Consider the following 57,671-nt stretch of genomic DNA (forward strand, 5'->3'; position numbering starts at 1 on the left):
ACACGTACATTAATTAATCCGGCCCGAGGGGCGGGACGGGAGTACGAACGAGAGGGGACGTCGTGGACGACCGGTCACGACACACGCGCTGGTTGCTGGTGGTGGCGCTCACCGTGCAGTTCCTGGTGGCGCTGGACATGTCCGTGGTGAACGTCGCGCTGCCGGACGTGCGGCGCGGGCTCGGCTTCACCCCGGAAGGGCTCCTGTGGGTGGTGAACGCCTACGCGCTGGCGTTCGGCGGGCTGCTGATGCTCGGCGGGCGGCTCGCGGACCTGATCGGCAGCCGCCGGGTGCTGACGGCCGGTCTGGTGCTGTTCGGTGTCGCGAGCCTGGCCGGGGGACTGGCGACCTCGCCCGGCGCGCTGGTCGCCGCACGGGCGGCGCAGGGGATCGGCGCCGCCGCGCTCGCCCCGGTCGGTCTCGCCCTCATCGCCCTGGCCTTCCCGGCCGGGCCCGCCCGTTCCCGCGCGCTGGGGCTGTGGGGCATGGCCGGTGCGGCGGGCGGCGCGGTCGGCGTGCTCGCCGGAGGACTGCTCACCGACGCGGCGGGCTGGCGCGCGGTGATGCTGGTGAACGTGCCGATCGTGCTGTTCGCCCTGGTGGGGGCCGCGCGCACCGGGCTGCGCGGCGGCAGCGTCAGGACCGGTGCCCGGCTCGACGTTACCGGGGCGCTGCTGGTCACCGCGGGCACCACGCTGCTCGTCCTCGGGCTCGTCCGCACCTCGACCCACCCGTGGGGCTCGGCTCCGACGCTGGGCACGCTCGGTGCCGCGGTGCTGCTGCTGACCGCCTTCGTCGCCGTCGCACTGCGGACCGCGACCCCGCTGCTGCGTCCCGGGCTGCTGAAGGGGCGACCGGTGCTGGCCGCGAATCTCTTCGCACTGCTGCTGAGTTCGGGCCAGTTCGCCGCGTTCTACTTCGTCTCGCTCCACATGCAGTTCGTGCTGGGCTACGGACCGACCACCGCCGGTGCCGCGTTCCTGCCGTTCACGGCGGGCATCGTCGCGGGCTCGCTCCTCGCCACCCGCGCGGTCGCCGCACTCGGCCCCGGGCGGCTGCTCGCGGCGGGCGGAGCCCTCGCCGCGCTCGGTCTCGCCGGGTTCGCCGCGACCGCCCGCGCCGACGGCGGCTTTCTCCTCTCGATCCTCGCCCCGTCCCTGGTGTGCAGCGTCGGCATCGGCATGTGTTTCGTACCGCTCGGCACCGCCGCCACGACCGATGTCGCGCCCGAGGAGACCGGCATGGCCTCCGGGCTGCTGAACAGCTCCCGCCAGGTGGGCGGCTCGCTGGGGCTCGCCGTCCTGGTCACCGTCGCCGCCCAGGTCACCGGCGACGGGCGGCGCCCGGCCGATCTGGCGGCCGGCCACACGGCGGCGTTCTGGGTCTGCGCGGGGCTGCTCGCGGCGGCCGCGCCGGCCGCCCTCCTGCTGCTGCCGCGACCGGAACGGACCGCTCCGGTCGTCGCCGGAAAAAATTCTCGAAAGAATTCCGGAGCGGATGTCGATCCGGCCGTCTCCCGTTCGACGCAGGGGTGAGAGGCGGGGAACGGCCCCGCCCCTTCCGACCGAGGAGTCACCATGCCGCGCTTCATGTCGCTGATCCGTCTCGACGAGCAGACCTCCGGGCGTCCGGGCCCGGAGGTCGAGGAACGGATGAAGGCCCTGTTCGAGGAGATCACCAAGGCCGGGGTCATGCTGGAGACGGCCGGGCTCACCCCGACCTCCGAGGGGACCAGGCTCACCTGGTCCGGTGGCCGGCTCAGCGCCACCGACGGCCCCTTCACCGAGACCAAGGAGGTCGTCGGCGGTTACGCCATCCTCCAGGCCAAGGACAAGGCGGAGGCCCTGGAATGGGCCCGGCGGTTCCTGCAGGTGCACCCGGAGGAGTGGAACATCACCTGCGAGGTCCGTCAGATCGAGGAGCCCCCGGGCGCCTGACCGTTGCCGGTGGCGGTTTTGGCACCGGCACCGGTCGCGGTGCGGGTTCCGTCCCCGGTCCCGTCGCCGACCCCCGTGTCGGCACCGGGACCGGGACGGCCCGCCGGGCTTGCCGCCCGGCCGCACGGCTGATCGAATGCTGATCGTGACGGTGGGGAGCACGGCGACGGCGATCGAAGCGGTCTTCAGGATCGAGTCCGCGCGGATCGTCGCGGGTGTCACCCGCATCGTGCGGGACGTGGGCATCGCCGAGGAGATCGCACAGGACGCCCTGGTGGCAGCCCTGGAGCAGTGGCCGGACTCGGGTGTCCCGGACCGGCCGGGCGCCTGGCTCACGACCACGGCGAAACGCCGCGCCATCGATCTCGTACGCCGCAAGGAGACCTACGCGCGCAAGCTCGCCGAGGTGGGGCGGGCCCTGGAGGACGTGCCGCCGCCCGAGCTCGCGGAAGCCGACGACATCGACGACGACCTGCTCCGGCTGATCTTCACCGCCTGCCATCCGGTGCTCGCCACGCCGGCCCGTGTCGCCCTCACACTGAGGCTGCTCGGCGGACTCACCACCGAGGAGATCGCTCGCGCGTTCCTGGTGCCCGAAGCGACCGTCGCCCAGCGCGTCGTCCGAGCGAAACGGACCCTGGGCCGTGAGGGCGTCCCGTTCGAGGTGCCGTACGGGGCGGACCGCGCCGCCCGCCTCGGCTCGGTGCTCGAAGTCATCTACCTGATCTTCAACGAGGGCTACGCGGCGACGGCCGGTGACGACTGGCTGCGTCCGGCGCTGTGCGAGGACGCAGCTCGGCTGGCCCGGGTGCTCGCGGCCCTGATGGAGGACGAGCCCGAGGTCCACGGCCTGGTCGCGCTGCTGGAGCTCCAGGCGTCGCGAGGGACGGCCAGGACCGGACCCGACGGCGCGCCGGTGCTGCTCGCCGACCAGAACCGGGCCCGCTGGGACCAACTCCTGATCCGGCGCGGCATCGCCGCCCTGGAACGGTCCGTGGCCCTGACACGGGCGGCGGGCACCGGACTCGGCCCGTACGCCGTACAGGCCGCGATCGCCGCGTGCCACGCCGGGGCGCCCCGGTACGAGGACACGGACTGGGCCACCATCGCGGGCCTCTACGACCGCCTCGCCGCGATCGCGCCGTCGCCGGTCGTCGAGCTGAACCGGGCCGTGGCGGTGTCGAGGGCACGGGGTCCGGAGGCCGGACTCGCCCTCGTCGACGCCCTGGCCGACGACCGCGCGCTCCGGGACTACCACCTGCTGCCGAGCGTCCGCGGGGACCTGCTGGCCGGCGCGGGCCGTACGGACGAGGCACGCGCGGAGTTCGTACGGGCCGCCGGACTGACCCGCAACGAACGGGAACGCGCGCTGCTGCTCGACCGCGCGGCACGGCTCGGCCGATGACGCTCCTGTCCGCGGCGCCCGTTCGGCGCACGGTCGTGCCTGTCCAGCAGCCCGGTCGGCGCACGACCGGGCCTGTTCGGCAGACGGCGTCCGTTCGGTGCGCGGCGCCCGATCAGCGCACGGCCACGCCCAGCGAGGCGGCGCCCATCGTCCTCGGTGCGCCCTTCTCGTAGAACACGTCGAGGTCGGTGATCGTGAACCCCGCGGCCGTCACCATCCCGGCGATCGGCCGGGTCAGACGACAGCCCCCGAAGAGCCGCCGCTCCAGCGGATCGAGGCGGTGCTGCAGGCGGCGCACGTCCTCGTCCTCCTCGGGCGCCAGTCCGTGCTCCAGGAAGTGCAGGGTTCCGCCGGGCTTCAGGACCCGCCGCACCTCGCGCAGTGCCGCGTCGGCGTCCGGGACGGTGCACAGCGTCCAGGTGGACAGGGCGCCGTCGAAGGTCTCGTCGTCGAACGGCAGGTACTGGCTGTCCAGCCCCGCGCGCCGCACCGGAGCGAGTCCCGCGCGGACGCGGGCGCGGGCGAGGCGCCAGCCGAGGTCGGACGGCTCGATCGCGGCCACGCCGGTGACGGTGTCCGGGTAGAACGGCACATTGCGCCCGGAGCCGAAGCCGATCTCGACGATCTCGCCGTACAGGCCCTCGCAGACCCGGCGCCGCAGCGGTTCCGTCGTCCTCATCCCGCCGACCACGTCGACGATCCGGGGCACGATCCGTTCGGCGTAGAACCCCATCAGGAACCTCCGTGTGTCCCTCCCCAGCATGGCACCGGGGCGGTCCCCGCGCATCGCACGTCGCGCGGGAGCGGTGGTCCGCGCTCGATAGGGTCGGGTCCATGTCGTTGCGCACCCAACTGCCGCCGCCCCCGCCGCCCGTGGAGATACGTGCCTGGCCCGGCCAGGAGGCGATGCTCGCCGACCGGGCCGGGGTGCTCGCGGAGCTGGTGAGACGGCACATGTCGTTGGGGCGGCTGGCGCTGCTGTGGCTGTGGGCCGTGCTCTGCGCGCTCGGCTGGTCGCTGGTGGGTGCGGCGATGACCGCGTTCGAGCAGACCTCCGACTTCTTCAGCGCCGTGCTCGCGCTGATCCTCGTCGTCATGGGCGTCTGCTGCGTGGTGCCCGCCGTCGTGCTCGTCGCCGTCGGGCTGCGCCGCGACCGTGACATCCGCCGACTGCTCGTCTCCTGGGGCGAGTTGGGTCGCGACCCGGCCCGGGACGTGGGGCTGCGGAGGCCGGGGACGGCCCTGGTGTGGCTGCTGCCGTCCTACGCGCTGTGCGCGCTCGGGCTGTACATGTGCTTCGCGTTCCCGGCGGCCGAGGAGGCGGTCAAGGAGTCCTACGGGCTGGTCGCCCTGGTCATGGGGCTCGGGATGATCGCCTGGATCACCGGGCTGATCGGCCTCGTCAAGGCGTTCGCCCACCGCCGCTGGGTGATGCGGGTACTGGCCGGGGCGCCCGGCCCGCAGCCGCTGTTCTCCACCGGCGGCGGCGCGCACCGCTGACCCGCGCACCACCGACCGCGGTCCGGCCCGTCCGGCCCGACGCGTCCGGGGCCCGGCCTCTCCGGGGGCCCCGCCCGGACCACCCGAGGCCGGTCCGGGCGGGGCCCCCGGCCGGGGACGGGTCAGCGGCCGGCCGGCGGCGGCTCGGTCAGCGGACGGCCGATCAGCATCGTCGGCGCCCCGGCCACCCGGGTCAGGAACACCGTGGCGGCGTTCGGTCCCCGGAGCTTCATCCGGCGGCGCAGCTCCTCCGGTTCGACGGCCGAGCCGCGCTTCTTCACCGTCAGGACGCCCACCTCCCGCTCCCGCAGCAGCGCCTTCAGCTTCTTCATGTTGAACGGCAGTCGATCGGTGATCTCGTACCCGGAGGTGTACGGGGACGCGTACGGCCTGTCGCTCGTGACGTACGCGATGGTCTCGTCGATCAGCCGCCCGTCGCACCGCGCCACCACGTCGGCGACCAGATGGGCGCGGATCACGGCGCCGTCCGGCTCGTACAGATAGCGCCCGACCGGGCCGACCGGCGGGGCGGGCGGAGTGGCCGCCGACCACAGACCGGCCCCGGCCGGGAGCACGGTGGCGCGGTACGAACCGGCCGCGAAGCCCTCGCCGAACCAGAGCACCGCCTCCTTCACGTCGCCACCGTCCGAGATCCACTCGGCCTCCGCCTGCTCCGGGATCGCCTCGTGCGGGATGCCGGGGGCGATCTTCAGCGCGGCGCGGGGGGCCCGCAGCGCGGCACCGGTCGCCCAGGAGAGCGGCGGCGAGTACGCCTCGGGGTCGAAGATCCGGCCCCGGCCGCCGCGCCGGGCCGGGTCGACGAAGACCGCGTCGTACCCCGAGGTGTCGACCTCGGTGACATCGGCGCACCGCACCTCGATCAGGTTCGCCAGGCCGAGCGCGGCGGCGTTGGCGCGGGCCACCTCGGCGGTCAGCGGGTCGCGGTCCACGGCGAGGACCCGGATGCCCGCCCGCGCGAACGCGATCGCGTCGCCGCCGATCCCGCAGCACAGGTCCGCGAGGCTCCGCACCCCGCCCTCCTCGGCGAACCGCCGGGCCCGGTGCGTGGCCACCGACGTACGGGTCGCCTGCTCGACACCGTTCGGCGTGAAGAACATCCGGTACGCGTCCTCGGCACCGAACTTCGCCACCGCCCGCTGCCGCAGCCGCGCCTGCCCCAGCGCCGCCGACACCAGGGCGGGCGGGTGCGTGCGGCGCAGCCGGGTGGCGGTGGCCAGCTCCTGGGAGGGGTCGTAGGACCGCAGTTCGTCCAGCAGGGCCGTTCCCTCGGGAGTGCGCAGGGCCCGGAAGGCGGCGAGCGGACCGTCGGCCCCGGACGCGGCGTCGGCCCCGGACGGGGCGCCCGTGCCTTCCGGGACGTCCGCGCCGGATGCGGCATTCGAGTTGTTCGGTCCTGCCGGGTCGGGCGAACCGGCCGGGTCGTTCGGGGCGAGAGCGTTCACCCGCCCCATTGTGAGCCAGTCGGGGTGGTGAGCCAGTCGGGTCGACCGGCGGGGCCGGCGGTGGTGTCGGGCCGGAGCGTCCTACGTGAGCTGGCAGTATGCAACGCCACGTCATTTATACGACTAATGCGATAAAGGGAGGAATTAGCCATGACAGCGTGTGAATCGGGCCCGTGCGCGTCCCGCGGGCCGGGCTCCGCAGGGCGTGGGCCGACCCGCGCGGTCCTGGCCGCACTTCTGGTCGCCGCGGTCGGTTCGGGGTGCGCCTCCGGGACCGCGGAACGGGCGGACACCGGCCCCGGGCACCGGACCGGCGCGTCCATGGGCCCCTTTCCCGCGCTGCCCACCGAACCGCCCCCCGGGCAGCCCGGCGGACCGGGGTACCACGGAGGGGCCGGAGCCCCGGCCGACCGGGGCGCCCCCGCGGGGGCGCGCGAGAACGCGAAACTCGCCCCGGCCGTACGGGCCGCCCTCGCCAAGAAATGGGGGCTGGCCCGCGCTCCCCTGATCGCACCCCCGCCCGCCGCCAAGCCGCGCATCACCACCCGCAGGGGCTTCGAGGTCACGGGCGGCGACGCCTCCCTGCCGCCGGTCTTCACCACCGTCCCGACCAAGGACCGGGTGGTGTTCCTGACCATGGACGACGGCGCGGAGAAGGACCCCGAGCTGCTGCGGATGATGGATGAACTGGACATCCCGTACAGCGCGTTCCTCACCGACCACGAGGTGCGCGGCAACTACGGGTACTTCGGCGAGGCGCAACGGCTCGGCGTCGGCCTCAACAACCACACCCTCAGCCACCCCTACCTTCCCGGGCTCTCGTACGAGGAGCAGAAGCGCGAGATCTGCGGTCAGCAGGACATCATCGAGGAGCAGTTCGGGAAGCGGCCCGTTCTCTTCCGTCCGCCGTACGGCAACTACAACGGGGACACGCTGCGCATCGCGAAGTCCTGCGGGATCGAGGCCGTGCCGCTCTGGAACGCGGAGGCGTTCCCGGACCACATGGAATGGCGCGAGGGGGACGGGAAGCTGCGCCCCGGCGACATCATCCTCACGCACTTCCGGGGCCGGAACGAATGGGGCGCCGACATGACCGAACTGGTCCGCGCCGTCATGAAGACGATCACGGACCAGGGGTACGCGGTGGCCCGGCTGGAGGACTACGTATGACCGGAGGGCCGCGCACGAGCGGCGCGGTAGGGGCGCGTACGAGACGCGCGAGGCGTACGAGGCGTACGAGACGTGCAAGAGGCGCCGGACGGGCGGGACGGGCGCGCCGACGGTCTGCCCTCGGCCGCCCGGGCCCCGTGCACGGGCCGGCGCCCCGGCACCCCGGACCGACGGGGGAGTCCGGACGCCACGACTGGCTGAATTGGCACTCCGCTTGACCGAGTGCTAATCGCGGTCATAGTCTCGGTGCTGGCACTCACCGATGGAGAGTGCCAGCAGTACTGTGCGACTGGCAGGTCCGGCACCCGCGACGACGGATCCACCTGGTCGCCACACACAGACTCTTAACCCCGTGAGATCTCCGAAGGGGGAGACCGGATCGTGTCGACCGCCAGCACCAAGGTTGCGATCAAGCCGCTCGAAGACCGCATTGTGGTCCAGCCGCTCGACGCCGAGCAGACCACGGCCTCCGGCCTGGTCATCCCGGATACCGCCAAGGAGAAGCCCCAGGAGGGCGTCGTCCTGGCCGTGGGCCCGGGCCGCTTCGAGAACGGCGAGCGCCTTCCGCTCGACGTCAAGACCGGCGACATCGTGCTGTACAGCAAGTACGGCGGCACCGAGGTGAAGTACAACAGCGAGGAGTACCTCGTCCTCTCGGCTCGCGACGTGCTCGCGATCATCGAGAAGTAATTCACCCACGTCTGCTTCCGTTCCGCGCCCCTGGCCCCGTGCGTTGTGATCAGCCGGGCGGCCGGGGGCGCGGTTCGTTCGAGAGGAAAGCTCAGCTCCCATGGCGAAGATCCTGAAGTTCGACGAGGACGCCCGTCGCGCCCTCGAGCGCGGCGTCAACAAGCTTGCCGACACGGTCAAGGTGACGATCGGCCCCAAGGGCCGCAACGTCGTCATCGACAAGAAGTTCGGTGCCCCCACCATCACCAACGACGGTGTCACCATCGCGCGCGAGGTCGAGATCGAGGACCCGTACGAGAACCTCGGTGCCCAGCTGGTGAAGGAGGTCGCGACCAAGACCAACGACATCGCGGGTGACGGCACGACCACCGCCACCGTGCTGGCCCAGGCGCTGGTCCGCGAGGGTCTGCGCAACGTCGCCGCCGGCGCCTCCCCGGCCGCCCTGAAGAAGGGCATCGACGCGGCGGTCAAGGCCGTGTCCGAGGACCTCCTCGCGACTGCCCGCCCGATCGACGACAAGTCCGACATCGCCGCCGTGGCCGCGCTCTCCGCGCAGGACCCGCAGGTCGGCGAGCTCATCGCGGACGCGATGGACAAGGTCGGCAAGGACGGTGTCATCACCGTCGAGGAGTCCAACACCTTCGGTCTGGACCTCGACTTCACCGAGGGCATGGCCTTCGACAAGGGCTACCTGTCGCCGTACATGGTGACCGACCAGGAGCGTATGGAGGCCGTCCTCGACGACCCGTACATCCTGATCCACCAGGGCAAGATCGGCGCCATCCAGGAGCTGCTCCCGCTGCTGGAGAAGGTCATCCAGGCCGGTGGCTCCAAGCCGCTGCTGATCATCGCCGAGGACGTCGAGGGCGAGGCGCTGTCGACCCTCGTCGTCAACAAGATCCGCGGCACCTTCAACGCCGTCGCCGTGAAGGCCCCCGGCTTCGGTGACCGCCGCAAGGCCATGCTCGGCGACATCGCCACCCTCACCGGTGCGACCGTCATCGCCGAGGAGGTCGGCCTCAAGCTCGACCAGGCCGGTCTGGACGTGCTGGGCACCGCCCGCCGCGTCACCGTCACCAAGGACGACACCACGATCGTGGACGGCGGCGGCGAGCCCGGCGACGTCAAGGGCCGGGTCAACCAGATCAAGGCCGAGATCGAGGCCACGGACTCCGACTGGGACCGCGAGAAGCTCCAGGAGCGCCTCGCGAAGCTGGCCGGCGGCGTGTGCGTGATCCGCGTCGGTGCCGCCACCGAGGTGGAGCTCAAGGAGAAGAAGCACCGTCTGGAGGACGCCATCTCCGCGACCCGCGCCGCGGTCGAGGAGGGCATCGTCTCCGGTGGTGGCTCCGCTCTGGTCCACGCCGTCAAGGTCCTGGAGGGCAACCTCGGCAAGACCGGCGACGAGGCCACGGGTGTCGCGGTCGTGCGCCGCGCCGCCGTCGAGCCGCTGCGCTGGATCGCCGAGAACGCCGGCCTGGAGGGCTACGTCATCACCTCCAAGGTCGCCGACCTCGACAAGGGCCAGGGCTTCAACGCCGCGACCGGCGAGTACGGCGACCTGGTGAAGGCCGGCGTCATCGACCCGGTCAAGGTCACCCGCTCCGCGCTGGAGAACGCCGCGTCCATCGCGTCGCTGCTGCTCACGACCGAGACCCTGGTCGTCGAGAAGCCGGCCGAGGAGGAGGCCGAGGCCGGTCACGGCGGCCACGGCCACGCGCACTGACGCGTAACCCCGGCATCAGCCACCGAGGCCCGGTATCCCGTCGCGGGATACCGGGCCTCGGCCTGTGTGCGGGTCCGGGCGGCCGTGCGCCGTACGACGTGTCGCACCGCACCCGGGCCCCGGACACACGGACATGCGGACACGCGGACGGCCCGTGGCCGAGGGGCCACGGGCCGTGGGAGGAGCGGGCGGCGGAGCCGCGCCGCGGGCGGTCACGCCGACCGGGTCAGCACCCCCGCGCGGACCGGGTCCGCGAACGGCTTCCCCTGCGTGTACCGTTCCAGCTCGTCCAGCGCCTGATCGGCCATCCGATGCAGCTCACCGCCGAGCGAACCCGCCACGTGCGGGGTGAGCAGGACGTTCGGCAGCTCGTACAAGGGCGAGTCGGCGGGCGGGAGTTCGGGATCCGTCACATCCAGCACCGCGTGCAGCCGCCCCGACACCAGCTCCGGCAGCAGCGCCTCCTCGTCGACCAGCGAACCGCGCGCCGTGTTGATCAGCGTGGTCCCGGTCGCCATGGCCGACAGCTGCGCCGCGCCGATCAGGTGATGCGTCTCGGGGAGCTGCGGTGCGTGCACCGAGACCACCGAACTGCCCGCGCACAGCTCGTCGAGCGAGGTGAGCCGTACGCCGAGCCGGGCCGCCTCCGCCTCGTCCACGTACGGGTCGTACAGCAGGACGTCCAGGTCGAAGGGGCGCAGCAGTTCGATGACGCGCCGGCCGATGCGGGAGGCACCGATGACGCCGACGGTGCGGCGGTAGTTGCCGGAGCCGCCGAGTTCCGCGAGCCAGTCGTGCTCGGCGCGCAGGGCGCGGTAGCGGTCGGCGGAGTGCAGGACGCGCTTGTTCGCGAAGAGGATCGCGGCGAGCGTGAACTCGGCGACCGGCAGCGCGTTGGCCCCGGCGGCGGAGGTGACGGCGATGCCGCGTTCCCAGCAGGCGTCGGTGATGTGGTGCTTCACGGAACCTGCCGCGTGCACGACGGCCCGCAGCCGGGGGGCCGCGGCCAGTACCTCGGCGGTCAGCGGGGTCGCGCCCCAGCAGGTGAACAGCACCTCCGCCTCGGCGAACGCGGCGGCCACCTCGGGCGACGGATCGGTCAGGTCGTGGGCGACCAGGTACGGGTCGGTGCGGGTGAGGGCGGCCAGCCGGGTGCGGTGGCGGTCGGCGAGCAGACGGTCGGCGATGCCCGGACCCATGGCGAGCAGGGCCGTCGGCCGGTTGTCAGTGGCGTGGGTCATGGTGGTACCCGTACTCCTCGGGGCTCGTGGGGGGCTCGTGGGAAGGGTCACTTGACGCTGCCGGCGGTCATTCCGGCCTTCCAGTGCCGTTGGAGCGAGACGAAGGCGACGATCAGGGGGATGACGGCCAGGAGCGAACCGGTGACGACGAGCGGGTAGAAGCTCGGCTCGCCGTGGGTGTTGGTGTTCCAGGAGTACAGGCCGAGGCTCAGCGGGAACAGCTTGCGGTCCGAGAGCATCACCAGGGGGAGGAAGAAGTTGTTCCAGATCGCGGTGAACTGGAAGAGGAAGACGGTCACGAAGCCCGGCATGACCATGCGCAGCCCGATGGACCAGAAGACGCGCAGTTCACCGGCGCCGTCGATACGGGCGGCCTCCAGGGCCTCGTTCGGTATGTAGCCGGTGCTGAACACCCGGGCGAGGTACACGCCGAACGGGTTGACGAGCACCGGGATCAGCACCGACCAGTAGGTGTTGACCAGGCCGGTCTTGGAGGCCAGCAGGTACATCGGCAGGGCGAGCGCGGTCGTCGGGACGAGCACGCCCATCAGCACGAGTCCGAACAGCTTCTCCTTGCCGCGGAACTCGTACTTGTCGAAGGCGTATCCGGCGGCCACGCAGATCAGCGAGCAGACGAGCGCACCGACGCCCGCGTACAGGAGGCTGTTGAGGTACCAGCGGAAGTAGATGCCGTCGCCGTAGGAGGCCAGGTTCGACAGGTTCTCGCCGAGGTTGAAGCCCTGGAAGGAGAACGCGTTGCCCGCGAGCAGGTCGCCGGTGTCCTTCGTGGCGGCGGTGACCAGCCAGACGAGGGGGAAGAGCATGTAGACGACGGCGAGCAGGAGAAAGCCGTTGACCGCGGTCTTCGACATCCAGCGGCCGTGGGAGGCGGGGGAGTTCATGCTTTCTTGCCCTTCCGGCCGGTGAAGCGGGTGACGACGAAGGACAGCAGCGCGGCCGTGAGCGCCAGCAGGATGGACGCGGCCGCGGCGAGGCCGTAGTCGTTGCGTTCGAAGGCCGCGGTGTACGCGTACATGTTCGGCGTCCAGGTGGAGGTGACGGCGGAGCCGGTCCCCTTGTTGAGGATCAGGGGCTCGGTGAACAGCTGGAGCGAGCCGATGACCGTGAACAGCGCGACCATCACGACCGAGGCGCGGATCAGCGGCACCTTGATGCCGACCGCGATGCGCCAGGCACCGGCCCCGTCGACCGTCGCCGCTTCGAGGACGGAACGGTCGATGGCCTGCAGCGCGGCGTAGAAGATCACCATGTTGTAGCCGAGCCACTCCCACAGGGCGATGTTCACGACGGAGGGGAGGGCGCCCTCGGGCGAGAAGAAGTCGAAGCCGAGTCCGCCGGACTCCATCGCGCTGACGACCGGGCTGAGCTGGGGCGTGTAGAGGTAGACCCAGATCAGCGCGGCGATGATGCCGGGCACGGCGTGCGGCAGGAAGAGCGCGAGCTGGAAGAAGCGGCGGGCGCGGGCCAGCGCGGAGTCCAGCAGGAGGGCGAGGGCGAGGGCCCCGATGAGCAGCAGCGGAATGTAGAACAGGCAGTATCCGAGGAGTACGCCGAAGCCCTCGCGGAACGCCCGGTCGCCCAGGGCCGCCGTGTAGTTGTCGAGTCCGCTGAAGACGGTCTCGGTGCCGCCGAAGCCCAGGCCGGACTGCTTCTCGGTGAACAGGCTGAGCCAGACCGCGTATCCGATCGGCAGCACCATGGCCACGGTGAACAGTACGAAGAAGGGCCCCAGCAGGATGGCGGCGGCTCTGGTCGTCCGGGCGTGCTTCATCAGCCTGCGTCCTCGACCTTCAGACCGCGCTTCTTCAGCTCGGCGACCGTGGCGTCGTGCCCGGCCTTCACGGCGTCCTTGATGGTGGTGGAACCGCTGGCGACCTTGCCGAACTGGTCCTTCATGGTGGTGTTCGTGGTGCCGGTCGTCGGGCCCCAGTTCCAGTTCTGGCCGATCGACGCCGCGGCGCCCTCGAACACCTGGTAGATGTCCTCGCCGCCGTAGTAACCGGCGTCGAACGCCTTCTTCGCGACCGGGCGCAGTTCCGAAGCGGCCGGGAAGGCGCTGGAGGTGCCGGACTCGATGCGGGCCTTGATGCCTTCCTCGGTGGTCGACATCCAGGTGGCGAACTCGACCGCGGCCTCGGCCTTCTTGCTGTTCTTGGTCACCGCGAAGGTGGAGCCGCCGAGCATGCCGCTGGCCGGCTTGCCGTCCCAGCTGGGCAGCGGGGCGACGGCCCACTTGCCGCTCTGCTCGGGCAGGGTGCCCTTGAGGACGCCCGCACCCCAGGCCGCGCCGAGGTAGCCGACGGTGCCGCCGCTCTTGAGCGAGTTGGTCCACTCGGGGCTGAACGAGGCGTTCGAGCGGATCAGGTCGTCGTCGAGCATGCCCTGCCAGTAGTCGGCGACCTTGTTGGTGGCGGCGTCGGTCGTGCCGACCTTCCAGGTGTCGCCCTCGGGCTTGTACCACTGGGCACCGGCCTGCCAGGCCATCGCCTGGAACGTGGTCGGGTCGTCGGGGAAGAAGGTGCCGATCCGGGCCTTCTTGTCGGCCTTCTTGACCTTCTCGGCGGCCTTGCGGAAGTCGTCCCAGGTCTTGGGGACCTCGACGCCGAACTTCTCGAACAGGTCCTTGCGGTAGTAGAAGGCCTGCGGGGACGCGTCGAACGGGACGGCCCAGCTCTTCCCGCCCAGCGTGGTCAGTTCCACGGCCTGGGGGAGCAGCTTCTTCTTGATGTCGTCGGTGAAGTACTTCCCGATGTCCTGGAGCGCGCCCTGGCTGACGTACTCCGGGAGCTGCGGGTACTCGATGGAGACCAGGTCGGGGGCGTTGCCCGCCTTCACCGCGTTGGAGATCTTGGCGTAGCCGCCGGCGTTGCCGGACGGGATCTCCTCGTAGACCACCTTGATGTTCTTGTGCGAGGCGTTGAACGCGTCAACGACCTCCTTGGACCCCTTGGCCCAGCCCCAGAAGGTGATGCTGACGGGCTTCCCGTCGCTTCCGGAGGCGGAACTGTCGTCACCGCTGCCGCCACAGGCCGTGAGAACGGCGAGGGCGGTGGCGGCGCCGACGACGGCGAGGGACGTTCTGCTCGAACTGCGGCTCACAGCGAGACTCCTGAACAGGCGACGACATTGGCGTTGGCCGAGATCTTTCGACCAGCCGTGACCGAAGTCAAGAGCGAAAGAGCGATTGATCGAAAAAAGATCAGATACATTACGTATCGAAGCGGGCGGAATGTCGCGTGCTACGAACGGGTGAAGGGCGGGGGAACACCCGCCCGCCGTCTCCCGCCCCTCGGCCTTCCGCCTCGTGCCCGTGTCCGCCGCGTCCGTCGCGTCCGTCGCGTCCGTCGCGTCCGTCGTGTCCGTCGTGTCCGTCGTGTTGTCGTTCCCGCGTCTTCGACGTCGTCGTTCCTACGTCTCCGAGAGGGAGGCTCCGCAGGAGTCCCGGACCCTCAGCTGCGGCAGCAGCGTCAGGTGCCGCCGGGGCGTGCCCGAGCTCCGGCCGAGCCGTTCCACCAGCAGCTCCGTCGCGTGACGGCCCACATCGCGCTTGGGCGGTGCCACCGCCGTGAGCGGGGTGTCCGCGAGCCCCGCGACCTCGTCGTCGTAGGCGATCAGCGCCAGGTCGTCCGGCACCCGCACGTCCAGTTCGGCCAGGCGCTGCATCACCTGGATCGCGTCCACGTCGTTGTGGACCAGTGCCGCCGTCGCCACTCCCGAGGTGACCGCTTCGCGCAGCGCCTGCACGGCCTCCTCGAACGCCTCCGGCGCGAGTTCGGCGGGGACGGAGTCGATCACGTCCTGAGGCGGGCGCAGCCCGAGCACGTCGAGGGCCTCCGCGTACCCGGACCGCACCGCCACCGCGGTCGGGGAGTCGGCGCGGGCCATCAGCAGCGGCGCCCCGTGCCCGAGGCCCACCAGGTGGCGCATGGCGAGCAGCACCCCGTACGCGTGGTCCGAGCAGACCCGGTCCAGGCCGTCGAGCGGGGAGCCCGCGGCGGGCCTGCGCTCCAGCAGGACGGTCGGCACCGGCAGCGAGGCGATCCAGTCGCCGAACGCGGCGGGGTCGCCAGGGTGCTGCCAGCCCGGCGCGATCAGCAGCCCCTCGGCGCCCGCGGCGAGCAGGCCCTCGGTACGGGCCTGGTCCTCCTGCGGGCGGTAGTCGGAGATCCGCAGGATCAGCCGGGCGCCCGCCTGGCCGGCGGCCTCGTGGGCGCCGCGGATCACCTCGGCGAAGTAGTACGTCGACGAGGGCGCGAGCATGCCCAGGACCAGGCCGTTGCCCCCGGTCCCCGCGGCGGGGGCGGGGGTGGCGTCGCGCGGCCAGGACACCGAACCGTGCACCCGGTCGAGCAGGCCCCGGCCGGCCAGCTCCTCCACGTCCCGGCGCGCGGTGACGGGGGAGACCCCCAGCTGTGTGGCCAGGTCCGAGACCCGGGCCGAGCCCCGTTGCCGGACCAGGGCCAGCAGGCGGTCATGACGTTCAGCAGCACTTTCGCGCACGGCGGCAGTCCCCTCGCAGTGTTGTGGCCCGACCTCCGGACCGGCCGGTGCCGGAGCCGTTGTCCGACCCTAGACCAACGTGATCGAACGATGGGAGTTTCGATCATTCAAACGCGATCCATTGACGTTCAATCAATCCAAGTCCAGGATTCCGGGCAGTCCGAGTCCGGGATTCCGGCAGGTCCGAGCCCGGTTGTCCGGTGGCGCCGATTCGTCCTGCCCGGATTCCTCCGACCATCGACCCGCTCCGTTCCCGCTCCGTTCCCGTTCCTGAGCCCGGTCCCGATCCCGGACCTGATCATTCGTCCGTCCTCGGTCGTCCGCCCTCGATCGTCCGTCCTCGATCGTTCGCCCCGACCGCTCGTTCCGGCCGTTCGTTCGACCTGATCGTTCGTCCGGCCCCGTTCCCAACCGATCGTCCGTTCCCAACCGATCGTCCGATCTTGACAGTTCGTACGGAGGAATTGTGAGTCATCGCGTCACCGCTGCCGCGCTCGCGGCCCTGACGGCCGCCGGCCTGACCGTCGTCGGCCAGGGCGCCGCGCAGGCCGCGCCCAACGGCCGTACCTACCACGTCGACTGCGCCGCCGATCCGGCCGGCGCCACCGGCGGCAGGCAGCATCCCTGGACCACGCTGGCCGAGGCCAACGCGCACACCTACGGCCCCGGTGACCGGCTGCTCTTCAAGCGCGGTACCACCTGCACCGGCACCCTCGCCCCCGAGGGCGCCGGTTCCGCCCGTGCCCCGTTCACCATCGCCGACTACGGCAATGCCCCGGACCGCGCCAGGCTCGACGGAGCGGGCGCCCACGACGTCGTCCTGCTCGCCAACACGCAGTACGTGCACCTCAAGGCGCTGGAGATCACCAACGCAGACAACCCCGGCAGCGAGCGCAACGGCGTCCGCCTGCGCCTCACCGACTACGGTGTCGCCCGCGGCTTCGTCGTCTCCGGGCTCTACATCCACGACGTGCGCGGCGGCGACTACAAGACGCTCACGGGCTCCAGCGCGATCCAGATCGCCGTCGAGGGAACCGCGAAGGCCGGCTGGTACGACGGCCTGGACATCGCCCACAACCGCATCGAGGACGTCGACCGCGAGGGCATCTACTTCAAGTCGACCTTCTCCAAGCGCGATCTGGTCGGCCAGCAGCAGGACCCGAACGTCTACCCGGGCGAGTGGACGCCCAGCACCGGCGTCCGCATCCACCACAACACGCTGAGGTCCCTGGCCGGTGACGGCATGAAGCTCGACACCACCAGCGGGGCCCGTGTCGACCACAACCGGATCGACGGCTTCCAGCTGCGCTCGCCCTCGGCCAACGCGGGCATCTGGACCTTCAACACCGACGACACGCTCATCGAGTACAACGAGGTCTCGGGCGGCGGGAACACCCACGACGGGATGTCCTTCGACGCCGACGGCGCCTCGCGGAACACGGTCTTCCAGTACAACAACAGCCACGACAACAAGGGCGGCTTCCTGCTGATCTGCCCGTACAGCGGCGCCAAGACGGTCGGCACGGTCGCCCGCTACAACGTCAGCCGCAACGACGGTGCCCGCCTGATCCAGAACTGCTGGGGCCCGATCCTCGACACGAGGATCTACAACAACACCTTCCACAACAAGGAGCAGATCCCCGGATACCTCGTCCAGGACGACGCCGGCAGCCCCGCCACCACCCAGCACGAACTGTCCATCCGCAACAACGTCTTCGTGAGCGAGGGCACCGGAGGCTACGCCTTCAAGAACCCGACGCCCGGGCTCTCCTTCGACCACAACGCCTTCTACGGCATCGACATGACCCGCCCCGACCCCGGCGGCATCACGGCCGACCCGAAGCTCCGGGCCGACTTCCGCCTCGGCGCGGGATCGCCCGCCCTCGCCGCCGGAGCCGTCATCGAGGACAACGGCGGCAAGGACTACTTCGGCAACAAGCTGAAGCCCGGCGCTCCGAACATCGGCGCCTACGCGGGCCACGGGGTGCGCTGAACCCCCTCCCGGAACCGGATCCCGCCGTCCCGGAACCGGATCCCGTCGTCGCACGGTGGACGGTGGTCCGACGACACGGCCCGTCAGGCCACCACCCCTCCGGTGCCTGACGGGCCGACATGCCCCCTCCCCGGAAACGGAGTCCCCCGGCCGGGCGACCGCGTGACCGGGAGGCCCGTGACCGGGAACCGCGCAGCCGGCTCCCCGCCGTCGGGCGATCCGGTAACAGGCTCGCGGGGGACCGTTCGCTCACTGGGGTCCGTACTTGCGGCCCGTCTTGGAGGCGGCCCCTCCGAGCAGGCCGCGCGGCGTCAGCCTCACGACCCCCATCAGCGCCTTGTACCGCGGGTCCGGCACCGACAGGGACTTGCCGCGCGCCAGGTCCGCCAGCGCCGCCGCCACCAGTTTGTCGGCGTCCAGCCACATCCAGCCGGGGATGTTGCCGGTCCCCATCCCGGCCCGCTGGTGGAACTCCGTGCGTACGAAACCCGGGCACAGCGCCATCAGCCGCACCCCCGAACCGGCCAGGTCCTTCGCCGCGCCCTGGGTGAACTGCACGACCCATGCCTTGGACGCGCCGTACGTCCCACGCGGCACGAACGCCGCCACCGAGGCCACGTTGACGACCCCGCCCCGTCCGCGCTCCCGCATCCCGGTCACGGCGGCCGAGGTCAGTCGCAGTACCGCCTCGCAGTGCACCTTGAGCATGTTCAGCTCGTCGGCCATGGGCACTTCCAGGTAGCGGCCCTTGTTCCCGAACCCGGCGTTGTTGACCAGCAGGTCAACCGGATGCTGACGGTCCGCCAAGCGTTCCTCGACCGTCTCGATCCCCTTGTCCTCGGACAGGTCGGCCCGCAGCACCTCGGCCTCGATGCCGTGCCGGTCGTGCAGTTCGGTCGCCTGCTCGCGCAGTCGCTCGGCGTCGCGCGCCACCAGCACCAGGTTGTGTCCGTCGGCCGCCAGCCGCCGCGCGAACGCGGCGCCGATACCCGCGGTCGCGCCCGTAATCAGTGCAGTCGTCATGGGCGGCACGTTAGTGCCTGTCCGCCGGATCATGGCCGGACGGTGACCCGGACGGCGCCTCGATCCGGGTCGGGCCGCCCACAGAAGCGCGGTCCGGACCGGCCCCCGGACCGATGTCCGGCTCGCCGTCCGGGCCCCGTGCTCACCCGGCCGCCGAACCCTGCTCCCCGTGCCCCTGTCCGACGTACTTCAGGGCGGCGCGCAGGGTCTCCGGATGCAGCGCGTCGCGGGCCGCGAGCAGCCGGGGCAGCAGTTCGCGCCGGGTCGTCGACGCCTGGAACTCCATCCGTACGGTGACGTCGTGGCCGGGCCGGTGCACGATCTCGACCGGGTCCCCGGCACGGATCTCGCCCGGCGCGATCACCCGCAGGTACGCGCCCGGGGCGGCCGCCCGCGTGAACCGCTTGACCCAGCCCTTCTCGCCGAGGTGCCCGGCGAACGTGCGGCAGGGGATCCGGCTCGACGCGACCTCCAGCACCAGGTCGGGGCCTATCCTCCAGCGCTCCCCGATCCTCGCGCCGTTCACGTCCACCCCACTGGTCGTGAGGTTCTCGCCGAACGTGCCGTTGGGCAGCGGGCGGCCGGTCTCCCGTTCCCAGACGTCCAGCTCCTCGCGGCCGAAGGCGTACACGGCCTGGTCGGAGCCGCCGTGATGGCGCAGGTCGCACACCGCGTCCCCGACCAGGCCGCTGCCGCCGGTGCCCTTGGGGCCGGGGTCGAGGACACGCACCGGACCGTCGACCGGCCGCTTGCCGATGCCGGTCGCTCCGCCCGGGGCGTCGGTGTGGGCGACGATCCTGGGCCGTCCCACGTTCACGCTCAGCACCTTCATCGGCCTGCCACCGCCCCTTCGCCGCCTCTTCATGTTTTTTCCGCTCCGGGGCACCTCTTCCGCCCCGGGCCTTCGCTCCCCGCCGTCCCGCCCCACCAGGGCCGCGCACAGGGTGCGCACCGGATGCGCCTCGGGCGAGGTCGTAACCGTCCCGTCCCAAAGGTACACCTGGGCAATTAGCGCCTCTCCCAAGAGTTGCTTATGGTTGAGGGGTGATCGAAGCCCGTCACCTCCGTGTTCTGCGCGCCGTGGCCGCCACCGGCTCGTTCTCCGCCGCGGCCCGCGAACTGGGCTGCACCCAGCCCGCGGTCAGCCAGCAGATGAAGGCCCTGGAGTCCTCGGCCGGGACCACGCTGCTGATCCGCACCGGACGCGAGATGCGGCTCACGCAGGCGGGCGAGGCCCTCGTCCGGCATGCCTCGGGCATCCTGGCCGGGCTCACCGCCGCGGAGGAGGAGGTCGCCGCGATCGCCGGGCTGCGAGCCGGCCGGGTCCGGCTCGTCTCGTTCCCCAGCGGCAGTTCCACCCTGGTGCCCGGGGCCCTCGCGGCACTGCGCGCGGCCCATCCCGGCACCCGGGTCTCCCTGGTCGAGGCCGAGCCGCCGCGTTCGGTCGAGATGCTGCGCGAGGGCGACTGCGACATCGCGCTGGCATTCCGCTACGGCGCTCCGGGCGCCGAATGGGAGGACCTGGTCGTGCGTCCGCTCCTCACCGACCGGCTGATCGGCCTGGTCCCCGAGGCGCACCGGCTGTCCGGTACGGGGGCGGTCACCATCGCCGAGCTGGCCGAGGAGTCGTGGATCGCCGGCTGTCCGCGCTGCCGGCGCCAGTTGGTGGAGGTCTGCGAGGAGGCGGGCTTCACGCCCCGGATCGATTTCGCCACCGACGACTACCCCGCGGTCGTCGGCCTGGTGGGGGCCGGGCTCGGGGTGGCGGTGCTGCCGGAACTGGCGATCGAGTCGGTACGCACCAAGGGGGTCCGCACCGTCACGGTCGAACCGGCCGTCGAGCGCGAGATCGTCGCCCTGACCCTCCCCGACCTGGCGCAGGTGCCCGCCGTGGCGGCCACGCTGGACCGGCTGTCCCTGGCGGCCGCCCGCTGACCGGGGTACCGCCCGTGACCCGCCCGCAGGCCGGGCGCTGCCCCTGACGCGGCGCGGGAGGCCGCACGTGTGACCGGTGCCGGGGGCCCGGGTGGCTCGGAAGCGTGCGCGACCCGGCGCGGGGCCTGCCTGTGACCCGGCCTCCCTCGGTGGTCGGGTGGTGATGAAGAAACGTTATTTGCTTTATGGACCGTGCGGGCCGCCGGGATCAGCCGTGCCCCGCCGGGGACGGAACGCCGCCCGACGGCGCCGATGCCGCGATCAGACGGTTGCGGGCCCGCCCCATGAGCTCCTCACGCTCGTCCTCGGTGAGTCCGCCCCACACGCCGTAGGGCTCCCGTACGGCCAGCGCGTGTGCCGCGCACTCGGCACGTACCGGGCATCGCATGCAGACCTCTTTCGCCGAGTTCTCGCGGGCGCTGCGTGCCGCCCCGCGCTCACCCTCGGGGTGGAAGAACAGCGAGCTGTCGACCCCGCGGCAGGCCGCCAACAGTTGCCAGTCCCACAGATCGGCGTTGGGTCCGGGAAGGCGGGAGAAATCTGCCATTGCTTGTCCCCTCAAACCATGCTGAGTCGGAAACGTCGTTGTCGTCCGGTGTCGTCTATTTTGATTGTGCCCATGACACTTACATCCACGGTGCAAGTAGATGTAAATATGACTGATTGCGAATCTAGCCACAGACACCGGGAAAAGGGAAGAAGACCCGCTAAATGGGGCATACCTTCATATGAAGAACCGGTTGATGACTGGACGATCCGCGTCGCTCTCCTCCGTGCACGCCTCCTCACGTAGAGTGCCGAACCTGGCCGTCGAACCCGTAACTCTTTCGAGTGACCATCGTTGAGAGGGCGGAAGTGGTTGACAGAAAAAGCGATCGGGCAGGTGTCCGAGAGCGTCAACCGCTCAGGTGACGACTTGTGAACAGCCTGGAGGCTCAAGGTGACGCGCATCAGCTGCGGAGGGCGGCCATGACATCCGTCCTCGTCTGCGACGACTCCCCGCTTGCCCGAGAGGCGCTCCGTCGCGCGGTCGCGACCGTGCCCGGCGTCGAGCGTGTGACGACGGCGGCCAACGGCGAGGAAGTCCTCCGCCGCTGGGGCGCCGACCGTTCGGATCTGATTCTGATGGACGTACGCATGCCTGGTCTCGGGGGTGTGGAGACGGTCCGGCGGCTGCTCTCCGCCGACCCCGGCGCCAGGATCATCATGCTGACCGTCGCCGAGGACCTGGACGGCGTCGCGCTCGCGGTCGCCGCCGGTGCCCGCGGCTATCTCCACAAGGACGCCTCCCGCGCCGAGCTGCGGGCCACCGTCACCCAGGCGCTGGCCGATCCGACGTGGCGGCTCGCGCCGCGCAGGCTGCGGTCGGCCGAGATGGGTGCCGCGCCCACGCTCACCGCGCGGGAGATCCAGGTGCTCGAAGGGATGAGCCACGGTCGCTCGAACGCCGAGATCGGCCGTGAGCTGTTCCTCTCCGAGGACACGGTGAAGACGCACGCCAGGCGTCTGTTCAAGAAGCTCGGCGCCTCTGACCGCGCCCACGCCGTCGCTCTCGGCTTCCGCTGGGGGCTGGTCCGCTGAGGGCCGGTCGTGACCGGTGGTCGACCGTCTCCCCGCCCGCGCTCCGGCGGGCGGGGTGTCGCGACCGCCGTGCGCGGGGCGGGCACCGCCGCACCGGTGGTGCCCGCCGGGCCGACCGCGTCCGCCGGGCCGACGGCATGTGACGCTTCACGGCCGATGCCGCATCCTTGAGACGTGGAGTTCCTCGGGAACGATTCGGTCGAGCGGAAGGGGAGGGCGCAGGACATGACTTCCGGCGCACCCGCTCATAACGCTTCGGTGCACAACTACGGACGCGGCGGAGCGGAAGACGAGACTCCGAGGCACCATGGTCCGATGCGCGACGACGAGACGACGGTGATCGGTGCACTGGTGCACCGCGCCGTCGAGGGCGATGCGCAGGCCACCCATGATCTGCTGGCCCATGTTCACCCGCTCGCGCTGCGTTACTGCAGGTCGCGGCTGAGTCGTCTGCCCGGTGACGCGCGCCACTTCGTCGAGGACCTGGCGCAGGAGGTCTGCGTCGCGGTGCTCATGGCGCTGCCGCGCTACAAGGACACCGGCAGACCCTTCGAAGCCTTCGTCTTCGCCATCGCGGGCCACAAGGTGGCCGATCTCCAGCGGGCCGCCATGCGGCACCCGGGGTCCACGGCAGTGCCCTCCGACGAGATGCCCGAGCGGCCCGACGACTCGCTCGGCCCCGAGGAGCGCGCGCTGCTCAGCAGTGACGCGGCCTGGGCCAAGAAGCTCCTGGCGAACCTCCCCGACAATCAGCGCGAGCTGCTCGTGCTGCGGGTCGCGGTCGGTCTGACCGCCGAGGAGACCGGGCAGATGCTGGGCATGTCACCGGGCGCCGTCCGGGTCGCCCAGCACCGTGCGCTGAGCAGGCTGCGGGCGCTCGCCGAGCAGTGATCGGGGTCGGACGACGGGATTTCCCCGGCCCCAGCTCCGGCCCCGGCTCCCGTTCCCGTTCCCGTTCCCGTTCCCGTCACGGTTCCGCGTACGTCCCGCGCCTCTCGTGCGTACCGTTCGTGCACGATCCGTGCCGCTCCGGTTCCGTACGAACCTACAGAACCTGTAGGTGATCTTGCCCGTGGAATGAGACACGTGCGAAGGCCGTTAGCATGGACATCCGCACCGATCAAGGCCATTTGGGGAAGGTGTCATGACTGCAAACGTCGACGGAGTGCCCGAGAAATTCGCGACGCTCGGGCTGACATACGACGACGTGCTGCTGCTGCCCGGCGCGTCCGACATGGCGCCCGATCAGATCGACACCTCCTCGTACATCTCCAAGAACGTGCGGGTGAACATCCCGCTGCTCTCCGCCGCGATGGACAAGGTCACCGAGGCCCGCATGGCGATCGCCATGGCCCGGCAGGGCGGCGCCGGTGTGCTCCACCGCAACCTCTCCATCGCCGACCAGGCCAACCAGGTCGACCTGGTGAAGCGCTCCGAGTCCGGCATGGTCACCGACCCGATCACGGTGCACCCGGACGCGACCCTGCACGACGCCGACGAGCTGTGCGCCAAGTTCCGCATCAGCGGCGTCCCGGTCACCGACGCGGCCGGCAAGCTGCTCGGCATCGTCACCAACCGCGACATGGCGTTCGAGCCGGACCGTTCGCGCCAGGTGCGCGAGGTCATGACGCCGATGCCGCTGGTCACGGGCAAGGTCGGCATCTCCGGCGTGGACGCCATGGAGCTGCTGCGCCGTCACAAGATCGAGAAGCTTCCGCTGGTCGACGAGGCGGGCGTCCTCAAGGGCCTCATCACCGTCAAGGACTTCGTCAAGGCCGAGCAGTACCCGAACGCCGCGAAGGACAAGGAGGGCCGGCTGCTGGTCGGCGCCGCCGTCGGTGTCGCGGGGGACGCCTTCGAGCGGGCCCAGGCGCTGATCGAGGCGGGCGTCGACTTCATCGTCGTGGACACCGCCCACGGCCACTCCCGGCTGGTCGGCGACATGGTCGCCAAGATCAAGTCGAACGCGTCCGGCGTCGACGTCATCGGCGGCAACATCGCCACCCGCGACGGCGCCCAGGCGCTGATCGACGCCGGTGTCGACGGCATCAAGGTAGGCGTCGGCCCCGGTTCCATCTGCACCACCCGCGTCGTCGCCGGTATCGGCGTCCCGCAGGTCACCGCGATCTACGAGGCTTCGCTCGCCGCGAAGGAGGCGGGCGTCCCGGTCATCGGCGACGGCGGCCTGCAGTACTCCGGCGACATCGCCAAGGCCCTGGTGGCCGGCGCGGACACCGTGATGCTCGGCTCGCTGCTCGCGGGCTGCGAGGAGTCCCCGGGCGAGCTGCTCTTCATCAACGGCAAGCAGTTCAAGTCGTACCGCGGCATGGGTTCGCTCGGCGCGATGCAGTCCCGCGGCGACCGCAAGTCGTTCTCCAAGGACCGCTACTTCCAGGAGGGCGTCGCCTCCGACGAGAAGCTGGTCCCCGAGGGCATCGAGGGCCAGGTCCCCTACCGCGGCCCGCTCTCCGCGGTCGTCCACCAGCTCACCGGCGGTCTGCGCCAGTCGATGTTCTACGTCGGCGGCCGCACCGTGCCGGAGCTCCAGGCCAACGGCCGGTTCGTCCGGATCACCTCCGCGGGCCTCAAGGAGAGCCACCCGCACGACATCCAGATGACGGTCGAGGCGCCCAACTACAGCAGGAAGTAACGACCCTGCCCACGATGGGCAGTGGGAGAAGGAGCGGCGTCTGGGGCCTTCGAATCCAAGGCGGAGGAGGGAGTCGACGCGGAGCGTCGGTGACCGACGACAACGCCGGAGGCGGAGACCCCGGACACCGCGACGCCGCTGGCGATCGTGGGCAGGGTCGTAACGCGCGCCGACGTCCCGAGGGGCGGACCCGGGCTTTTTCCGGCCCCGCTGGGCGACCAGTGGGGTCCGGGAACTCCCGGGGCCGCCCCTTTGCCGTGTGTCGGGGATACTGGACAGCGCAGACATAGAGGGAAAGGCCACACCATCGTGACTGAGATCGAGATCGGGCGCGGCAAGCGCGGCCGCCGGGCATACGCGTTCGACGACATCGCCGTCGTTCCGAGCCGCCGAACCCGCGACCCGAAGGAGGTCTCGATCGCCTGGCAGATCGACGCCTACCGCTTCGAGCTGCCGTTCCTGGCCGCCCCCATGGACTCGGTGGTCTCCCCGCAGACCGCGATCCGCATCGGTGAGCTGGGCGGTCTCGGTGTCCTCAACCTGGAAGGGCTGTGGACCCGGTACGAGGACCCGCAGCCGCTGCTGGACGAGATCGCCGAGATGCCGGCCGAGTCCGCCACCCGCCGTCTCCAGGAGATCTACGCCGCCCCGATCCAGGAGGAACTGATCGGGCAGCGCATCAAGGAGGTGCGCGACGCCGGGGTCGTCACCGCCGCGGCGCTCTCCCCGCAGCGCACCGCCCAGTTCTCCAAGGCGGTCGTCGACGCGGGTGTGGACATCTTCGTCATCCGCGGTACGACGGTCTCCGCCGAGCACGTGTCGGGTGCGGCCGAGCCGCTCAACCTCAAGCAGTTCATCTACGAGCTGGACGTCCCGGTGATCGTCGGCGGCTGCGCCACGTACACCGCCGCCCTGCACCTGATGCGTACCGGTGCGGCCGGTGTGCTCGTCGGTTTCGGCGGGGGCGCCGCGCACACCACGCGCAACGTCTTCGGCATCCAGGTGCCGATGGCGACGGCGGTCGCCGATGTGGCCGGGGCCCGCCGCGACTACATGGACGAGTCGGGCGGCCGGTACGTGCACGTGATCGCGGACGGCGGCGTCGGCTGGTCCGGCGACCTGCCGAAGGCCATCGCCTGCGGTGCGGACGCCGTGATGATCGGCTCCCCGCTGGCCCGTGCGACGGACGCGCCGGGCCGCGGTCGGCACTGGGGCATGGAGGCCGTCCACGAGGACGTGCCGCGCGGCAAGCTGGTGGACCTCGGTTCCGTCGGTACGACCGAGGAGGTCCTCACCGGTCCCTCGCACTCGCCGGACGGCTCGATGAACATCTTCGGCGCGCTGCGCCGGGCGATGGCGACGACGGGGTACAGCGAACTCAAGGAGTTCCAGCGCGTCGAGGTGACGGTGGCGGACTCGCAGCACCGTCGCTGACCGTCTCGTGTCCGCCGGTGGCTTCCGGCGGGTACACATGGGCGAAGGCCCCGGAACCGCACGTGGGTTCCGGGGCCTTCGCCCATGTCCGGCGGGGCGCGCCTTTTCGATCACGCCCTTTTGATCAGGCCTTCGTGGGAACGCCGTCCCGGTCACGCCTTCTTGGCGCCACCGAAGGCCGCCACGGCGCCGAGCAGCAGGAAGACGTAGGTCATGAAGTCCGAGCCCTCGCCCCACGCCTTCGTCAGCACGTCGAAGTGGTCGATGAAGAGGGTGGACGCGGACTGGTGGATCAGGTCGGACAGGATGATCGAGATGCCGATCAGCTGGCCGAGGTAGACGGCGCCCACGGACAGGACGGCGCTGACGACGGGCAGGATCGGGTTGCGCCCGCCGACCTTGCTCGCCGCGAAGCCGACGAGGAAGCCGACGCCGATGGCGATGTAGCCGACCTCGCGCTCGATCGCTCCAGCGATGACGCCGTAGAGGAAGGCACCGACGAGCGCGGCGACCACGGCCGCGACGAGGCCGAGGGCCACCTTGTCGCGGGGCGGCGCCGGCGGGGCGAAGGGCGCGCCGCCGAACGCGGGGGCGGGCTGGCCGTAGGCGCCGGGCTGCTGACCGGCGAACGGGTTGCCCGTCGGGGCCCCGGGCTGCTGGCCCGCGTACGGGTTGCCGTCGACGGGCTGGGCGCCGGGCTGCTGGTTCGGCGGCGGCACGGGCTGGCTCATGGTGGGATCCCCCTTGGAGCGGAAGCGCACGATTGTGCGAGAAGTGACGCCGCAGGCTAGCAGTCGGCTATGACATCGCCTACCGAAAACCCCGAAGACCTCGAAGCTCCCGCAGCCCCCTCCCGGAATGCCTGGTTCACAGTCGGTGCGCGGCCCCCGCCGGGGTCGCGCCCCGGGTGTCCAGGAGCAGTTGGGCCTTCACGGCGAGACCCTGGAGGTCGTATGTGCGGTGGTGCTGGAGCAGCAGCGTGAGGTCGGCGTTCGACGCGGCCTCGTACAGCGAGTCGGCGCGTGGGACGGGGAGGTCGCGTACCCGCCAGTCCAGGACGTACGGGTCGTGGTAGCCGATCTGCGCACCCATGTCGAGCAGCCGGGAGGCGATCTCCCGGGCGGCGGACGCCTCCTGGTCGGCGAGGTCGGGCTTGTAGGTGACGCCGAGGAGCAGCACGCGGGCGCTGCGCACCGACTTGCCGTGCTCGTTCAGCAGGGTGGCGCAGCGCTGGATCACGTACTGCGGCATCCGGTCGTTGATCTCCTGGGCGAGCGCGACCATGCGCAGCGGGTGGCCGGGGGTGCGGCTGTGGTACGGGAGGCGTCCCGGGTCGACGGGGACGCCGTGTCCGCCGACGCCGGGCCCCGGGCGGAACGCCTGGAAGCCGAAGGGCTTGGTCTCGGCGCACCGGATGACGTCCCACAGGTCGACTCCGAGGTCGTGGCAGAGCACCGCCATCTCGTTCACGAGGGCGATGTTGACGTGCCGGAAGTTGGTCTCCAGCACCTTCGTCATCTCGGCCTCGCGCAGCCCGCGGGCGCGGACCACCTTGTCGGTGAGCCGTCCGTAGAAGGCGGCGGCGGACTCGGTGCAGACGGGGGTGAGGCCGCCGATGACCCTGGGGGTGTTGGCGTGGACGTGGGTCCGGTTGCCGGGGTCGAGGCGGCTCGGCGCGTGGGCGAGGTGGAAGTCCCGTCCGGCGCGCAGTCCCGAGCCCTCTTCGAGGAGCGGCCGGATGTGACCCTCGGTGGTGCCGGGCTGTACGGCCGACTCCACCAGCACGGTGGTGTGGGGGCGCAGCCGGGCGGCGAGCGCGCGGGTGGCGTCGGTGAGCGCGGCGAGGTCGAGCGTGCGGTCGGCGGCGAGCGGGGTGGGGGCGCAGATGACCGCGGTGCGGACCCGGCCGAGTTCGGCCGGGTCGGTGGTGGGCCGGAAGCCCCCCGAGAGCATCCGGCGGACGTCCGACGCGGTGAGGGAGCCCTCGACGGGGGTGCGGCCGGCGGCGAGTTCGGCGTGGGCGCGCGGATCGGTGTCGTAGCCGACGGTTTCGATGCCGGCGGCCACGGCGGCCTGTGCGAGGGGCAGGCCGAGGTGGCCGAGTCCGATGACAGCGAGGTCTGCGGGCATATGGGACCGTCCTTCCCTCGGACCGGGCGGGGAACGGAGGTCGGCGTCCTCCGTGTAACCGGCCGGTACACGACCATGAGAGCAGAAAGCGCAACCGCTGGGGACAGCGCAATGTCAGACTAGGCGTAAATATGACCTATATGCAGCATTTGTAAGGTGTCGCGAGGCCTGTGCCGCCCCGCTGTCGTCCGCGGTTGTCCACAGGCGGTGGCCGAAGTCATGGACGGCGGACAGAATCGAGGGGTGGGCCGGGGCGTCCGACCGATCGGTCGGGCCGCGTCCCGCGCCGGACCAGCCCGAGCCACCCGGGAGGCAGCAGTGAGGACAGCGACACTGGGACCCGCGGATCGCGTCGAGGCGCTCGCCGCCATGGCCGAGCGCGAGCTGGACGTGCTGGTCGTGGGGGCGGGCGTGGTCGGCGCCGGTACGGCGCTGGACGCGGCGACGAGAGGGCTCTCGACCGGCCTGGTCGAGGCGCGCGACTGGGCCTCGGGCACGTCGAGCCGGTCGAGCAAGCTGATCCACGGCGGGCTGCGGTATCTGGAGATGCTGGACTTCGCGCTCGTCCGGGAGGCCCTGAAGGAGCGCGGACTGCTCCTCCAGCGGCTGGCCCCGCATCTGGTGAAGCCCGTGCCGTTCCTCTACCCGCTGCGGCACAAGGGCTGGGAGCGGTTCTACGCGGGCTCCGGCGTGGCGCTCTACGACGCGATGTCGGTGTCGTCGGGACACGGCCGCGGTCTGCCCGTCCACCGGCACCTCTCCCGCCGCAACGCGCTGCGGGTCGCCCCGGCGCTGCGGAAGGACGCCCTGGTCGGGGCGTTGCAGTACTACGACGCACAGATGGACGACGCCCGCTACACGGCGACGCTGGTGCGCACCGCCGCCGCGTACGGCGCCCGGGTGGCGAACCGGGCGCGGGTGACCGGCTTCCTCCGGGAGGGCGAACGGGTCGTCGGCGTCCGGGTGCAGGACGTCGAGGCGGGAGGGGAGTACGAGGTCAGGGCCAAGCAGGTGGTGAACGCGACCGGCGTGTGGACGGACGACACCCAGGCGCTGATCGGGGAGCGCGGACTGTTCCACGTCCGGGCGTCCAAGGGAATCCACCTGGTCGTGCCGAAGGACCGCGTCCACTCCTCGACCGGCCTGATCCTGCGGACCGAGAAGTCCGTTCTCTTCGTCATCCCGTGGGGACGGCACTGGATCATCGGGACGACCGACACCGACTGGGACCTGGACAAGGCGCACCCGGCGGCGTCCAGCGCCGACATCGACTACCTCCTCGAACACGTCAACAGCGTGCTGGCCACCCCGCTGACCAGGGACGACGTCCAGGGCGTCTATGCGGGGCTGCGCCCGCTGCTGGCCGGCGAGTCGGAGGCGACCAGCAAGCTCTCGCGCGAGCACACGGTGGCGCATCCGCTGCCGGGCCTCGTCGTCGTGGCGGGCGGCAAGTACACCACGTACCGGGTGATGGCGAAGGACGCCGTGGACGAGGCGGTGCACGGTCTCGACCAGCGGGTGGCGGAATGCGTCACGGAGGACGTCCCGCTGCTGGGCGCCGAGGGGTACCGGGCGCTGTGGAACGCCCGCGCGCGGATCGCCGTCCGGACGGGACTGCACGTCGTCCGCGTCGAGCATCTGCTCAACCGCTACGGCTCCCTGACGGAGGAGATCCTGGAACTGATCGCCGCCGACCCGGTCCTGGGCGAGCCGCTGCCCGCCGCCGACGACTACCTGAAGGCCGAGATCGTCTACGCCGCCTCGCACGAGGGCGCCCGGCACCTCGACGACGTCCTGACCCGGCGTACCCGGATCTCCATCGAGACCTTCGACCGGGGCACGCGCAGCGCCCGGCTCTGCGCGGAGCTGATGGCGCCGGTGCTGGGCTGGGACGAGCGGCAGATCGACCGGGAGGTCGAGCACTACGAGAAGCGGGTGCAGGCGGAACGGGAGTCGCAGCGTCAGCCGGACGACCTCACGGCGGACGCGGCACGGCTCGGCGCGCCGGACATCGTGCCCCTCTGAGGGCTGTCCCGCCCCAGGCCCCGTCGTCACACGTCCGCCTGCGGCGGGGCGGGGCGGGCTCAGCCGCCGTGCGCGCCGGGGCAGAATTCCGCTTCGAGCAGCGCCCGTTCGAGTTCCGGTGTGTCGGCCAGGCTGTCCGTGTCGACCCGGAACGTCAGGATGTGGCGGCCCCCGGGGGTGGCCGCGGTCCGGACGTAGCTGCCCGGGATGTGCCCGTTGTGACCCCAGACGGTGACGCCGCAGGAGAGCTTCTGGGGATAGACGCCCAGGCCGTAGACGCCGCGCGTGGCGGAGGTGTCGAACAGGTCCGCGAGCTGGGCGGGAGCGAGGAGACGGCCGCCGAGCAGGGCCGCGTAGAAGCGGTTCAGGTCGTCGAGCGTGGAGATCAGTTCCCCGGCCGCACCCGCGGTGCGCGGGTCCAGTGCGGTGACGTCGCGGAGGGAGCCGTCGGCCGGGTCGCGCGTGAAGCCCCGGCCGTGCGGTGAGGGCAGCGAGGTCCGGGAGCCCGGCAGGGATGTGCCGGTGAGGCGCAGGGGGGTGATGATGCGTCGGCGGATCTCCTCGGCGTAGTCGTGGCCCGTGACGCGCCGGACGACGAGCCCGAGGACGACGTAGTTGGTGTTGGAGTAGGTGTAGCGGCCGGGGGCGTTCGTCGGCCGGTGGGACAGGGCGATGCGGACCGTGTCGACGGCGGACGGCGGCCGGAGGGGGGAACCGGCGGAGACGGGCAGGGGCGGGGAGTCGGCGGTGTAGTCGGGGAGGCCACTGGTGTGATTGAGCAGGGCCCGCAGGGTGATGCGGCGGCCGTCGTTGCCGTTGCCCCGGATCAGGCCGGGCAGCAGCCGGTCGACGGAGTCCGACAGCCGCAGCCGCTTCTCCCGGGCGAGTTGGAGCACGACCGTGGCGACGAAGGTCTTGGTGATGCTGCCGGCCCGGAACCGGTCCACCCTGCGGATGCCGGGCCCCGTCGAGCGGAAGGTGCCGTACGGTGCCGAGGAGGCACGACCGGTCAGCAATGCCGCCGCAGGAGCGCCGCCCTGGGCGACAAGCCGGGGAAGGTGGGAAGCCGCGGGGGTGAGGTGTGGTTCCCTGTGCAGGGGCGTCGTGCCCAGTCCCAGCAGCGCCAGCAGCAACGGGACGGAGAACAGCGCCCGGAGTGTCGGCATGGCGGGGATTCCCTTCCTCGGGGCACATCATGACGGGTCCGTGGACCGGGCACCCGACCGGGGCGCTGACCTGGCACCATGACCGGCCCGTGGACCGGCGACATGGCCGGGCCCGCGGACCCGGCACCAGGACCGGTCCCGGGGTGAGGGACAATGAACGCTCTGCCAGGGCGGGTTGATCGCAGAGGGGACGCATGTCGGAGGCGGAGCAGGCACAAGAGCCCCAACGGGACAAGGACGGACGTCTTCTCGCGGGGCGGTACCGGCTCGGGGCGGTGCTCGGTCGGGGCGGTATGGGCACGGTCTGGCGTGCCGTCGACGAGACGCTGGGGCGTACGGTCGCGGTCAAGGAACTGCGGTTTCCCTCGGCCATCGACGAGGACGAGAAGCGCCGTCTGATCACGCGCACGCTGCGCGAGGCCAAGGCGATCGCCAGGATCCGCAACAACGGCGCGGTGACGGTCTACGACGTGGTCGACGAGGACGACCGGCCGTGGATCGTGATGGAGCTGATCGAGGGCAAGTCCCTCGCCGAGGCCATCCGCGAGGACGGCGTACTGACTCCGAGGCGCGCCGCCGAGGTCGGCCTCGCGATCCTCGACGTGCTGCGCTCGGCGCACCGCGAGGGCATCCTGCACCGCGACGTGAAGCCGTCCAACGTACTGATCGCCGAGGACGGCCGGGTCGTGCTGACCGACTTCGGCATCGCTCAGGTCGAGGGCGACCCGTCCGTCACCTCGACCGGCATGCTCGTCGGCGCGCCCTCGTACATCTCGCCGGAGCGCGCGCGGGGGCACAAGCCGGGACCGCCCGCAGACCTGTGGTCGCTCGGTGGCCTGCTGTACGCGAGCGTCGAGGGGACCCCGCCGTACGACAAGGGGTCGGCCATCGCCACCCTGACCGCGGTGATGACCGCGCCGCTCGACCCGCCGAAGAACGCCGGTCCGCTCAAGGAGGTCATCTACGGCCTGCTGGCCAAGGACCCCGACCAGCGGCTCGACGACGCGGGGGCGCGCGCCCTGCTCGACGACGTGATCCACGCACCCGAGAAGCCGGAACCGGTGGTGCCGCCGCCCGCCGAGGCCACCCGGACCATGGCGCTGCCCGGGAAGTCCGCCGAGGGCGGCGGCCGGTCGGCAACGAAGTCCGGTGAGCCGGGCGAGGGCACCCGCGACCGGCTGCGGGGCGCCCTGCGTTCCGTGCGGGGCGCGAAAGCGGCACCGGCCGCCGCCGCGACCCCGGCCACCGCCCCGCCCACGCCCTCGGTGCCGCCGCCCGCCGCTCCGGCGAACGGCGCCCGGCCGTCCGCGAAGCCCGCCGCGTCCCCCTCGCGGGCGGCGGGAGCGGCGAAGAGGGCGGGCGTGGCAGGAGGCGCGGCCACCGCCGCCGTACCGCCGCAGCGCCAGGCCACGTCCCCGGCCGCCCCGCCCCGCGCGTCCCTCACGGACGTGGTGCCGCGCCGCACCCTGGCCATCATCGCGGCCGTGATCGTGCTCGCCGTCGCCGCCACGGTCCTCGCGCTCACGCTCGGCAACGGCGACGACAAGAAGGACGCGAGCGCCGGCAACGGCAAGAACGACAAAGTCACCTCGGCCGGGGCCTCCGGCAGTTCCCCGGACGCCGACAGCGGCGACGGCGCCAAGCCCGCGGACGGCGGCGCCCCGGACCAGGACAAGGGCGCGGGCCAGGACAAGGGCCAGGGCGACGGCCCGGACACGGGGACGGATGGTTCGAAGGACGACAAGCCGGACGACGCGCTGCCCGACGGCTACAAGGCCGTCGCCAACAAGAAGTTCCACTTCTCCATCGCGATGCCCGAGGACTTCCGGTTCGACCGTACGGCCGGCAGCAACTCAGGTGCCATCTACAACACCGACGGCGGATTCCCGCGCCTCCAGGTCGACTACACCGATTCGCCCGGCGGTGACGCGGCGGCGGCCTGGAACGCCGCGAAGAACGGTGTCGCGGCCACCAGCAAGGGCTACCGCCACCTGGGCGTGAAGAAGGTCGACTACAACGGCTATCCGACGGTCGCCGACTGGGAGTTCGAGCGCGTCCAGCAGGGCGAGCGGGTCCGTGTGCTCAACCGGGGATTCAAGGTCGACGCGAAGCACGGTTACGCGATCATGATCAGTTGTCCGGCGGGCGAATGGGACGACGAGGAGTGCCGGAACCTGCGCGACACCGCGCTCGGCACCTTCGAGCCCACCGACTGACCCGCGGGCGGGGGAGCGCCGGGATGTGCCGCCCCCGGCGCGGTGCTGTCACGCGCCACGTATCGTGAGAGCCTGAGACCGTACACGATGGGACGGTCGGTCAACCGCACGCCGAGCGCACGTGGTTGACGTGTGCGAGTGGTCTTCATGGCCGGGGGTAGGCACGCTCTGGGGAGGCGTCGTGAACGACTACACGGGTCGGGTGCTCGCCGACCGCTACCGCCTTCCGCTGCCTCCGTCCGACGAGTACGAATTGGTCGAGACCCGGGCGTTCGACACCTACAGCGGGCAGGAGGTGCTGATCCGTCAGGTGCCGCTGCCCGAGGTGGTGGACGCCGAGGTGATCGACGCCGAGGGCCCGGTGCCCTCGTTCCGGCAGGTCACCGGGCGGGCCGTGCGGCGTCCCCAGGACCCGGCGGTGCGGCGGGCCGTCGAGGCGGCGCAGGCGGCGGCCCGGATCCCCGACCACCCCAGACTCGACCAGGTCTTCGACGTGTTCACGGAGGCCGGATCGCTCTGGATCGTGAGCGAGTTCGTCGCGGCCCGCCCGCTCGCGGCGCTGCTCGCGGAGCGTCCGCTCGACCCGTTCCGCGCCGCCGAGATCGGCTCCGACGTGCTGACCGCGCTGCGGGTGCTGCACGCCCATGGCTGGACCCATCGCAACATCACCGTCCGCACGGTGCTGATCTGCGACGACGGACGCGTCGTACTGACCGGCCTGGCTGCCGGGGCGGCGGAGGAGGCGCTCTGCGGGTACGTGTCGACGCCCCGGCCGGACGACGAGGAGGAACTCTCCTACGGCCGCCCGGCGGGCGGGACGGATCCGGCCGGGGTGTTCGCCCCGCCCCGGCCGTCCCTGCCGCCGCCCCCGGCGGAGCCGCCGGCCTCGCCCGGACCGGTGTCCGTCGAGAAGGGCCGGACGGCCGGTGACGCCGACGACGCGTACGAGGACGCGGACGACGAGGCCCACGAGGCCGATGGTGACCACGACACGTACGCGTACGCAGACGGCGACGCGCACGGGGATCGGGACGGCGACGACGCCGGGCGCGGAGACGCGTTCCGGCGCGACGCGTGGAGCGGTGCGGCCGGTGAGCCGGAGGCCGTGGGGCGGCCGGTGGGCCCCGAGCTCCCGGCGCCCGCGCCCGGGGAGGACGGCACCGAGCGGTCGCGGGCAGAGCGCGCCGGGGCCGTCGCCGCCCACCGCGAGGGGGCCCGCGCCGCCGCCCGGATCAGCGAGGAGCGACACGGCGCCGGTACGGGGGAGTCCTCCGGTGACGCGGAGGACACGGCTCCGCTCCCCGTCCGACGTCCCGCCCGGCCGGACGACCACCCGGACACCGCGGACCCGTACGCCGACGGTCCGTACAGCCGCGGCGCATACGCCAACGCCCTGTACGCCGAGGACCCGCACGCCAAGGCCTCGTACGGCGACGCGTACGGCGACGAGGCCGACGGCTACGACGACCACGACGGCACCGGTCACGACGACGGGGACGAGGACGGACTGCTGCCCCCCGCCCGCCGGATGCACCTCGCCGGCATTTGGAGCGACGGCCCGGAGCACGGCCGCCCCGTCCCCGCCGGAGGCACCGGCGAGTCCGCCGCGCCCCCGGACACCCGGGGCCCGGTCCCGGCGCTCCCGGCACACCGCTCGGGGCAGGAGCACCACCCCGGCCACTGGGACGACCTCGTGACGAGCGGGCATGGCGAAGACACCTCGTACCGGGGCCCCGGCACCCCGCTCGCCGCCGAACGCGCCCGGCAGGCCCGCATCGCCGTCGTCGGCGCGGTCACCGAGCGCTGGGCGCCCGAACAGGGCGGGCCCATACACGAGAACTGGCGGCTGGCCCCGCCGATCGGCCCCGCCACCGACCTCTGGGCGCTCGGCGCGCTGCTCTACCGCGCCGTCCAGGGCCACGCCCCGTACCCCGAGGAGAACGCCGCCGAACTGGTCCAGATGGTGTGCGGGGAACCGCCCGCCTTCGCCGAGGAGTGCGGTCCGCTGCGCCCCGTCGTGGAGTCGCTGCTGCGCCAGGACCCCACCGACCGGCCGGACGTCGAGGAACTGAGCGGCTGGCTGCGTTCCCTCGTGCGGTCCGCGCCCGAACCCGAGGCCGGTCTGGACGTCGTGCCGCTGCCGTCCGCCGATGCCGCCCGGCTCCCCGTCGTGCGCCGCCGCGGCGAACTGGTCCGCAGGCGCCGCTTCGGCCGGGGCGCGGCCCACGGCCGCCACCGGCACACCCGCGAACGGCCTGAGCGCACCGGGCCGCCCCGCGAGGAGCAGGTCCCCCGGCCGGAGAAGGCGCCCCGGACGGCCCGGGCGCCGCGCGAACCCAAGGGCCCCAAGGCGCTGCGCACCCCGCCGCCCGGTTCACCGTACGGCGAGGCACGCTCGCCGAGGCGGCTCGGACGGCTCCTCCTGGTGCTGATCCTGCTGGCCCTGGCCGCCGCCGTCGGATACGCCGTGCTGTTCATGCCCAAGACGGACGACAGGAACGGCGCCGAACCCGGCACCGGCGGCCCGGACACGTCGGCGTCCGGCGCGCCGCGGGGCGGCACGGAGCCATCGGGCGACCAGTCCTCCGCGCGGCCCGGCGGCGCCCAGCAGCCCCAGACCACCCGCTCCGCCGTGGCCCTCGCCGCCGGATACGTCCTGCGCGAGGACCCGGAGGGCTTCGAGGTCGGCGTCCTCAAGAGCTGGCGGCGCACCCCCGCCAACGCGGACCGTCAGATCCGTTACGAGGGCGACGGTTTCACCCTGCTCGTCGTTCCCGGGCGCGACTCGGCCGAGACCGAAGGCGCCGACCCCCTGGCGTACCAGGCGGACAAGGAACGGGAGTTGCGGCCGTTCCGCGAGTCCGGCTGGTCGGGATCGAGCGGGCTGCGCCGGATCGACGTCGGCCGGCAGACCATGGCCGAGGGCCAGTTCACCTGGCAGGACGCGAACGGCCGTGAGGTGTACGCCCGTAATCTCGCGATGATCGTCGACGGCCGGTACCACGTGGTCCAGGTCATCGGCCCGGAGAACCGGCGCGACGAGGTCTCGGACATCTACCAACAGGCCGTCGGCTCCTACCGGGTGACGCGCTGAGCCCTTCCGGTCCGCCGCGCGGCAGAAGGCGGAGCGAGCGACAAGCATCACAGTGCGGTCACCACGGGGATGCGAGGTTCCGTGGCCGAGAGCCCCTCCGTAATCTGGCCTCCGAGGGAACGGGGCGGGGATCACGTGGAACGAGCACAGGGTACGGACGCGGGACTGGTGCTGGCCGGGAGATACCGGCTGGGCGAGGTCCTCGGGCGCGGCGGCATGGGCAAGGTCTGGCGCGCCCACGACGAGGTTCTGCACCGCACGGTCGCGGTCAAGGAACTGACGGCCGGACAGTACGTCGCCGAGGCGGACCGGATCGTCCTGCACGCGCGCACGCAGAAGGAGGCCCGCGCCGCCGCCCGGATCACCCACCCGGGCGTGGTCACCGTCCATGACGTGATCGAGTACGACAACCGGCCGTGGATCGTCATGCAGTACGTCGACGGGCCTTCGCTCGCCGACGCGGCCAAGAAGACCGGCGAGATCGAGCCGCGCGAGGCCGCCCGCATCGGCCTGCACGTGCTGGGCGCCCTGCGCGCGGCACACGCCGCGGGGGTCCTGCACCGGGATGTGAAGCCCGGCAACGTACTCCTCGCCGCCGACGGCCGGGTGCTGCTCACCGACTTCGGGATCGCGGCCATCGAGGGCGACTCGACCATCACCAGGACCGGTGAACTCGTCGGCTCCATCGACTACCTGGCGCCGGAGCGGGTACGGGGCGGCGATCCGGGCCCGGCCTCCGACCTGTGGTCGCTCGGCGCCACGCTCTACACCGCGGTCGAGGGCCGCTCGCCGTTCCGGCGCACGTCCCCGATCTCCACCATGCAGGCCGTCGTCACCGAGGAACCGCCGCCGCCCGGGCGCGCGGGCCCGCTCGGCCCCGTGATCACCGCGCTGCTCCGCAAGGAGCCCGAGGACCGGCCGTCGGCGGCGGAGACGGAACGGATGCTGCTCGACGCCATGGAGGGCCGCGAGCCCCAGGCGGCACAGGCGTACGTGCCGACGCAGCGCGTCCCCGACGAGGTCCTGCGCGCGCTCGGCCCGGCCACCGCCTCCGGCCCGGCCACGGCGCTCGACCCGGGCGCCGCGCCCGGCGAGACGGGGGCGGCCGGCACGGCCCAACTGCCGCCCCCTCCCGGTGGGTCCGCCGCAGGCCCGGTGAACGGCCCGCCATCGGCCCCGGTGACCCGGCGCAGCCGGGGCCGGTGGCGTACGGCGGTGCTGGTCGTCGTCGCCGCCGCGCTGATCGGCGGCGGCGCGGGACTCGTCGCGATGAGGTACGCGGACCGGGGCGACGACACCACGGCCCGGCAGGGCGGTACGGGCAGGCACGCACCCGGTACCCCCACCGAACCGGCGAACAGCCCCTCGGAGAAGCCCGATCCCTCGCGCAAGAGGACGGGGGCCAAGGAGATACCCGACGGCTGGCACCGGGTGGACGACCCCGAGGGCTTCAGCCTGACCGTGCCGGACGGCTGGGAGCGCCGGGCGGACGGCAATCAGATCGACTACACCCCGGACAACGGCTTGCACTACATCCGGATCAGCGTCGACCCGGAGCCCGACTACGAGAACTCGTACATGCACATGCTGAACCTGGAGAAGCAGCTCTCCGAACGGCTCCCCGGGTACGAGCGCGTGACCCTGCACTCCAACATCTACCGGGACCGGCCCGGCTCGCTCTGGGAGTTCACCTGGACGGAGACGAAGAACCATCCGGGGCCGCGCCACGCGATCGACCAGATGTACTTCGGGGAGACGGGCGGCCCTGAGTACGCGCTGTACATGACGGGACCGGCAGAGGACTGGGACACGACCCGGGCGCAGTTCGACACGATCCTGCGCGGCTGGCGCGCGCCCGACGAGTCCGACTGACGGCTGCCGGGCGACCGACTGACGGATGGTCGGCCGACGGCCGTCGCACGGCTTTGGACCGGGCTCCGGGTTGGGTCTCCTGGTGGTGAAGGGGGCCTGATCAGGGGCTTTGTTGCCAGTGATCACTGGCGTCTTTGTGGGGTGTGTGAAAACCTGTTACCCGCGGGTACCCAAAGTGGTCGGGTGGACGTACTCTCGGCCTCATGACGGACTCGCAGGCCCCCCAGCCCACCCCCGCGGCCCCGGCCGACGGCACTTCCGCGACCCCGGTCGGCACCAACCCCGTGGCCGCAGCCCCGGCGGGCGTGCGCACCGCCGCCGACGTGGTGACGCCCGACCTGGTCGCCCGGCTGACCCGTGACGTGGCAGGCTCCGGCCGCACCGCCAACCACACCCCCTTCACCGGGGAGAAGCTGGCCGATCTGCCCGAGTCCACGCCCGAGGACGTGGCGGGCGCCTTCGAGCGGGCCCGTGCCGCCCAGCCCGCCTGGGCCGCTACCCCCGTCCGCGCCCGTGCTGCCGTCCTGCTCCGCTTCCACGACCTCGTCCTCAGCCGCCAGGCCGAGGTCCTCGACCTCATCCAGCTGGAGACCGGCAAGGCCAGGCTGCACGCCCACGAGGAGGTGCAGGCCGTCGCCGTCGCGGCCCGGCACTACGGGCGCCGGGCCGGCGCGTACCTGCGGCCGAAGCGGCACACCGGGGTCGTGCCGACCCTCACGAAGGTGACCGAACTGCGCCAGCCGCGCGGTGTCGTCGGCCAGATCGCGCCGTGGAACTACCCGCTCGAACTGTCCGTCGGGGACGCCCTGCCCGCGTTCGTCTCCGGCAACGCCGTCGTGATGAAGCCCGACACGGAGACCGCGCTCACCGCCCTGTGGGCCCGGGACCTGCTGATCGAGGCCGGGCTGCCCGCCGAGGTCTTCCAGGTCGTCCTCGGCGACGGGCCGGTCGTCGGCCCGGAGGTCGTCAAGCACGCCGACTACGTCTCGTTCACCGGTTCCACCCGCACCGGCCGCGAGGTCGCGCAGGGCGCGGCGGCCCGGCTGGTCGGGGTCTCGCTGGAGCTCGGCGGGAAGAACGCGATGCTGGTGCTGGAGGACGCCGACGTGGAGAAGGCCGCCGCGGGCGCCGTCCGTGCCTGCTTCTCCTCGGCGGGTCAGCTCTGCATCTCCATCGAGCGGCTGTACGTCCACGAGTCGGTCGCCGACGACTTCGTGGCCCGGTTCGCCGCCCGCACGAAGGCGATGCGACTCGGCAGCGCCCTCGCCTACGGTGCCGACATGGGCTCCCTGGTGAGCGAACGCCAGCTGGAGACCGTGACCCGGCACGTCGCCGAGGCCGTCGAGAAGGGCGCCACGGTCGTCGCGGGCGGCGTCGCCCGCCCCGACATCGGCCCGCTGTTCCACGAGCCGACCATCCTCGACGGCGTCGAGGCGCCGATGGCGGTCTGCTCCGAGGAGACCTTCGGACCGGTGGTGTCCCTCTACCGCTTCCGTGACGAGGACGAGGCCGTGGCCCTCGCCAACGCCACGCCGTACGGCCTGAACTCGAGCGTCTGGACCAGGAACTCCGCGCGCGGCCACCGGGTCGCCGCCCGGCTGCGGACCGGCACGGTCAACATCAACGAGGGGTACGCCCCCGCGTACGGCAGCGTGCAGTCGCCGATGGGCGGCATGAAGGACTCCGGTCTCGGCCGGCGGCACGGCTCCGAGGGCATCCTCAAGTACACCGAGGCACAGACCGTCGCCCAGCAGCGGCTGATCCCGCTCGCGCCCTCGTTCGGCATGGACGACGCGGGTTACGCGGCGTTCATGACGCGCAGCCTGAAGGCGATGAAGGCGTTCCGCCTGCGCTGACGGCCTCCGTACCGCCCCGCTTTCCGCCCTTTCCGTACCGAGCCTTTCCGTACCGAGCCTTTTCGCACTGAGCCTTTTCGTACCGAGGAGAGCCATGCCCGAGGACAGCCCTGCCCGGAACCGGACCGCTTCCCGGAACGCGACCGCCTCTTTGGAAGGGGCCGTGCTCGGGGAAGGGACCGACGACGACGCCGCGTACGACTACGACGTGCTCGTCGTCGGTTCGGGCTTCGGCGGGGCGGTGTCGGCCCTCCGGCTGACGGAGAAGGGGTATCGCGTCGGGGTCCTGGAAGCGGGCCGCCGCTTCACCCGGGGCACCCTCCCCAAGAACTCCTGGGACCTCAAGAACTATCTGTGGGCCCCGGCCCTCGGCCTCTACGGAATCCAGCGCGTGCACCTGCTCGGCAACGTGATGGTGCTGGCCGGCGCGGGCGTCGGCGGCGGTTCGCTCAACTACGCCAACACCCTGTACGTGCCGCCGACGGCGTTCTTCGAGGACCGCCAGTGGGCGTCCATCACCGACTGGCAGGACGAGCTGAAGCCGTACTACGACCAGGCCAGGCGGATGCTCGGGGTCCGGCTCAACCCGACGACGACCCCCTCCGACGTCCATCTGAAGGCGGCGGCGCAGGCCATGGGCGTCGGCGACACCTTCCACCTCGCCCCGGTCGGCGTGTTCTTCGGCGACGGCGAGGACTCCGACGGCACGGCGCGGGCGGAGCCCGGCGGCACGGTCGCCGACCCGTACTTCGGCGGCGCGGGCCCCGCCCGCCGGGCCTGCATCGAGTGCGGCGAATGCATGACGGGCTGCCGCCACGGCGCGAAGAACACTCTCGAAGAGAACTACCTCCACCTCGCCGAGAAGGCCGGGGCCGTCATCCACCCGATGACCACCGTCGTCGCGATCAGCGACCATCCGGAGGGCGGCCACCGCGTCCTCACCGTCCCCACCGACCGCCGCCGCAAGGCGAAGCCCACCCGGCTGCGCGCCCGCCAGGTGGTCGTGGCGGCCGGCACGTACGGGACCCAGACCCTGCTGCACACCATGAAGGACCGGGGGCTGCTGCCCCGGATCCCGGACCGGCTCGGCGAGCTGACCCGTACCAACTCCGAGGCGATCGTCGGCTCGCAGACCACCGACCGGCGCTACCGCAGGAAGCACGGTGCCGCGCGCGCCGACTTCACCCGCGGCGTCGCGATCACCTCGTCGGTCCACCCCGACGAGAACACCCACATCGAGCCGGTCCGCTACGGCAGGGGCTCCAACGCGATGGGCGCGCTGTCCATCCTCCAGGTGCCCTACGGCGGCCAGGCGCCGCACGGTGGCCGCCGGGTGCTGGGCTGGCTCGCCAACGTCGCCCGGCACCCCGCCCTCGCCGTCCGCTCGCTGTCCAACCGCCGCTGGTCGGAGCGGACCATCATCGGGCTCGTCATGCAGTCGCTGGACAACTCCCTGACGACGTACCGCAAGCCGGGAGGCATCGGAAAGGGGCTGCTCACCGCGCGGCAGGGGCACGGCGCCCCCAACCCGACGCAGATCGAGGAGGCCACGCGCGGCGCCACGCTGCTCGCCGAGGAGATCGACGGCTTCGCCGGCTCGAACGTCGGCGAGCTGATGGGCATGCCGCTCACCGCGCACTTCCTCGGAGGTTGCCCGATCGGCGCGAGCGCCGAGGACGGGGTCATCGACCCGTACCACCGCCTCTACGGGCACCCCGGCATATCGGTGGTCGACGGTGCCGCGGTCTCCGCGAACCTCGGGGTCAACCCGTCGCTCACCATCACGGCACAGGCGGAACGCGCGATGTCTTTCTGGCCCAACAAGGGCGAGGAGGACCCGCGCCCGGCGCAGGGCGGGACGTACGAACGGCTGGCCCCGGTCGAGCCCCGGTCGCCCGCCGTGCCGAAGGACGCCTTCGGCGCGCTCAGGCTGCCCTTCCTCGGCATGCCGACGGTCCCGCCGAAGAAGAAGCCGTGAGCGCTGTGAGCGCCGTGAGCGCTGCATGCGTCGTGCGCGTGGTGACCACCGTGAGCGTGGTGAGCGTGGTGAGCGTGACGAGTACGGCGCGATGAACACGGTGCGTAGCAAGTGCGCCGCGACTGCTGTGGCGCATGCGACCTTTGGGGCGGAAGCAGCAGAAGAGGCCGAAAGGGCTGCACCCCCCTCCCGGCGCAGCCCTCCCACGCACCTCACGCCCTCACCGGGCGTGACCGGTCGTGCGCATGGTTGACCTGCGGTTCGCCGCAATGGTTGCCCGGAGACTCACAGAACCCGTATGTGACGCCTCTCACGTAGGCCCGGCCCGTCACATCGCTCCGACCCGTCGCTCGTGCCCGGCCCGTCGCATCGGTGTGGAGAGGGCATGAGCGAGGGCCCCGCCGTGCCGGACACCGGCCGACGGGGCCCTTCGCGCATCGATACCGGGTCGGTGCCCGGGAGCCGGGGCCGTACGGGCCCTTGCGGTACGCACCGTTCCCGACCGGACACGGTCGGCTCCGGGCGTCCCCGGAGCCGACCGCGTGGGTGACCGGACTGCTGTCCCCTGCCGACCGGTCACGCACGCCGGGTCGTGGTCCCACGGCGTACCTGCAGTACGCCTCACGTCCCGGCGGAGCCACGCGTGGTTTCCTTCCAGAGCCGCCCCTGGCTGGCACGGACACCGGGACCAACGAAGCCGTCGCGGACCCGGTCACGCGCCGTACGGGTGAGAGCGGGACCGAACTGGGATACGCCCCGCACCCCCGGGCGGCAGGGCCGTCAGACCCGGCCGCGGCACAGCTCCAGCAGTGTCATGGCGAGGGAGGTGCCGGGCTTGCCGAGCGCGTCCCGGTACTGGCCGAGGATCTCCATCTCGCGGGAGAGGTTGACGCGACGGCCGCCGGATGTGATCCGCGCCTCCTGGATGACGGCCGAGACGGCCATCCGTTCCTGGACGAGGCCGATGATCCGGTCGTCGAGGGTGTCGATCCGGGACCGTGCCTGGGCGATCAGTGCGGCGGCCTCCTGGGTGCGCGCGCCGGTCCTCTCCTCGGGGCTCTGCGGGTCCGTGACGCTCCTCGCGTCCGTGTCGGCCGGGGCGGTGGCGGCGGGGGCGGTGCTGGTCATGGTGGGGACTCCTCGTGGGGTGCGGGTGCGCTCCCCGGAGCCGACCGGTCCGGAAACGCCGAGGCGCCCCGGGCCTTTCGGCCCGGGGCGCCTGGAACGTTGCTCGTCAGTGGATCAAGCAGCACGACCATGGCAGCCGGCGGGCCGGATGCCATAGGTAAAGACGAAGGTCGTGTGCTGATGCATGAGGCCCAGTATGGACCGCCCGCGCGGTCTGTCCAAGCGTGACCGGATGCTGAGACCCGTCCGTTCGGCCTCCGCCCTGCGACCGGATCCTCCCGTACGCACGCGACGCCCGGTCCCGCACGTGCGGGACCGGTACGGCGCCCGCCCCCTCCGCCCGTAGTCGGGAGGGCGGCCTCGCCCCTGGGACGGCGGGCCCGGCCCATGGGGACGACGGCCGACTCCGCACCCCCGGTAGAATCGACAGCACCGACCCCCTTTTCACCGTTCACCGCCGGAAGGCCGCCCCCGTGCCAGCAGCACCCTCCGCCGCTCCCGACAGCGCGACCGACGTGGTTCTCGTTGTCGACTTCGGCGCCCAGTACGCCCAGCTCATCGCCCGTCGTGTCCGCGAGGCCCGGGTCTACAGCGAGATCGTCCCGTCCACGATGCCGGTGGCCGAGATGCTGGCCAAGAACCCCCGGGCGATCATCCTGTCCGGCGGCCCCTCGTCGGTGTACGCGGAAGGCGCGCCCACGCTCGACCGTTCGCTGTTCGAGGCCGGGGTGCCGGTCTTCGGCATGTGCTACGGCTTCCAGCTGATGGCGACCATGCTCGGCGGCACCGTCGACGACAACGGCGCCCGCGAGTACGGCCGCACCCCGCTCACCGTCACCAAGAACGGCTCCACACTGTTCGAGGGCACGCCCGCCGAGCAGTCGGTCTGGATGTCGCACGGCGACGCCTGCTCCGCCGCCCCCGAGGGCTTCACCGTCACCGCGTCCACGGACGTGGTCCCGGTCGCCGCCTTCGAGAACGACGAGAAGAAGCTCTACGGCGTCCAGTACCACCCCGAGGTCATGCACTCCACGCACGGCCAGCAGGTTCTGGAGCACTTCCTCTACCGCGGCGCCGGCATCGAGCCGACCTGGACCACGAGCAACGTGGTCGAGGAGCAGATCGCCGTGATCCGCCAGCAGGTCGGCAGCAAGCGCGCCATCTGCGCCCTGTCCGGCGGGGTGGACTCCGCGGTCGCCGCCGCCCTCGTGCAGAAGGCCATCGGCTCCCAGCTGACCTGCGTGTACGTCGACCACGGTCTGATGCGCAAGGGCGAGACCGAGCAGGTCGAGAAGGACTTCGTCGCCGCCACCGGCGTCCAGCTGAAGGTCGTCGACGCCTCGGAGCGGTTCCTGAGCGCGCTGGCCGGGGTCTCCGACCCCGAGCAGAAGCGGAAGATCATCGGCCGCGAGTTCATCCGCGTCTTCGAGCAGGCGCAGGCCGAGATCGTCGCCGAGGGCGCCGCCGACGGCGAGGACGTCGCGTTCCTCGTCCAGGGCACGCTCTACCCGGACGTCGTCGAGTCCGGCGGCGGCACCGGCACCGCCAACATCAAGTCCCACCACAACGTCGGCGGTCTCCCCGAGGACATCGAGTTCCAGCTCGTCGAGCCGCTGCGCAAGCTGTTCAAGGACGAGGTCCGGATGGTCGGACAGGAGCTCGGCCTGCCCGAGGAGATCGTCCAGCGCCAGCCGTTCCCCGGCCCCGGGCTCGGCATCCGGATCGTCGGCGAGGTCACCCGGGAGCGGCTCGACCTGCTCCGCGAGGCCGACGCCATCGCCCGCGAGGAGCTGACGGAGGCCGGCCTGGACCGCGAGATCTGGCAGTGCCCGGTGGTCCTGCTCGCCGACGTCCGCTCCGTCGGCGTCCAGGGCGACGGCCGCACCTACGGCCACCCGATCGTGCTGCGCCCGGTCTCCTCCGAGGACGCCATGACCGCCGACTGGTCGCGCCTCCCGTACGAGACCCTCGCCAAGATCTCGACCCGCATCACCAACGAGGTGGCCGATGTCAACCGGGTCGTGCTCGACGTGACGAGCAAGCCGCCGGGCACCATCGAGTGGGAGTGACCCCCGTGCGCCCAGCGCCCGGGAGCACACCCTCACCAGGGTCAACGCCGATGCCGTCGCTCATTCGTTTGGGCGGCGGCATCGCCGTTCGTGCTGGGTACGCTGGCTGAGGAGACGAGACTCTGCCCCATGGGAGCAATCATGAGCGCCGCACCCGACCCCAGGCTTGAGAAGCAGCGGTACCGGTGGCCCGTTCCGCCCGAGGGCGGGTGGACGGCGGACGACCTCGACCGGCTTCCGGACCTGCCGCCTCACACCGAGCTGATCGACGGGAGTCTCGTCTTCATGAGTCCGCAGCGTAAGTTCCACACCCGCACGATGTGGCTGCTGGAGCAGGCTCTGCTCGCGCATCTGCCGAGCGACCTGGACGTCGACCGCGAGATGACCATCCGAATCGACGAGAGAAACCGTCCGGAGCCCGACATGCTGGTCTACAGGGCGGAGGCGGACACCGGCGCGGACCAGATCTGGTACGCGCCCGAGGACGTCGTCCTGGCCGTCGAAGTGGTGTCGCCCGACTCGCAGGACCGTGACCGCGATGTCAAGCCGCGCAAGTACGCCGCGGCCGGGATCGCTCATTTCTGGCGGGTGGAGGCGGATGTCGACGGCCTGCCGATCGTGTACGTCTACGAACTCGACCCGGCTCGGCAGGCGTACACCCCGACGGGCATCTACCACAACGAGCTGAAGCTGGACGTTCCTTACCTGATCGAGGCGGACCTCACCCGGATCTACCACCGCGGCCGGTGAATGCCGCTCCGAACATGGTCGGCTCCCCGGCACCCCTGGCCACTTGTCGCGACCAGCGGTAGCTTCCGCCTCCCCACGTCCTGGGAGCCGAGGAGGCGTCATGCCCGAGCCCACGCCCGAGCACATGCCGGAGCCCACACCCGTACCCGTGGACCGGCTCCACTTCGCGATGCCGCCCGTCCACGAGTCGGTGCGGGAGGAGCGTGCCCACCGCAAGGAGCGGCTGGCCGGGGCGCTCCGGCTGTTCGGTGAGTACGGGTACGAGGACGGTGTCTCGGGCCATCTCACCGCGCGCGACCCGGAGTTCGCCGACTGCTTCTGGGTCAATCCCTTCGGGGTTCCTTTCGACGGGATCACCGCGGACGAGCTGATCCTGGTGAACGGGGACGGCCAGGTCGTCGAGGGACAGCACCACGTCAACCAGGCCGCGTTCGCCGTCCACGCGCAGGTGCACCGGGCCCGCCCCGACATCGTCGCCGTCGCGCACACCCACTCCGTGCACGGGCGGGCCCTGTCCGCGCTCGGTGAGCTCGTCGAACCGATCACCCAGGAGGCCTGCGCCTTCTACGAGGACCACGCTCTCTACGACGCGTACACCGGGGTCGTCGTCGACGCGGTGGAGGGGCGCCGGATCGCGGCGGCGCTCGGCGGGCGCAAGGCGATCGTGCTGCGCAACCACGGACTGCTGACCGTCGGCGGCACGGTGGACGCCGCCGCGTGGTGGTTCATCTCCCTGGAACGCTGCTGCCAGGTGCAGTTGGCCGCGCGCGCCGCCGGGAAGCCGGTGCCGATCGGCCACCGGGACGCCGTCGCCACCCGGGAGCACCTGGGCGGCGACCTGGCGGCCTGGGCCAACTACCAGCCGCTCTGGCGCCGGATCAGCCGTGCTTCCTGACGCGTCGACGAGTCGCAGTTTCCAGTGACATCGGGCGACTTCTGACAGCCGGATCGCTCGCACATTCTTGCGATGTGTGCCGGTGCGTCTCCCCGATGCGGCCCGAGGCCCTTTTGTGCGGCACAATTCGCAGCAATAACAGTCGAGTTGGCTGGACCGTGGCTGGATCGGGGCTGGAAAGGGCGGCGTTCTCCGTGGCGTTGGACGAGGCGAGGGTGAGCGGCACGCACGGCGGCGGCTGTACGTGCGGCGGCTGCCCGCACGGGGCGCGCGAGGGCCATCGGCGCGCGGTGGCGGCCTTCCTGACCAAACGGGAAGAATTCGCCGCGGGGCAGGGGGTGCCGCCGGGGGTCGCACAGTCCGTCTCCGCGACCCGGCAGTGGGTGTCGGACGAGCTGACCCAGTCGGCCAGGACCGTCGCCGAACGGGGCCGGGAGGCGGGGGACGCCTGGCTGTACCGGGTATGGCGGCGCACCCTGATCGCGGTGTGGGGAGGTGTGGCCGTGCTGGTCGTCGCCGAGACCGCCACCGCCATCGGCGCGGGCTGGAGCAACGCCCGTACGGCCGGTCTGATCGCCGGACTGGTCACCGCGGGCCTGCTGACCGGCGCCGCCCACGTCCACCGGGCCCGCGGCGGTCTGCTCGCCCCGGTGATAGGGGAGGACAACCGGCTCTCCACCTCCCGGGCGGTCGCGGCGTCCTGGGTGCTGCTCGCCGTGTTCTCCGTGCTCGTGCTGGCGCTCCAGCTGGCCGGCGCCTCCGACCATGCCGAGCGCGACGCGCTGATCGAGGGACTGGACCTGGCCAGGGGCGCCGGGGTGGTGACCGTGCTGGCGCTGGTGTGCGCCGTCGCCGTGGTCGTGCGCCGGGTGGTGGGCGTACGGGCCCTCTCCGGGCGGCTCCAGAAGCTGCGGGCCGAGCGGCCGCGCGCCGCCGATCTGCTCACCGACGACTCGGGGCGGGGCAGCTTCACGGACGTGCAGTACGTGCTGGTGAGCACCGTCGCGGTGCTGTTCGCCGCGATCCGGCTGGCCCGCAGGCCCGAGCAGCTGCCCGACCTGCCCTGGGGGCTCGCGCTGCTGGTCGCCGTCTCGGCGGTCGCGTACTTCGCCGGGAAGTACACGGAGGGCGGGCGCCCGGTGGTCCTCTCGGTGGTCCGGTCCCGGGAGGCCGGGGACCTGGACGCGCCGATCCGTACCGGTGACGACATCGAGATCCGGGGCGCCGGATTCGTGCCGCCCGGCGCCGGGACCCCGGACCGGCTGGCGGGCATGGTCGTGCGGATCGGCCGGGTCCATGTGCACGTACCGCTCGTCCCGGTCACCGGCGGCTTCGCCAACCCGACGGACGGCGTGCTCACCGTTCCGGTACCGGTGGACGTGGAGCCGGGCCGGGTGGAGGTGCAGGTCGTGACCGCCGCCGGAGTGGAGACGAACCCGGTGGAGATCGAGGTGACGGACTGACCGTCGGTCGCCCGGCCGACGGGCCCCGCGCTGCCGGGGCCTCCCGCTGACGGCGCTTCATACCGATGGCCGTCCCGCCGACGGATCTTCCGGCCGGACGGCCCATCGGGAGGAGCGCCGTGTTGCCCCTTCTACGTATCGTCTGATGACCGGATTACGGAAGGATGGGCAGTCACATGCAAGGTTTGCAGGAAATGCCGGGTCTGCGCGGTTATGGAGTGACGGTGGGCAGTCCGGGCGGGGCTCGGGGGCTCAAGGAACTCGCACGGGAGCACGCACTGCTGCCGCTGCGGATCTTCCTCGGCGTCACCTTCGTCTACGCCGGGATCGACAAGCTGATGACCGACGGTTTCTTCCGCGCGAGCGGCCCGGGCTCCATCGGCGAGATGATGCGCGGGGTGCGCGACTCGTCCGCGATCCCGGCCCTCGTCGACCTCGCGCTGAAGAACCCCGGGGCCTTCGGATACGCCATCGCCTTCGGCGAGATCGCCGTCGGGATCGGCACCCTCATCGGACTGTGGGCACGGCTCGCCGCGCTCGGCGGGGCACTGATCTCGCTCAGCCTGTGGCTGACCGTCAGCTGGCAGGTCAAGCCGTACTACTTCGGCAACGACCTGATCTATCTCATGGCCTGGCTGCCGCTGCTGCTCGCCGGGGCCGCGGCGTTCTCCGTGGACGCCCTCCGCGCGTCACGACGGCGACGGATCACATAGTTCACCCAGGTCACGGTGGTGGCCAGCCAGAGGCCGCCGAAGAACAGCGGGAAGAAGAAGACCCACGGGGCGTCCCAGGCACCCGCCGCGTCCCCCGCGTAGCCCGCCGCCAGGGCGAGCATCACCAGGCCCGCCACCGCCCGGCCCGGACGGATCTCATGAAGCAGCACGGGTGACCTCCACCTGTCCGACACCGATCTCCAGAGTGAGCTCGACCGTACCCGCGGGCTTGCTCCCCGGGGCCGGCGGCAGCGTCCTGTGCTCGTTGCGCGACGGCCTGACATCCACGTCGCCCGGAGGCCCGGACGGTGCCTCCCCCGTGCGGTCGACGGGCAGCGTGATGTCGCCGAAACCCGCCCGGGCGTTCAGCCTCACCGTCACCGCCTTCGGCACGACGACGACCAGACGGCCCGCACCGACCCTTGCCGCCGTCGCGACGGTGTCGCCCTCGGGAACGCTGATCCCGGTGAGGTCCAGTCGCGCCTGCCCGGTGCCCAGCGCGTACTCCGACCGGACCGCCGCCGCCGTGGCGGGCCGCCAGCCCTCGTGCATCCACTGCGTGGTGATGTCCTTCGGCAGCGCGGACGCGCCCGCCAGCAGCACCGCTGTGATCATCGCCAGCATGACCGTGCCGAACCCGGTCCGGCCGAGGAACGAGCTGACCAGCATCCCGAGCCCGAACACCGCGAGCGCCCCTGCCAGACCGAACTGCAGGCTCGTGCCGAGCGGCTGCGACTCCCAGGTCAGTCCCGTGCCGAGCCCGCCCGCGATCAGCGCCAGCAGGAAGACGAGACCACCGATGGAGACCGGGCCCATGGTGCCGGGCTCCCGCCGGGGCGCGCAGTACGGATCCCGCGGTGCCGAACCCGGCGCGCGCGGGGGGCGCCCGCCGGGCGACGCGTCGGCCGGACCCCACAGATACCCGTGCGCCACCGGCCCCGTCGTGCCGTCCTTGACGATCGGATCCCGCCACCACGACGGACTGCCCGGCGACGGCGGCGCCTTCACCTCGGGCGGCGCGTCCGCCACCGCCTGCGCGGTCGCCGGGTGCGACGGATCCCGGGGCGCCACCGCCTTGCGGTTCTGCGTCCAGACGGCGAAGCCGACGACCGCCAGCGACAGCATCGCGGAGAACGCCAGCGTGCCGCCGTTGCCCAGCATGGAGAGGAACAGCCCGCACCCGATCAACGCGAGCAGCACCGCGATCAGCGACGCGCCCTCGACACGGCCGGACAGCAGCCTGCGCGCCTCGTTCTCCTCCTCGCCGTCCAGCGGGATCAGCAGCCAGGCGAAGCCGTAGAAGATCAGCCCGATGCCCCCCGCGACGGACAGCACCCCGAGCACGATCCGGAAGATCACCGGATCGACGTCGCAGTACCGGCCGAGCCCGCCGCAGACTCCGGCCACGGCTTTCTGGCGCGGGCTGCGCCGCAGTTGCGGTCGCGGTTCGGAGGGCGGCGCGACACCGGGGGAGGTGTCCTGGGGAACGGTCATGGCTCCATGGTGACGGGCCGGGCGCGCGTCCGGGACCCGCCCCCACCCTGGCCGATCCCTGATATTCGCCGACGGAACCCCTGGGGGAGGTCCGCCGCCGACGGCCCGGGGCGCACGGCCGGGGCGCACGGCCGGGGCGGCGCGACAGGCTCTCAGGGTGGAGTCCGGGACGGACCCTGATGCCGCGTCCCTTCCGGGCATGTGACCATCGGGTCATGCAAGCCGCCACGCCCCGGGCCATGAGCTCCGTCAGGACCGAGCCGGAGGAGCCGCCGTCACGCAAGCTGTACCGCAGCGCCGACGGGCGACTGCTCGGCGGCGTCGCACGCGGCCTCGCCGGACACCTCGGGCTGCCCGTCGCCTGGGTGCGCTTCGTCTTCGTCGGCCTGTTCTTCGCCGAGGGGCTCGGCGCGCTGCTCTATGCCGTGTTCTGGATCGTCGTCCCGCTCGGTGTCGGTGGAGTGGAGGCCCCGCGCCCCCTCTTCGAGACCGGACCGGACGGCAGACGCAGGCTCCGCAAACCCGACAGGGGACAGGTCTTCGCCCTCATCGCGCTGATCATCGGCGCGATGATCTTCGTCAGCAACGTCGACATGGGTGGCGGGGCCGACCGCTACATCTGGCCCGCGCTGCTGATCGGTGCCGGTTCCGTGCTGGTGTGGCGGCAGGCCGACAACGCCCGCCGCGCCCGCTGGATGGAGACCGGCAACCGCCGCCGGGTTCTGCACCTGGCCCGGGGGCTCGCCGGGGTCGCCCTGGTCGGCCTGGGCCTGGCCGTCTTCATGGTGGTACGCGGCTCCGCCGCCCAGCTCGGCAACGTCCTGACCGCCGCGATCGCCGTCCTCACCGGCATAGCGCTGCTGGCCGGCCCGTACCTCGTGCGCATGACCCAGGACCTCTCCGAGGAGCGCACCATGCGCATCAGGGCCCAGGAACGCGCCGAGGTCGCCGCACACGTCCACGACTCGGTGCTGCACACCCTCACCCTGATCCAGCGCAACGCCGAGGAAGCGGGCGAGGTCCGCCGGCTGGCCCGCGCCCAGGAACGCGAACTGCGCAACTGGCTCTACAACCCCGAGGGCACCGGCAAGGAGGAGGACGACGAACCCGAGACCCTCGCCGAGGCGGTCAAGCGCGCCGCCGCCGAGGTCGAGGACAAGCACGGCGTCCCGCTGGAGGTCGTGGTCGTCGGGGACTGCCCGCTGGACGAGAGGCTGGGGGCGCAGATGCAGGCCGCGCGCGAGGCGATGGTCAACGCCGCCAAGTACGGTGGCGAGGGCGGTGCCGTGCAGGTCTACGCGGAGGTCGAGGGCCGTACGGTCTTCGTTTCGGTGCGCGACCGGGGGCCGGGATTCGACCTGGACTCCGTACCGGGGGACAGAATGGGCGTACGAGAGTCGATCATCGGCCGGATGCAGCGCAACGGGGGCACGGCGCGACTGCGTTCGGTGCCCGGCGGGGGCACGGAGGTCGAGCTGGAGATGGAGAGGGCGAGCGATGACGGAGACCACTGAGACGGCCGGGAGCCAGGGGCCGGCCCGCCGGGTGCGGGTCGTGCTCGTCGACGACCACCGGATGTTCCGCACCGGTGTCCAGGCCGAGATCGGCCGCACCGAGGAGACCGGCGTCGAGGTGGTCGGCGAGGCCGCCGACGTCGACCAGGCGGTCACGGTCATCACGGCGACCCGCCCCGAGGTCGTCCTCCTCGACGTGCACCTGCCGGGCGGCGGTGGCGTCGAGGTGCTGCGCCGCTGCGCCCCGCTGATGGGGGCCGTCGACAATCCGGTGCGGTTCCTGGCGCTGTCCGTCTCGGACGCCGCCGAGGACGTCATCGGCGTCATCCGCGGCGGCGCCCGTGGCTACGTCACCAAGACGATCACCGGCACCGACCTGATCAACTCGGTCTTCCGGGTCCAGGAGGGCGACGCGGTGTTCTCGCCCCGGCTGGCCGGCTTCGTCCTCGACGCGTTCGCCTCCACGGACGCGCCGCCGGTCGACGAGGACCTGGACCGGCTGACGCAGCGCGAGCGCGAGGTGCTGCGGCTGATCGCCCGCGGCTACGCGTACAAGGAGATCGCCAAGCAGCTGTTCATCTCGGTGAAGACGGTCGAGTCGCACGTCTCGGCGGTGCTGCGCAAGCTCCAGCTGTCGAACCGTCACGAACTGACCCGCTGGGCGACGGCCCGGCGGCTGGTCTGACCCGGCCGGCCCGGGACGACCGGAACACCCGGTCCGACCGCTCCGGAACGCCGGCCCCGGGGCGCCCGGACCGGCCGCCCCGACGCCCGGCCGGTGCGGTGCGTCCCGGAGCGCCCGGCCGGGGCGCGTCGCACCCGTGGCCCGGACCGTTCCGTTCTTCCGCGCCGCGGTGACTCAGCCGTCCGCCCCGTCGTGGGCGAGCGGGACGGCGGGTTCGTCGGGCGCCGCGTCCGGTCCGGCGAGCGAGATGTTCAACTTCTCGCCGACCCTGCGGTAGCCGATGCTCGCGTAGATCCGTTCCACGTCCGCGTCGGCGGGCTCCAGCCACACCACCCGGCAGCCGCGCTCGAAGGCCGTCGCCGTCAGGTGCGCGCAGAGCGCGGCGCCGATGCCGCGGCGGCGGAACGGGGCGGCGACCGCGACCCCGGCCAGTTCGCCGAGACCGTCGACCGGGGCCGAGCAGCCGCCCGCACCCACCGGTACCCCGTCGAGCACGGCGAGCGCGGCGGCCCCGCCGCCCTCGGCCGCCGTGCGCAGCCACGCCGCCTCGCCGCCCTCGGGCTCCCCGGTCCCGCCGTAGCCGTGGTGCTGGACCAGGGCGGCGGCGTCGAACTCCGCGTCGGTGACCGGCTCCGCGATCACGAGGGCGTCCACCGGTTTCGGCGGCAGCAGCCCGTCCGGGGCACAGGCCAGGACCGGGGCGCGGTTCTCGACGGTGAAGCCGGCGGCGAGCAGGGCCGGTTCGACTGCCGGAGCCCAGCCGGGCAGGAACTCCAGCCGGGGCAGCCGCCCGCGCTCGCGGAACGCCGTGACCAGGGCATCGACCTCCGCCGCCGTCGGCTCGGCGTCCCGGTCGGGAATCGCGTAATTGGCGTACTTGAGCGACCAGTCCGGGTTGTACCGCACGGTGAAGGGCCCGACCCGCAGATGGTCGGGGGAGCGCAGCGCGAGCGTACGGGCATGGGTCTGGACGTCGACGTCCATGGTCATGTGCGGGTGTCCTTCGGCCGGTTGATCCGGTGACGTCCCGGTGCGTACGGCCCGGTGGCGGGCCGACCGGGAAGCGTGATCGGATGGGGGAGCCTACGCCACCCGGGTCGCCCCGGCGAAGGGCATCTGGTCGACCGGGGCGACCCGGACCGGGGCTCCCGGGCGCGGGGCGTGGATCATGCGGCCGTTGCCGATGTACAGCCCGACGTGGCTGACGCCCGGGTAGAAGAACACCAGGTCGCCCGGGGCCAGTTCGGAGCGCGGCACCCGTTGCCCCGCGTTGATCTGGGTGTACGTGGTGCGGGGCAGCGAGACTCCGGCGGCGCGCCAGGCGGCCTGGGTGAGCCCGGAGCAGTCGAACGAGGACGGGCCGGTCGCGCCCCAGACGTACGGCTTGCCGAGAGCCCCGTACGCGAACGCCACGGCCTCGGCGGCGCGGGCGTTCGGCGCCAGGACCGGGCCGCGCGTCAGGTCGCGGCCGGCGCGGGCCCCGGACCGCGCACCGTCCGCGTACGCGGCGCGGTCGGCCGGGGACAGGGAGGCCAGGAGCCGCCGCGCCTCGGCCAGCTTGCTCCGGATCGTCGCCCGGTGCTTCCTCAGCTCGGCCCGGCGCGCCTCCAGGTCCGCCAGCTTCTTCCCGGCCTCCGAGCGCAGCTGGGCGATCCGGGCGACCTGCCGCTCCACCGCGTCGACCTCGACGGCCCTGCGGTCGGCGATCCGGTCCACGTACGAGGCGCGTTCCAGGTACTGGTCGGGGTCGGACGAGAGGGCCAGCTGCACGGACGGGTTCAGCACCCCACTGCGGTACTGCGCGGTGGCGAGCGAGCCCAGTGCGTTGCGCGCGGTGTTGAGCCGGTCGGTGCGGCGGGCGGACTCGTCGCGCAGGGCGTCGACGTCCTCGGCGGCGGCCCTCGTCCGTTCCTTCGCGCCGTTGTACTTCTCGGTGGCGACCTCCGCGTCGCGGTAGAGCCGGTCCACCTCGGCCTCGACCCGGGCGGGGGTCCGCCGGGGGTCGGCGTGCGCCGTGCCCGGCAGAGCGGCAGCGGTCGCGGCCCCGGCGAAGGCGAGGGCGGCCGCGGTGCGGGCAGCAGTGCCGGTGTACGGGCGCTGCTTGGGTTTCCGATGCGCTGCCACGGGGGCGTGCGTCCTTCCTGGCGACTGCCCGCCGGGGACTACCGGCGGGTCCGCCCGAGGCCCGGAGGCGGGGCACCGGTACGGGAGCGGTCCGCCGCCGGAGCACTCGGCGGGGCGACCGGCGCTTTGTCCGGATGCGGAGCGGGGTGTGGCCGGTCACCTGGTCAGGGACGCTAATCCGAGGGCACGGGAAAGAGTTGTAATGACGCTTATTGTCCGAATTTGGCGCGCCGCTGTCGTCAATCGATCAGGGGAAGCGCATCAGAGTCGGACAATTGGTGCAGACACGAGTGTGGCTCCAGGAACGTGCACCTGCCTGTCGAGTGGTGATATGGGCAGGGTTAGGCTGCGCCTCATGGACGTACTCATTCATGCCTTGGTCGCCCTGCACATCATCGGGATCGCCTCGCTGCTGGGCGGTTTCCTGACCCAGATGAAGGCCATGGGCGCGGGCACGGCCCGGTTCGTCCCGGCGATGCTGCACGGCGCGCTCACGATGCTGGTCACCGGCGTCGCGCTGGTCGGCCTCCACCAGGCCCAGGGGCACGAGGTGAACAACATCAAGATCGGTGTGAAGCTGCTGATCCTGGTCGTCATCCTCGCGCTCGTCTACATCAAGCGCGACGAGGAGAAGGTCGACAAGGGCGCCTTCGCGGCGGTGGGCGGGCTGACGCTCGCCAACATATTCATCGCCACGCTCTGGGTCTGAGCCCCGATCCCGCCGCGCGAGCCCCCTGGTCGCTCCGTCGCGCGAGCCCCCGACCGTCCTGCCGGGCGAGCCCCTGCGAGTCGTTCCGCAGGGGCTCGCCGCCGTTCCGGGGCCGTACGCGCGGGGCCGGCCGTACGCCTGCGCCGCTGTACGTCTGCGCCGGGCGCACGGCCCGCGGCGGCCCTCGTACGTCCGGTACGAGGACGATCCTCCGCCTTGCGATCGAAGCACCGGATGCCGCACGGACGTTTCTTCGGCCGGACGACGACACTTCGACGAAACGGCCTAGACTCGTTCAGCGATGAGCAGCCTCTTTGACGACAGTTTCCTGGCCGGCCTCCAGCACGCGGAGGAAGGGCCCCCGCCGCCCCCCGAGGAGTCGGCGCCCGAAGACGTGCCGGAGGACCTCTTCGCGGGCGTGTTCGACGGGCCCCCGCCGCCCAGGGACGCGTTCTACCGCGACGGCGCGCCCCGCCCCGTCGTCGATCCCGCGGCGCTCCTCGACGGGCTGAACGAGCAGCAGCGCGCCGCCGTGGTCCACGCGGGCTCGCCCCTGCTCATCGTCGCCGGGGCGGGCTCCGGCAAGACCCGCGTACTGACCCACCGGATCGCCCACCTGCTGGCCACGCGCGGGGTGCACCCCGGGCAGATCCTGGCGATCACCTTCACCAACAAGGCCGCGGGCGAGATGAAGGAGCGCGTCGAGCAGCTCGTCGGCCCGCGCGCCCACGCCATGTGGGTCATGACGTTCCACAGCGCGTGCGTGCGCATCCTGCGCCGCGAGTCGAAGAAGCTCGGTTTCACCTCGTCGTTCTCGATCTACGACGCCGCCGACTCCAAGCGGCTGATGGCCCTGGTCTGCCGCGATCTGGACCTCGACCCGAAGCGCTTCCCGCCGAAGTCGTTCACGGCCAAGGTCTCCAGCCTGAAGAACGAGCTGATCGACGAGGAGACCTTCACGGGCCAGGCCGCGGACGGCTTCGAGAGGACCCTCGCCCAGGCGTACACGATGTACCAGGCGCGGCTGCGCGAGGCCAACGCGCTGGACTTCGACGACATCATCATGACGACGGTCCATCTGCTCCAGGCGTTCCCCGACGTCGCCGAGCACTACCGCCGCCGCTTCCGGTACGTCCTCGTCGACGAGTACCAGGACACCAACCACGCCCAGTACACCCTCGTACGCGAACTGGTCGGCCCGGCGGGCGAAGGCGAAGCCCCCGCCGAGCTGTGCGTCGTCGGTGACGCGGACCAGTCGATCTACGCCTTCCGGGGCGCGACCATCCGCAACATCCTCCAGTTCGAGGAGGACTACCCGGACGCGACCACGATCCTGCTGGAGCAGAACTACCGCTCCACGCAGACCATCCTGTCCGCCGCCAACGCGGTCATCGAGCGCAACGAGAGCCGCCGTCCCAAGAACCTCTGGACGAACGCGGGCACGGGAGCCGGGATCACCGGCTATGTCGCCGACACCGAGCACGACGAGGCGCAGTTCGTCGCCGAGGAGATCGACCGGCT

At 72.0% G+C, this 57,671-nt stretch carries 46 protein-coding genes (1 of these 46 only partly in view); 28 read left to right on the plus strand and 18 right to left on the minus strand.

Annotated elements, in window-relative coordinates; translation table 11 throughout:
• The first annotated feature begins 62 nt into the window (after positions 1-62).
• The 3 genes from AMK22_RS20130 (at position 63) to AMK22_RS20140 (ending at position 3,342) form a co-directional block, all read left to right on the plus strand.
• The gene (locus AMK22_RS20130) at positions 63-1,535 is read left to right on the plus strand and encodes an MFS transporter (protein WP_073786869.1); all 1,473 of its coding nucleotides are present in this window, start codon (positions 63-65) and stop codon (positions 1,533-1,535) included.
• Between the two features lie 42 nt (positions 1,536-1,577).
• The gene (locus AMK22_RS20135; protein WP_073786870.1) at positions 1,578-1,937 is read left to right on the plus strand and encodes a YciI family protein; all 360 of its coding nucleotides are present in this window, start codon (positions 1,578-1,580) and stop codon (positions 1,935-1,937) included.
• A gap of 136 nt (positions 1,938-2,073) precedes the next feature.
• Positions 2,074-3,342, plus strand: a complete 1,269-nt coding sequence (locus AMK22_RS20140; protein WP_073786872.1) for an RNA polymerase sigma factor — start codon at positions 2,074-2,076, stop codon at positions 3,340-3,342.
• 112 nt (positions 3,343-3,454) lie between these two features.
• On the opposite strand, the gene AMK22_RS20145 is transcribed toward AMK22_RS20140, so the two are convergent.
• The gene (locus tag AMK22_RS20145; RefSeq protein WP_073786874.1) at positions 3,455-4,075 is read right to left on the minus strand and encodes a class I SAM-dependent methyltransferase; all 621 of its coding nucleotides are present in this window, start codon (positions 4,073-4,075) and stop codon (positions 3,455-3,457) included.
• A gap of 101 nt (positions 4,076-4,176) precedes the next feature.
• On the opposite strand from AMK22_RS20145, the gene AMK22_RS20150 reads away from it, so the two are divergent.
• The gene (locus AMK22_RS20150) at positions 4,177-4,842 is read left to right on the plus strand and encodes a hypothetical protein (RefSeq protein ID WP_073786875.1); all 666 of its coding nucleotides are present in this window, start codon (positions 4,177-4,179) and stop codon (positions 4,840-4,842) included.
• A 122-nt stretch (positions 4,843-4,964) separates the two neighbouring features.
• Here the strand turns inward: AMK22_RS20150 and AMK22_RS20155 are convergent, their stop codons facing one another.
• On the minus strand, positions 4,965-6,143 hold the full coding sequence (locus AMK22_RS20155) for a class I SAM-dependent methyltransferase (RefSeq protein WP_073786985.1): 1,179 nt from the start codon (positions 6,141-6,143) through the stop codon (positions 4,965-4,967).
• 312 nt (positions 6,144-6,455) lie between these two features.
• Here AMK22_RS20155 and AMK22_RS20160 point away from each other — a divergent pair, with 312 nt between their 5' ends.
• The 3 genes from AMK22_RS20160 to groL all read left to right on the plus strand — a co-directional run bounded on the left by AMK22_RS20160 (position 6,456) and on the right by groL (position 9,891).
• Positions 6,456-7,475: a polysaccharide deacetylase family protein gene (locus AMK22_RS20160; RefSeq protein WP_079186290.1), complete on the plus strand. Its 1,020-nt coding sequence runs from the start codon at positions 6,456-6,458 to the stop codon at positions 7,473-7,475.
• Positions 7,476-7,856: 381 nt separating this feature from the next.
• Entirely contained in the window at positions 7,857-8,165 is a 309-nt protein-coding gene (groES, locus tag AMK22_RS20165) for a co-chaperone GroES (protein WP_073786877.1), read from the plus strand.
• A gap of 100 nt (positions 8,166-8,265) precedes the next feature.
• The gene (gene groL / locus AMK22_RS20170; RefSeq protein ID WP_073786879.1) at positions 8,266-9,891 is read left to right on the plus strand and encodes a chaperonin GroEL; all 1,626 of its coding nucleotides are present in this window, start codon (positions 8,266-8,268) and stop codon (positions 9,889-9,891) included.
• A 212-nt stretch (positions 9,892-10,103) separates the two neighbouring features.
• Here the strand turns inward: groL and AMK22_RS20175 are convergent, their stop codons facing one another.
• The 5 genes from AMK22_RS20175 to AMK22_RS20195 all read right to left on the minus strand — a co-directional run bounded on the left by AMK22_RS20175 (position 10,104) and on the right by AMK22_RS20195 (position 15,653).
• A complete protein-coding gene (locus AMK22_RS20175; protein WP_073786881.1) occupies positions 10,104-11,132 on the minus strand; it encodes a hydroxyacid dehydrogenase in 1,029 nt (342 codons plus the stop codon).
• Positions 11,133-11,179: 47 nt separating this feature from the next.
• Positions 11,180-12,034 (minus strand): carbohydrate ABC transporter permease, encoded by an 855-nt coding sequence (locus AMK22_RS20180; protein WP_073786883.1) that lies wholly within the window; start codon positions 12,032-12,034, stop codon positions 11,180-11,182.
• On the minus strand, positions 12,031-12,924 hold the full coding sequence (locus AMK22_RS20185; RefSeq protein WP_073786885.1) for a carbohydrate ABC transporter permease: 894 nt from the start codon (positions 12,922-12,924) through the stop codon (positions 12,031-12,033). Before AMK22_RS20185 ends, AMK22_RS20180 begins: the two co-directional genes overlap by 4 nt.
• Entirely contained in the window at positions 12,924-14,252 is a 1,329-nt protein-coding gene (locus tag AMK22_RS20190; RefSeq protein ID WP_073786887.1) for an ABC transporter substrate-binding protein, read from the minus strand. Before AMK22_RS20190 ends, AMK22_RS20185 begins: the two co-directional genes overlap by 1 nt.
• 309 nt (positions 14,253-14,561) lie before the next feature.
• On the minus strand, positions 14,562-15,653 hold the full coding sequence (locus tag AMK22_RS20195; protein WP_073786889.1) for a LacI family DNA-binding transcriptional regulator: 1,092 nt from the start codon (positions 15,651-15,653) through the stop codon (positions 14,562-14,564).
• A gap of 466 nt (positions 15,654-16,119) precedes the next feature.
• On the opposite strand from AMK22_RS20195, the gene AMK22_RS20200 reads away from it, so the two are divergent.
• On the plus strand, positions 16,120-17,646 hold the full coding sequence (locus AMK22_RS20200) for a right-handed parallel beta-helix repeat-containing protein (protein ID WP_107430602.1): 1,527 nt from the start codon (positions 16,120-16,122) through the stop codon (positions 17,644-17,646).
• A 249-nt stretch (positions 17,647-17,895) separates the two neighbouring features.
• Here AMK22_RS20200 and AMK22_RS20205 read toward each other — a convergent pair whose 3' ends face one another.
• Both AMK22_RS20205 and AMK22_RS20210 read right to left on the minus strand, forming a co-directional pair.
• Positions 17,896-18,669 (minus strand): SDR family NAD(P)-dependent oxidoreductase, encoded by a 774-nt coding sequence (locus AMK22_RS20205; protein WP_073786891.1) that lies wholly within the window; start codon positions 18,667-18,669, stop codon positions 17,896-17,898.
• 142 nt (positions 18,670-18,811) lie between these two features.
• Positions 18,812-19,501: an MOSC domain-containing protein gene (locus AMK22_RS20210; RefSeq protein WP_073786893.1), complete on the minus strand. Its 690-nt coding sequence runs from the start codon at positions 19,499-19,501 to the stop codon at positions 18,812-18,814.
• A gap of 212 nt (positions 19,502-19,713) precedes the next feature.
• Between AMK22_RS20210 and AMK22_RS20215 the strand changes: the two genes are divergently transcribed.
• Positions 19,714-20,604 carry a LysR family transcriptional regulator gene (locus tag AMK22_RS20215; RefSeq protein ID WP_073786895.1) on the plus strand — a complete coding sequence of 297 codons (891 nt, stop codon included), beginning with the start codon at positions 19,714-19,716 and terminating at the stop codon, positions 20,602-20,604.
• 208 nt (positions 20,605-20,812) lie between these two features.
• Here AMK22_RS20215 and AMK22_RS20220 read toward each other — a convergent pair whose 3' ends face one another.
• Positions 20,813-21,151, minus strand: a complete 339-nt coding sequence (locus tag AMK22_RS20220) for a WhiB family transcriptional regulator (protein WP_073786897.1) — start codon at positions 21,149-21,151, stop codon at positions 20,813-20,815.
• 422 nt (positions 21,152-21,573) lie between these two features.
• Between AMK22_RS20220 and AMK22_RS20225 the strand changes: the two genes are divergently transcribed.
• From AMK22_RS20225 to AMK22_RS20240, 4 genes are all read left to right on the plus strand, one after another.
• On the plus strand, positions 21,574-22,185 hold the full coding sequence (locus AMK22_RS20225) for a response regulator transcription factor (protein ID WP_003948568.1): 612 nt from the start codon (positions 21,574-21,576) through the stop codon (positions 22,183-22,185).
• 315 nt (positions 22,186-22,500) lie between these two features.
• Positions 22,501-23,076, plus strand: a complete 576-nt coding sequence (locus tag AMK22_RS20230) for a sigma-70 family RNA polymerase sigma factor (RefSeq protein ID WP_073786900.1) — start codon at positions 22,501-22,503, stop codon at positions 23,074-23,076.
• A gap of 253 nt (positions 23,077-23,329) precedes the next feature.
• Positions 23,330-24,835 (plus strand): IMP dehydrogenase, encoded by a 1,506-nt coding sequence (guaB, locus tag AMK22_RS20235; protein WP_073786902.1) that lies wholly within the window; start codon positions 23,330-23,332, stop codon positions 24,833-24,835.
• A gap of 309 nt (positions 24,836-25,144) precedes the next feature.
• On the plus strand, positions 25,145-26,269 hold the full coding sequence (locus AMK22_RS20240; RefSeq protein WP_073786904.1) for a GuaB3 family IMP dehydrogenase-related protein: 1,125 nt from the start codon (positions 25,145-25,147) through the stop codon (positions 26,267-26,269).
• A 152-nt stretch (positions 26,270-26,421) separates the two neighbouring features.
• Here the strand turns inward: AMK22_RS20240 and AMK22_RS20245 are convergent, their stop codons facing one another.
• Both AMK22_RS20245 and AMK22_RS20250 read right to left on the minus strand, forming a co-directional pair.
• Positions 26,422-27,000, minus strand: coding sequence for a hypothetical protein (locus AMK22_RS20245; protein ID WP_073786905.1), 579 nt, complete (start codon positions 26,998-27,000; stop codon positions 26,422-26,424).
• A 136-nt stretch (positions 27,001-27,136) separates the two neighbouring features.
• Positions 27,137-28,399: a nucleotide sugar dehydrogenase gene (locus AMK22_RS20250; RefSeq protein WP_073786907.1), complete on the minus strand. Its 1,263-nt coding sequence runs from the start codon at positions 28,397-28,399 to the stop codon at positions 27,137-27,139.
• Between the two features lie 318 nt (positions 28,400-28,717).
• Between AMK22_RS20250 and AMK22_RS20255 the strand changes: the two genes are divergently transcribed.
• A complete protein-coding gene (locus AMK22_RS20255; protein WP_073786909.1) occupies positions 28,718-30,424 on the plus strand; it encodes a glycerol-3-phosphate dehydrogenase/oxidase in 1,707 nt (568 codons plus the stop codon).
• A 59-nt stretch (positions 30,425-30,483) separates the two neighbouring features.
• Here AMK22_RS20255 and AMK22_RS20260 read toward each other — a convergent pair whose 3' ends face one another.
• Positions 30,484-31,590, minus strand: a complete 1,107-nt coding sequence (locus AMK22_RS20260) for a serine hydrolase domain-containing protein (protein ID WP_073786911.1) — start codon at positions 31,588-31,590, stop codon at positions 30,484-30,486.
• Positions 31,591-31,784: 194 nt separating this feature from the next.
• Here AMK22_RS20260 and AMK22_RS20265 point away from each other — a divergent pair, with 194 nt between their 5' ends.
• From AMK22_RS20265 to AMK22_RS20285, 5 genes are all read left to right on the plus strand, one after another.
• Positions 31,785-33,806: a serine/threonine-protein kinase gene (locus tag AMK22_RS20265; RefSeq protein WP_073786913.1), complete on the plus strand. Its 2,022-nt coding sequence runs from the start codon at positions 31,785-31,787 to the stop codon at positions 33,804-33,806.
• Positions 33,807-33,987: 181 nt separating this feature from the next.
• Complete coding sequence (locus tag AMK22_RS20270; protein WP_073786915.1) at positions 33,988-36,900, plus strand: protein kinase; 2,913 nt, start codon at positions 33,988-33,990, stop codon at positions 36,898-36,900.
• Positions 36,901-37,035: 135 nt separating this feature from the next.
• Positions 37,036-38,772, plus strand: a complete 1,737-nt coding sequence (locus AMK22_RS20275; RefSeq protein WP_073786917.1) for a serine/threonine-protein kinase — start codon at positions 37,036-37,038, stop codon at positions 38,770-38,772.
• Positions 38,773-38,975: 203 nt separating this feature from the next.
• Complete coding sequence (locus tag AMK22_RS20280) at positions 38,976-40,628, plus strand: succinic semialdehyde dehydrogenase (RefSeq protein WP_073786919.1); 1,653 nt, start codon at positions 38,976-38,978, stop codon at positions 40,626-40,628.
• Positions 40,629-40,722: 94 nt separating this feature from the next.
• Positions 40,723-42,606 carry a GMC family oxidoreductase gene (locus AMK22_RS20285; RefSeq protein ID WP_073786921.1) on the plus strand — a complete coding sequence of 628 codons (1,884 nt, stop codon included), beginning with the start codon at positions 40,723-40,725 and terminating at the stop codon, positions 42,604-42,606.
• A 780-nt stretch (positions 42,607-43,386) separates the two neighbouring features.
• On the opposite strand, the gene AMK22_RS20290 is transcribed toward AMK22_RS20285, so the two are convergent.
• Positions 43,387-43,734, minus strand: a complete 348-nt coding sequence (locus AMK22_RS20290) for a chorismate mutase (protein ID WP_073786923.1) — start codon at positions 43,732-43,734, stop codon at positions 43,387-43,389.
• Between the two features lie 473 nt (positions 43,735-44,207).
• Here AMK22_RS20290 and guaA point away from each other — a divergent pair, with 473 nt between their 5' ends.
• From guaA to AMK22_RS20315, 5 genes are all read left to right on the plus strand, one after another.
• On the plus strand, positions 44,208-45,803 hold the full coding sequence (gene guaA, locus AMK22_RS20295; RefSeq protein ID WP_073786925.1) for a glutamine-hydrolyzing GMP synthase: 1,596 nt from the start codon (positions 44,208-44,210) through the stop codon (positions 45,801-45,803).
• A gap of 141 nt (positions 45,804-45,944) precedes the next feature.
• Positions 45,945-46,553, plus strand: a complete 609-nt coding sequence (locus tag AMK22_RS20300; RefSeq protein ID WP_073786927.1) for a Uma2 family endonuclease — start codon at positions 45,945-45,947, stop codon at positions 46,551-46,553.
• A 100-nt stretch (positions 46,554-46,653) separates the two neighbouring features.
• A complete protein-coding gene (locus AMK22_RS20305) occupies positions 46,654-47,448 on the plus strand; it encodes a class II aldolase/adducin family protein (protein WP_073786928.1) in 795 nt (264 codons plus the stop codon).
• A gap of 194 nt (positions 47,449-47,642) precedes the next feature.
• On the plus strand, positions 47,643-48,911 hold the full coding sequence (locus AMK22_RS20310; RefSeq protein WP_073786930.1) for a hypothetical protein: 1,269 nt from the start codon (positions 47,643-47,645) through the stop codon (positions 48,909-48,911).
• A gap of 194 nt (positions 48,912-49,105) precedes the next feature.
• A complete protein-coding gene (locus AMK22_RS20315; RefSeq protein WP_073786932.1) occupies positions 49,106-49,624 on the plus strand; it encodes a DoxX family protein in 519 nt (172 codons plus the stop codon).
• Here the strand turns inward: AMK22_RS20315 and AMK22_RS20320 are convergent.
• Entirely contained in the window at positions 49,531-49,794 is a 264-nt protein-coding gene (locus AMK22_RS20320; protein WP_079186291.1) for a hypothetical protein, read from the minus strand. The two genes, AMK22_RS20315 and AMK22_RS20320, sit on opposite strands and share 94 nt — an antisense overlap.
• The gene (locus AMK22_RS20325) at positions 49,781-51,118 is read right to left on the minus strand and encodes a PspC domain-containing protein (protein ID WP_073786935.1); all 1,338 of its coding nucleotides are present in this window, start codon (positions 51,116-51,118) and stop codon (positions 49,781-49,783) included. Before AMK22_RS20325 ends, AMK22_RS20320 begins: the two co-directional genes overlap by 14 nt.
• 215 nt (positions 51,119-51,333) lie before the next feature.
• Between AMK22_RS20325 and AMK22_RS20330 the strand changes: the two genes are divergently transcribed.
• Together AMK22_RS20330 and AMK22_RS20335 are read left to right on the plus strand one after the other, a co-directional pair.
• Positions 51,334-52,632 (plus strand): ATP-binding protein, encoded by a 1,299-nt coding sequence (locus AMK22_RS20330; RefSeq protein ID WP_073786937.1) that lies wholly within the window; start codon positions 51,334-51,336, stop codon positions 52,630-52,632.
• Positions 52,616-53,317, plus strand: coding sequence for a LuxR C-terminal-related transcriptional regulator (locus AMK22_RS20335; RefSeq protein ID WP_073786939.1), 702 nt, complete (start codon positions 52,616-52,618; stop codon positions 53,315-53,317). The genes AMK22_RS20330 and AMK22_RS20335 overlap by 17 nt, the downstream gene beginning before the upstream one ends.
• 174 nt (positions 53,318-53,491) lie before the next feature.
• Here AMK22_RS20335 and AMK22_RS20340 read toward each other — a convergent pair whose 3' ends face one another.
• Together AMK22_RS20340 and AMK22_RS20345 are read right to left on the minus strand one after the other, a co-directional pair.
• A complete protein-coding gene (locus AMK22_RS20340; protein ID WP_079186292.1) occupies positions 53,492-54,307 on the minus strand; it encodes a GNAT family N-acetyltransferase in 816 nt (271 codons plus the stop codon).
• Between the two features lie 93 nt (positions 54,308-54,400).
• On the minus strand, positions 54,401-55,441 hold the full coding sequence (locus tag AMK22_RS20345; RefSeq protein ID WP_073786940.1) for a C40 family peptidase: 1,041 nt from the start codon (positions 55,439-55,441) through the stop codon (positions 54,401-54,403).
• 355 nt (positions 55,442-55,796) lie between these two features.
• Between AMK22_RS20345 and AMK22_RS20350 the strand changes: the two genes are divergently transcribed.
• Both AMK22_RS20350 and pcrA read left to right on the plus strand, forming a co-directional pair.
• On the plus strand, positions 55,797-56,150 hold the full coding sequence (locus AMK22_RS20350) for a hypothetical protein (protein WP_073786942.1): 354 nt from the start codon (positions 55,797-55,799) through the stop codon (positions 56,148-56,150).
• Positions 56,151-56,451: 301 nt separating this feature from the next.
• Positions 56,452-57,671, plus strand: partial view of a DNA helicase PcrA gene (pcrA, locus tag AMK22_RS20355; protein ID WP_073786944.1) — the 5' portion only. 1,237 nt of this gene lie beyond the right edge of the window; the window shows 1,220 of its 2,457 coding nt (coding positions 1-1,220); its start codon is at positions 56,452-56,454; its stop codon lies off the right edge, out of view.

This window comes from Streptomyces sp. CB01580, assembly GCF_001905795.1.
Lineage (GTDB): Bacteria > Actinomycetota > Actinomycetes > Streptomycetales > Streptomycetaceae > Streptomyces.

Coding starts and splice junctions, on each gene's coding strand:
- AMK22_RS20135 (WP_073786870.1), top strand. CDS start 1,578: ATGCCGCGCTTCATGTCGCTGATCCGTCTCGACGAGCAGACCTCCGGG.
- AMK22_RS20140 (WP_073786872.1), top strand. CDS start 2,074: ATGCTGATCGTGACGGTGGGGAGCACGGCGACGGCGATCGAAGCGGTC.
- AMK22_RS20145 (WP_073786874.1), bottom strand. CDS start 4,075: ATGGGGTTCTACGCCGAACGGATCGTGCCCCGGATCGTCGACGTGGTC.
- AMK22_RS20150 (WP_073786875.1), top strand. CDS start 4,177: ATGTCGTTGCGCACCCAACTGCCGCCGCCCCCGCCGCCCGTGGAGATA.
- AMK22_RS20160 (WP_079186290.1), top strand. CDS start 6,456: ATGACAGCGTGTGAATCGGGCCCGTGCGCGTCCCGCGGGCCGGGCTCC.
- groL (WP_073786879.1), top strand. CDS start 8,266: ATGGCGAAGATCCTGAAGTTCGACGAGGACGCCCGTCGCGCCCTCGAG.
- AMK22_RS20175 (WP_073786881.1), bottom strand. CDS start 11,132: ATGACCCACGCCACTGACAACCGGCCGACGGCCCTGCTCGCCATGGGT.
- AMK22_RS20180 (WP_073786883.1), bottom strand. CDS start 12,034: ATGAACTCCCCCGCCTCCCACGGCCGCTGGATGTCGAAGACCGCGGTC.
- AMK22_RS20185 (WP_073786885.1), bottom strand. CDS start 12,924: ATGAAGCACGCCCGGACGACCAGAGCCGCCGCCATCCTGCTGGGGCCC.
- AMK22_RS20205 (WP_073786891.1), bottom strand. CDS start 18,669: ATGACGACTGCACTGATTACGGGCGCGACCGCGGGTATCGGCGCCGCG.
- AMK22_RS20210 (WP_073786893.1), bottom strand. CDS start 19,501: ATGAAGGTGCTGAGCGTGAACGTGGGACGGCCCAGGATCGTCGCCCAC.
- AMK22_RS20220 (WP_073786897.1), bottom strand. CDS start 21,151: ATGGCAGATTTCTCCCGCCTTCCCGGACCCAACGCCGATCTGTGGGAC.
- AMK22_RS20225 (WP_003948568.1), top strand. CDS start 21,574: ATGACATCCGTCCTCGTCTGCGACGACTCCCCGCTTGCCCGAGAGGCG.
- AMK22_RS20230 (WP_073786900.1), top strand. CDS start 22,501: ATGCGCGACGACGAGACGACGGTGATCGGTGCACTGGTGCACCGCGCC.
- guaB (WP_073786902.1), top strand. CDS start 23,330: ATGACTGCAAACGTCGACGGAGTGCCCGAGAAATTCGCGACGCTCGGG.
- AMK22_RS20245 (WP_073786905.1), bottom strand. CDS start 27,000: ATGAGCCAGCCCGTGCCGCCGCCGAACCAGCAGCCCGGCGCCCAGCCC.
- AMK22_RS20250 (WP_073786907.1), bottom strand. CDS start 28,399: ATGCCCGCAGACCTCGCTGTCATCGGACTCGGCCACCTCGGCCTGCCC.
- AMK22_RS20260 (WP_073786911.1), bottom strand. CDS start 31,590: ATGCCGACACTCCGGGCGCTGTTCTCCGTCCCGTTGCTGCTGGCGCTG.
- AMK22_RS20265 (WP_073786913.1), top strand. CDS start 31,785: ATGTCGGAGGCGGAGCAGGCACAAGAGCCCCAACGGGACAAGGACGGA.
- AMK22_RS20280 (WP_073786919.1), top strand. CDS start 38,976: ATGACGGACTCGCAGGCCCCCCAGCCCACCCCCGCGGCCCCGGCCGAC.
- AMK22_RS20285 (WP_073786921.1), top strand. CDS start 40,723: ATGCCCGAGGACAGCCCTGCCCGGAACCGGACCGCTTCCCGGAACGCG.
- AMK22_RS20290 (WP_073786923.1), bottom strand. CDS start 43,734: ATGACCAGCACCGCCCCCGCCGCCACCGCCCCGGCCGACACGGACGCG.
- AMK22_RS20300 (WP_073786927.1), top strand. CDS start 45,945: ATGAGCGCCGCACCCGACCCCAGGCTTGAGAAGCAGCGGTACCGGTGG.
- AMK22_RS20305 (WP_073786928.1), top strand. CDS start 46,654: ATGCCCGAGCCCACGCCCGAGCACATGCCGGAGCCCACACCCGTACCC.
- AMK22_RS20315 (WP_073786932.1), top strand. CDS start 49,106: ATGCCGGGTCTGCGCGGTTATGGAGTGACGGTGGGCAGTCCGGGCGGG.
- AMK22_RS20325 (WP_073786935.1), bottom strand. CDS start 51,118: ATGACCGTTCCCCAGGACACCTCCCCCGGTGTCGCGCCGCCCTCCGAA.
- AMK22_RS20330 (WP_073786937.1), top strand. CDS start 51,334: ATGCAAGCCGCCACGCCCCGGGCCATGAGCTCCGTCAGGACCGAGCCG.
- AMK22_RS20335 (WP_073786939.1), top strand. CDS start 52,616: ATGACGGAGACCACTGAGACGGCCGGGAGCCAGGGGCCGGCCCGCCGG.
- AMK22_RS20340 (WP_079186292.1), bottom strand. CDS start 54,307: ATGACCATGGACGTCGACGTCCAGACCCATGCCCGTACGCTCGCGCTG.
- AMK22_RS20350 (WP_073786942.1), top strand. CDS start 55,797: ATGGACGTACTCATTCATGCCTTGGTCGCCCTGCACATCATCGGGATC.